Origin of the sequence: Mucilaginibacter sp. AK015 (assembly GCF_014200785.1) — a bacterium.
In the GTDB taxonomy this organism is placed as follows: domain Bacteria; phylum Bacteroidota; class Bacteroidia; order Sphingobacteriales; family Sphingobacteriaceae; genus Mucilaginibacter.
In genome coordinates, this window is record NZ_JACHCV010000005.1 from 1 (window position 1) to 57,671 (window position 57,671).

50 protein-coding genes are annotated in these 57,671 nt (G+C 44.0%); 32 read left to right on the forward strand and 18 right to left on the reverse strand.

What is annotated here, in order from left to right; translation table 11 throughout:
• Positions 1–112: 112 nt before the first annotated feature.
• From HDC91_RS17395 to rlmH, 3 genes are all read right to left on the reverse strand, one after another.
• Positions 113–535: a Dabb family protein gene (locus tag HDC91_RS17395; protein ID WP_183554361.1), complete on the reverse strand. Its 423-nt coding sequence runs from the start codon at positions 533–535 to the stop codon at positions 113–115.
• A 229-nt stretch (positions 536–764) separates the two neighbouring features.
• Positions 765–1,676 (reverse strand): cation diffusion facilitator family transporter, encoded by a 912-nt coding sequence (locus tag HDC91_RS17400; RefSeq protein WP_183554363.1) that lies wholly within the window; start codon positions 1,674–1,676, stop codon positions 765–767.
• Positions 1,677–1,802: 126 nt separating this feature from the next.
• On the reverse strand, positions 1,803–2,276 hold the full coding sequence (gene rlmH / locus HDC91_RS17405) for a 23S rRNA (pseudouridine(1915)-N(3))-methyltransferase RlmH (RefSeq protein WP_183554365.1): 474 nt from the start codon (positions 2,274–2,276) through the stop codon (positions 1,803–1,805).
• A gap of 28 nt (positions 2,277–2,304) precedes the next feature.
• On the opposite strand from rlmH, the gene HDC91_RS17410 reads away from it, so the two are divergent.
• The 7 genes from HDC91_RS17410 to HDC91_RS17440 all read left to right on the forward strand — a co-directional run bounded on the left by HDC91_RS17410 (position 2,305) and on the right by HDC91_RS17440 (position 9,709).
• On the forward strand, positions 2,305–4,170 hold the full coding sequence (locus tag HDC91_RS17410; protein ID WP_221262257.1) for a DNA mismatch repair protein MutS: 1,866 nt from the start codon (positions 2,305–2,307) through the stop codon (positions 4,168–4,170).
• A 380-nt stretch (positions 4,171–4,550) separates the two neighbouring features.
• Positions 4,551–5,315 carry an ABC transporter ATP-binding protein gene (locus tag HDC91_RS17415; RefSeq protein WP_183554369.1) on the forward strand — a complete coding sequence of 255 codons (765 nt, stop codon included), beginning with the start codon at positions 4,551–4,553 and terminating at the stop codon, positions 5,313–5,315.
• A 72-nt stretch (positions 5,316–5,387) separates the two neighbouring features.
• Entirely contained in the window at positions 5,388–6,506 is a 1,119-nt protein-coding gene (locus tag HDC91_RS17420; protein WP_183554371.1) for an ABC transporter permease, read from the forward strand.
• 169 nt (positions 6,507–6,675) lie between these two features.
• Positions 6,676–7,413, forward strand: a complete 738-nt coding sequence (locus HDC91_RS17425) for a DUF2490 domain-containing protein (RefSeq protein WP_183554373.1) — start codon at positions 6,676–6,678, stop codon at positions 7,411–7,413.
• A 105-nt stretch (positions 7,414–7,518) separates the two neighbouring features.
• A complete protein-coding gene (gene eno, locus HDC91_RS17430; protein ID WP_183554375.1) occupies positions 7,519–8,817 on the forward strand; it encodes a phosphopyruvate hydratase in 1,299 nt (432 codons plus the stop codon).
• 243 nt (positions 8,818–9,060) lie between these two features.
• On the forward strand, positions 9,061–9,324 hold the full coding sequence (locus HDC91_RS17435) for a type II toxin-antitoxin system HicA family toxin (protein ID WP_183554377.1): 264 nt from the start codon (positions 9,061–9,063) through the stop codon (positions 9,322–9,324).
• Positions 9,317–9,709, forward strand: a complete 393-nt coding sequence (locus tag HDC91_RS17440; protein ID WP_183554379.1) for a type II toxin-antitoxin system HicB family antitoxin — start codon at positions 9,317–9,319, stop codon at positions 9,707–9,709. Before HDC91_RS17435 ends, HDC91_RS17440 begins: the two co-directional genes overlap by 8 nt.
• Positions 9,710–9,841: 132 nt before the next feature.
• On the opposite strand, the gene HDC91_RS17445 is transcribed toward HDC91_RS17440, so the two are convergent.
• Together HDC91_RS17445 and leuS are read right to left on the reverse strand one after the other, a co-directional pair.
• Positions 9,842–12,409 (reverse strand): outer membrane beta-barrel family protein, encoded by a 2,568-nt coding sequence (locus HDC91_RS17445; protein ID WP_183554381.1) that lies wholly within the window; start codon positions 12,407–12,409, stop codon positions 9,842–9,844.
• Positions 12,410–12,581: 172 nt separating this feature from the next.
• Positions 12,582–15,407, reverse strand: coding sequence for a leucine--tRNA ligase (leuS, locus tag HDC91_RS17450; protein WP_183554383.1), 2,826 nt, complete (start codon positions 15,405–15,407; stop codon positions 12,582–12,584).
• A gap of 269 nt (positions 15,408–15,676) precedes the next feature.
• On the opposite strand from leuS, the gene HDC91_RS17455 reads away from it, so the two are divergent.
• Together HDC91_RS17455 and HDC91_RS17460 are read left to right on the forward strand one after the other, a co-directional pair.
• Positions 15,677–16,060, forward strand: a complete 384-nt coding sequence (locus HDC91_RS17455; protein WP_255476781.1) for a DUF1634 domain-containing protein — start codon at positions 15,677–15,679, stop codon at positions 16,058–16,060.
• Positions 16,061–16,099: 39 nt separating this feature from the next.
• Entirely contained in the window at positions 16,100–16,318 is a 219-nt protein-coding gene (locus HDC91_RS17460; protein ID WP_183554385.1) for a KTSC domain-containing protein, read from the forward strand.
• A 129-nt stretch (positions 16,319–16,447) separates the two neighbouring features.
• On the opposite strand, the gene HDC91_RS17465 is transcribed toward HDC91_RS17460, so the two are convergent.
• Positions 16,448–18,883 (reverse strand): outer membrane beta-barrel protein, encoded by a 2,436-nt coding sequence (locus HDC91_RS17465; RefSeq protein ID WP_183554387.1) that lies wholly within the window; start codon positions 18,881–18,883, stop codon positions 16,448–16,450.
• Positions 18,884–19,084: 201 nt separating this feature from the next.
• Here HDC91_RS17465 and HDC91_RS17470 point away from each other — a divergent pair, with 201 nt between their 5' ends.
• Positions 19,085–20,368, forward strand: coding sequence for an alpha/beta fold hydrolase (locus tag HDC91_RS17470; protein WP_183554389.1), 1,284 nt, complete (start codon positions 19,085–19,087; stop codon positions 20,366–20,368).
• A gap of 161 nt (positions 20,369–20,529) precedes the next feature.
• On the opposite strand, the gene HDC91_RS17475 is transcribed toward HDC91_RS17470, so the two are convergent.
• On the reverse strand, positions 20,530–21,003 hold the full coding sequence (locus tag HDC91_RS17475; RefSeq protein ID WP_183554391.1) for a DinB family protein: 474 nt from the start codon (positions 21,001–21,003) through the stop codon (positions 20,530–20,532).
• A gap of 170 nt (positions 21,004–21,173) precedes the next feature.
• Here HDC91_RS17475 and HDC91_RS17480 point away from each other — a divergent pair, with 170 nt between their 5' ends.
• The gene (locus tag HDC91_RS17480) at positions 21,174–22,871 is read left to right on the forward strand and encodes a DUF885 domain-containing protein (protein WP_255476782.1); all 1,698 of its coding nucleotides are present in this window, start codon (positions 21,174–21,176) and stop codon (positions 22,869–22,871) included.
• Between the two features lie 146 nt (positions 22,872–23,017).
• On the opposite strand, the gene HDC91_RS17485 is transcribed toward HDC91_RS17480, so the two are convergent.
• A complete protein-coding gene (locus tag HDC91_RS17485; protein ID WP_183554393.1) occupies positions 23,018–23,314 on the reverse strand; it encodes a septum formation initiator family protein in 297 nt (98 codons plus the stop codon).
• A gap of 191 nt (positions 23,315–23,505) precedes the next feature.
• Positions 23,506–24,849 carry a DEAD/DEAH box helicase gene (locus HDC91_RS17490; protein ID WP_183554395.1) on the reverse strand — a complete coding sequence of 448 codons (1,344 nt, stop codon included), beginning with the start codon at positions 24,847–24,849 and terminating at the stop codon, positions 23,506–23,508.
• Positions 24,850–25,185: 336 nt separating this feature from the next.
• Between HDC91_RS17490 and HDC91_RS17495 the strand changes: the two genes are divergently transcribed.
• The 5 genes from HDC91_RS17495 to HDC91_RS17515 are packed head-to-tail and all read left to right on the forward strand — an operon-like array spanning position 25,186 to position 29,065.
• Positions 25,186–26,046, forward strand: coding sequence for an STAS domain-containing protein (locus tag HDC91_RS17495; RefSeq protein WP_183554397.1), 861 nt, complete (start codon positions 25,186–25,188; stop codon positions 26,044–26,046).
• 11 nt (positions 26,047–26,057) lie between these two features.
• A complete protein-coding gene (locus tag HDC91_RS17500) occupies positions 26,058–26,468 on the forward strand; it encodes an STAS domain-containing protein (RefSeq protein WP_183554399.1) in 411 nt (136 codons plus the stop codon).
• Positions 26,449–26,862: an anti-sigma regulatory factor gene (locus tag HDC91_RS17505; RefSeq protein WP_183554401.1), complete on the forward strand. Its 414-nt coding sequence runs from the start codon at positions 26,449–26,451 to the stop codon at positions 26,860–26,862. The genes HDC91_RS17500 and HDC91_RS17505 overlap by 20 nt, the downstream gene beginning before the upstream one ends.
• A complete protein-coding gene (locus HDC91_RS17510) occupies positions 26,855–27,865 on the forward strand; it encodes an ATP-binding protein (protein WP_183554403.1) in 1,011 nt (336 codons plus the stop codon). The genes HDC91_RS17505 and HDC91_RS17510 overlap by 8 nt, the downstream gene beginning before the upstream one ends.
• Positions 27,866–29,065 carry a sensor histidine kinase KdpD gene (locus HDC91_RS17515; RefSeq protein WP_183554405.1) on the forward strand — a complete coding sequence of 400 codons (1,200 nt, stop codon included), beginning with the start codon at positions 27,866–27,868 and terminating at the stop codon, positions 29,063–29,065. It begins immediately after the preceding gene.
• Positions 29,066–29,152: 87 nt separating this feature from the next.
• Here HDC91_RS17515 and lspA read toward each other — a convergent pair whose 3' ends face one another.
• The 4 genes from lspA to HDC91_RS17535 all read right to left on the reverse strand — a co-directional run bounded on the left by lspA (position 29,153) and on the right by HDC91_RS17535 (position 32,516).
• Positions 29,153–29,692 carry a signal peptidase II gene (gene lspA / locus HDC91_RS17520; protein WP_183554406.1) on the reverse strand — a complete coding sequence of 180 codons (540 nt, stop codon included), beginning with the start codon at positions 29,690–29,692 and terminating at the stop codon, positions 29,153–29,155.
• A gap of 158 nt (positions 29,693–29,850) precedes the next feature.
• The gene (gene carA, locus HDC91_RS17525) at positions 29,851–30,954 is read right to left on the reverse strand and encodes a glutamine-hydrolyzing carbamoyl-phosphate synthase small subunit (protein ID WP_162429182.1); all 1,104 of its coding nucleotides are present in this window, start codon (positions 30,952–30,954) and stop codon (positions 29,851–29,853) included.
• 163 nt (positions 30,955–31,117) lie between these two features.
• Positions 31,118–31,696 (reverse strand): hypothetical protein, encoded by a 579-nt coding sequence (locus tag HDC91_RS17530; protein ID WP_183554408.1) that lies wholly within the window; start codon positions 31,694–31,696, stop codon positions 31,118–31,120.
• 1 nt (position 31,697) lies between these two features.
• Positions 31,698–32,516 (reverse strand): hypothetical protein, encoded by an 819-nt coding sequence (locus tag HDC91_RS17535; protein WP_183554410.1) that lies wholly within the window; start codon positions 32,514–32,516, stop codon positions 31,698–31,700.
• A gap of 182 nt (positions 32,517–32,698) precedes the next feature.
• Here HDC91_RS17535 and panB point away from each other — a divergent pair, with 182 nt between their 5' ends.
• Together panB and HDC91_RS17545 are read left to right on the forward strand one after the other, a co-directional pair.
• Positions 32,699–33,514 carry a 3-methyl-2-oxobutanoate hydroxymethyltransferase gene (gene panB / locus HDC91_RS17540; protein ID WP_183554412.1) on the forward strand — a complete coding sequence of 272 codons (816 nt, stop codon included), beginning with the start codon at positions 32,699–32,701 and terminating at the stop codon, positions 33,512–33,514.
• A 135-nt stretch (positions 33,515–33,649) separates the two neighbouring features.
• The gene (locus tag HDC91_RS17545; protein ID WP_183554414.1) at positions 33,650–34,372 is read left to right on the forward strand and encodes an RluA family pseudouridine synthase; all 723 of its coding nucleotides are present in this window, start codon (positions 33,650–33,652) and stop codon (positions 34,370–34,372) included.
• Between the two features lie 378 nt (positions 34,373–34,750).
• On the opposite strand, the gene yiaK is transcribed toward HDC91_RS17545, so the two are convergent.
• Positions 34,751–35,737, reverse strand: coding sequence for a 3-dehydro-L-gulonate 2-dehydrogenase (gene yiaK, locus HDC91_RS17550; protein ID WP_183554415.1), 987 nt, complete (start codon positions 35,735–35,737; stop codon positions 34,751–34,753).
• 129 nt (positions 35,738–35,866) lie between these two features.
• On the opposite strand from yiaK, the gene HDC91_RS17555 reads away from it, so the two are divergent.
• From HDC91_RS17555 to rodA, 8 genes are all read left to right on the forward strand, one after another.
• Positions 35,867–36,367 (forward strand): lipocalin family protein, encoded by a 501-nt coding sequence (locus HDC91_RS17555; protein WP_183554417.1) that lies wholly within the window; start codon positions 35,867–35,869, stop codon positions 36,365–36,367.
• A 44-nt stretch (positions 36,368–36,411) separates the two neighbouring features.
• Positions 36,412–36,990 (forward strand): phosphoribosylglycinamide formyltransferase, encoded by a 579-nt coding sequence (gene purN, locus HDC91_RS17560; RefSeq protein WP_162429175.1) that lies wholly within the window; start codon positions 36,412–36,414, stop codon positions 36,988–36,990.
• 157 nt (positions 36,991–37,147) lie between these two features.
• On the forward strand, positions 37,148–38,674 hold the full coding sequence (gene purH / locus HDC91_RS17565) for a bifunctional phosphoribosylaminoimidazolecarboxamide formyltransferase/IMP cyclohydrolase (RefSeq protein ID WP_183554419.1): 1,527 nt from the start codon (positions 37,148–37,150) through the stop codon (positions 38,672–38,674).
• A 235-nt stretch (positions 38,675–38,909) separates the two neighbouring features.
• Positions 38,910–39,932 (forward strand): rod shape-determining protein, encoded by a 1,023-nt coding sequence (locus HDC91_RS17570; RefSeq protein WP_067054626.1) that lies wholly within the window; start codon positions 38,910–38,912, stop codon positions 39,930–39,932.
• 91 nt (positions 39,933–40,023) lie between these two features.
• Positions 40,024–40,857, forward strand: coding sequence for a rod shape-determining protein MreC (gene mreC, locus HDC91_RS17575; RefSeq protein ID WP_183554421.1), 834 nt, complete (start codon positions 40,024–40,026; stop codon positions 40,855–40,857).
• Positions 40,850–41,368, forward strand: coding sequence for a rod shape-determining protein MreD (gene mreD, locus HDC91_RS17580; RefSeq protein WP_183554423.1), 519 nt, complete (start codon positions 40,850–40,852; stop codon positions 41,366–41,368). The genes mreC and mreD overlap by 8 nt, the downstream gene beginning before the upstream one ends.
• A complete protein-coding gene (mrdA, locus tag HDC91_RS17585) occupies positions 41,369–43,486 on the forward strand; it encodes a penicillin-binding protein 2 (RefSeq protein WP_183554425.1) in 2,118 nt (705 codons plus the stop codon).
• Positions 43,479–44,750, forward strand: coding sequence for a rod shape-determining protein RodA (rodA, locus tag HDC91_RS17590; RefSeq protein ID WP_183554427.1), 1,272 nt, complete (start codon positions 43,479–43,481; stop codon positions 44,748–44,750). The genes mrdA and rodA overlap by 8 nt, the downstream gene beginning before the upstream one ends.
• On the opposite strand, the gene HDC91_RS17595 is transcribed toward rodA, so the two are convergent.
• Positions 44,741–45,808: a hypothetical protein gene (locus HDC91_RS17595; RefSeq protein WP_183554429.1), complete on the reverse strand. Its 1,068-nt coding sequence runs from the start codon at positions 45,806–45,808 to the stop codon at positions 44,741–44,743. The two genes, rodA and HDC91_RS17595, sit on opposite strands and share 10 nt — an antisense overlap.
• A 92-nt stretch (positions 45,809–45,900) precedes the next feature.
• Between HDC91_RS17595 and HDC91_RS17600 the strand changes: the two genes are divergently transcribed.
• From HDC91_RS17600 to HDC91_RS17625, 6 genes are all read left to right on the forward strand, one after another.
• Positions 45,901–46,467, forward strand: a complete 567-nt coding sequence (locus HDC91_RS17600; RefSeq protein WP_370576865.1) for a thymidine kinase — start codon at positions 45,901–45,903, stop codon at positions 46,465–46,467.
• A gap of 121 nt (positions 46,468–46,588) precedes the next feature.
• Positions 46,589–48,310, forward strand: a complete 1,722-nt coding sequence (locus HDC91_RS17605) for a glycosyltransferase family 39 protein (RefSeq protein ID WP_183554431.1) — start codon at positions 46,589–46,591, stop codon at positions 48,308–48,310.
• A 12-nt stretch (positions 48,311–48,322) separates the two neighbouring features.
• The gene (locus HDC91_RS17610; RefSeq protein WP_183554433.1) at positions 48,323–49,345 is read left to right on the forward strand and encodes a hypothetical protein; all 1,023 of its coding nucleotides are present in this window, start codon (positions 48,323–48,325) and stop codon (positions 49,343–49,345) included.
• 125 nt (positions 49,346–49,470) lie between these two features.
• Entirely contained in the window at positions 49,471–50,184 is a 714-nt protein-coding gene (locus HDC91_RS17615) for a DUF2490 domain-containing protein (RefSeq protein WP_183554435.1), read from the forward strand.
• 49 nt (positions 50,185–50,233) lie between these two features.
• Positions 50,234–51,154, forward strand: a complete 921-nt coding sequence (locus HDC91_RS17620; RefSeq protein WP_183554437.1) for a DUF58 domain-containing protein — start codon at positions 50,234–50,236, stop codon at positions 51,152–51,154.
• 169 nt (positions 51,155–51,323) lie between these two features.
• The gene (locus HDC91_RS17625; RefSeq protein ID WP_162429163.1) at positions 51,324–52,793 is read left to right on the forward strand and encodes a glycosidase; all 1,470 of its coding nucleotides are present in this window, start codon (positions 51,324–51,326) and stop codon (positions 52,791–52,793) included.
• Positions 52,794–52,904: 111 nt separating this feature from the next.
• Here the strand turns inward: HDC91_RS17625 and HDC91_RS17630 are convergent, their stop codons facing one another.
• From HDC91_RS17630 to HDC91_RS17640, 3 genes are all read right to left on the reverse strand, one after another.
• Positions 52,905–53,912, reverse strand: a complete 1,008-nt coding sequence (locus HDC91_RS17630) for a glycosyltransferase family 4 protein (RefSeq protein WP_183554439.1) — start codon at positions 53,910–53,912, stop codon at positions 52,905–52,907.
• Positions 53,913–56,189 carry a glycosyltransferase family 4 protein gene (locus HDC91_RS17635; protein WP_183554441.1) on the reverse strand — a complete coding sequence of 759 codons (2,277 nt, stop codon included), beginning with the start codon at positions 56,187–56,189 and terminating at the stop codon, positions 53,913–53,915.
• A 222-nt stretch (positions 56,190–56,411) separates the two neighbouring features.
• Positions 56,412–57,635, reverse strand: coding sequence for an aspartate aminotransferase family protein (locus HDC91_RS17640; RefSeq protein ID WP_183554443.1), 1,224 nt, complete (start codon positions 57,633–57,635; stop codon positions 56,412–56,414).
• Positions 57,636–57,671 lie beyond the last annotated feature (36 nt).

Here is a 57,671-nt window from a genome sequence, read left to right on the forward strand (position 1 = left end):
TGACACGCCTTAATCTTTTCTCTTTACCCTTTTCTTCTGCAATAAAATTATTCTTATTCTCCTTGTAAACAACTCCTATACAAACATAGGATGACATGGAGTTTAGTTCTGGCTACGCGTCTACCGCATCATATACAATCACCTTTTCCCAAAGGTGGCTGTGATCTTTGATAAACTGCTGATGGATAGGGTGACTTTGGTAGGCGGCCTGGTCCTCAAGACTGGCAAAGAACATCACTTCGGATACACCCCAGCTGTTATCAACCACGTCGCGTTTTTCGGTGCTGGCCACTACGCCTACGTGCAGTTCTTTTATCACGTTTATCTTGCCAAGAGATTTAACTCCGGCTACCAGTTTGTCGCGGTCTTCTTTAGAGTTTGGGTTTTTTAACCAGAAAAGCGCGTGGTGTACAATTGGGTATCTGTTTGTCATGATAGTGGGTTTTATTATTGAGGGCATAGCCGATGCAACCGCGGTCCCGGCTACAACGGTAGCAGCGGTTGCTATAAATTTACGTCGGTTGGTTGTGCTCATGTTCTTGTTTTCTAATTAAATAGACCATTCTAAAAATAATAAAAAGGATAACGATCACTCCACCTGTTATAATTAATTTTTGGTATTCATTAACGCAGGGTGGGCAGTATACGCCTTCTGCGCAAGGCTCGCACATGGGTTTGGTTATCAGTAATAAATAATAAACCGACATGCCTATGGCAAAAAATAATGCTCCTGATATTATAATGATCCTTTTCATCAAATCAGTCTAACAATCCGGCTGCCCGCATTTTTCGTTGCTAAACTCGGGTTCAAAAGTACTGTGACTTATAGATAAGTGCTCCAGCCGGTGGCGCAGGTCGTGTTTAATTTCGTCGAAGATTCCCATATCCTCGGGGCTTATCACCAGGTGAGCGGTAAGGGCATTTTCGGTAGTGCTTAGCGCCCAAACATGCATGTGGTGAATGTCTACCACGCCTTTAGTTTTCATCAGCTCGGCCTTTATTTTTTTAAGGTCCATCTCTTTTGGTACGCCGTCCATCTCCAGGCGCAGGCTATCCTTAAGCAGGTTCCAGGTGCCGGTTAATATCACAATGCCGATAATGATGCTCACCGCGCTGTCAATCCATTCCAGTTTTGTAAAATAAATGACGATGCCCGATATCACTACCCCCAATGATACTATAGCATCTACCGCCATGTGCATATAAGCACCTTTAATGTTCAGGTCGGTATCTTTATCTTTTACAAACAGCCAGGCAGTAAAACCATTAATGGCTATCCCCACAAAAGCCACCCAGGCAACGGTGCCGCCGGCAATAGGCTCGGGGTGTATAAAGCGCATCACAGCCTCGTAAACTATAAATCCAACGGCTACCAAAAGTATCACCGCATTAAAAAACGACACAATGATGGTGGACCGCTTATATCCGTAGGTATAAACCTTATTTGATTTTGCTTTCGCAAGTTTAAAGGCCAGTAAGGCCAGCGCCAGCGATGCCACATCGCTGAGGTTATGCCCCGCGTCGGTGAGCAGCGATAATGAACCGCTGATAAAGCCGTAGATCACCTCGACAACAACAAAAGCCGAATTAAGCGCAATGCCCCAGATAAAGGCGCTGTTCAGGTGATCGATCTTCGGTGCGTGGTCGTGGTGATGGTGGTGGGAGTGGTCGTGCATGAGGGTAATAAATATGCTAATATGCTAATATGCAGATATGCAAATGTGCAAATAAATGTCTGTACCTGAATTTATAGAATTTAAGAATTTACAGATACTTTTTCATAAGCACATCTGCATATCCATTTACTGATGATGATATGGTTCGCCCTTTATAATGCTGTACGCACGGTATAGCTGCTCTACAAAAAACAGGCGTACCATTTGGTGCGAAAAGGTCATGCGGCTTAGGGACAGCTTATCGTTGGCGCGTTGGTAAACAGATTGATCGAAGCCATAGGGGCCGCCAACAATAAAAACCAGGTTTGCTGATGACGATACCGAGCGCTTGTTGATATAGTTGGCAAACTGTACCGAAGTGAACTCCATACCGTTCTCGTCGAGCAGGATCACATGGTCCTGCGGATTAACCTTTTTGAGGATAAGTTCCGCCTCTTTGGTCTTTTGCTGATCTTCGGTAAGGGCTTTGGTGTTTTTAAGCTCGGGTATCTCCGCCATCTCCAGGCGCGTGTAATGCTTAAGGCGCTTTACATACTTTTCAATACCATCTTTTAAATAGGCATCTTCGGTTTTGCCAACGGTGATAAAAGTAATTTTCATTAACAGAGTTGTAACTTATAAAGTATAAATGTGCTCTTATTGTTGTAACATTGAAGGCAAAATTACCTATTATAAGCTGCAAAGCTACATGGAACAGGATATTATAAACAACTATACGCAAGCCGCCGCGCAGGCAAAGCAGCAAGCCGATAAATATAAAACGCAAGCCAACACCTATTCGCTGTTAAGGCTGGCCATTTTCGGGCTGATGATATTTTCGGTGTACTTAACAATCGCCAACGACGATTTTACCATTATGGCCGTGGCAATTGTGATATTGCTCGCGGCTTTTGCCTGGCTGGTTGCCCGCCAAAGCGAATACGAGCGCCGGCGCGATTACTACCTCGACCTGGAAAGCATAAACCTGAACGAGATAAACAGTTTGCAAGGCAACATTAACCTTTATAATAATGGCCAGCGTTATTGCAATGAAAAACACTTCTACAGTTCTGATCTGGATATTTTTGGTGATGCATCGTTGTATAACCTGATCAACCGCTCGTCTACTGCTACCGGTAACGACAAATTAGCTTCGTGGTTAAATGCCCCCGCCGATAAACCAACCATACTAGCCAGGCAGCAAGCAGTGAAAGAAATAGCCGCCAAACACAATTGGAAAAAAGAGCTGCAAGCCCTGCTGCTGTTCAGTAACGATGGCGACATAACCCGCTTGAATAAATTATTCAGTTATTTACGGCTGCCGTTGAACCTGCCGGACGAAAAGGGACTGGCAAAATATGCGTTGCTCGCGCCGTATATATTACTCGCAGCAATTGTTGCAGCGTGCTTTTACGCACCGGCGAAAATACTTGCCATTGCAATAGGACTTGTCAATTTGGGCATTGTAGCGTCAAAAGCGTCGTATATTAAAAAGGCCGACTTGATAGCCGATAAAATTGGCAACATGCTGGGTAAATACGCCGGCGTGTTCAGTAAGATACACGGTGAGGAGTGGACCGCTGCTTATTCCAATAATCTCGCTCAAAAGCTAAAGAATGATAAAACATCCCAAAAGATACAGGAGCTATCCGAACTGATCAACAAGCTCAATTATCACCTTAATATTATTGTAGGCGTTATCCTCAATTTATTTTTCCTGTGGGATATCAGGCAGATCATAGCTATTGAGAACTGGAAACGAAATAACCATGAAAGTCTGGAGGCTGCCTTTGAAGTAATAGCCGAGTTTGAGGCGCTTATAAGTGTAGCTGTAACTGCCATTAACTACCCGGATTGGGTTTGCCCGGCAATTGCTGATACTGAAGGTTACACCCTTACAGCTAAAAATATTGCCCATCCGCTTATCCGCGAAAACAGGGTTGATAACGATTATGAGTTGAGCGATACTTATAGCATCGATATTATCACCGGCAGTAATATGGCTGGCAAGAGTACTTTTTTGCGTACGGTAGGTATCAATACGATAATGGCCCTGGCAGGGGCAAACGTATGCGCCAAGGCAATGAAAGTTTCGGTTATCACGATAGTAAGCTATATGCGCATAAAGGATTCGCTCAATGAAAGTACATCAACCTTTAAGGCCGAACTAGACCGTCTGCAGATGCTGATGGGTGCTGTTGAGCATGAGCACCGCGTGTTCTTTTTAATTGACGAGATGCTGCGCGGCACCAACTCCATGGATAAATACCTGGGCAGCAAGGCGGTCATCGAGCAGCTCATTAGTAAAAAAGGAGTAGGCATGGTTGCTACGCACGATTTGCAGATAGCCCGGCTTGAAGATAAGTACCCCAATTACGTACGTAATTATTACTTTGATATAAAGGTGCAAAACGGCGAAATGCTGTTTGACTATAAGCTAAAGCATGGTGAATGTAAAACATTTAATGCATCGCTGCTGCTAAAACAGATAGGTATTGATGTGGTTGGAGAATAGTTTTTAGATGCCAACCTTTAAAATACCTGCGCTTATTCTTTATAAGAATACGTTTACCGACAATTTGGATATGTTCACCTAAAAACCCTGTAAAAAAGTTTGGTTTTGATACACATTTGTAGTGTAAAACACTAAACATCATGACAACTTTATTAACACTACCTGTACTTACGGCAATAGTTGCCCTGCTTTCAAAAGCTGTTGTTTTAATTAGTTTGTTAGGCCATTTGATATTTTAAATATCGAACGGGCCGCAGTAAGGCACACCCAAACCCTCACCGGAAAGAGCATTTAAAACTCCCTGCCAGGCGAGAGTTAGCGGGGACGGAATGGCCCACTCCGGGCTTGTATATCACACTAATACATCTGATATTTACATCATGGCAAACCAACCTATTATTACAGTTAAAAACCTGGTTAAAAATTATGGCGAGTTTCAAGCTGTAAAAGACATCAGCTTTGAGGTTTACGAAGGCGAGATATTTGGGCTGCTAGGTCCAAATGGCGCAGGCAAAACCACCACGCTGGAAATTATCGAGACCCTGCGCGAAAAGACGTCAGGCGAGATAATGGTTGACGGGTTCAATATAGGGACGGATGCAGATAGTATTAAAAAACGTATAGGCGTACAATTGCAGGCCGCCGGGTATTATCCAAACTTAAATCTTTCAGAACTTATTGTATTATTCAGCGGGTTATACGGGGTAAGTAAAACGCCTGCAGAGATGCTGGAGAAGGTTGCCCTTACCGATAAAGCGAAAGCCAAATACAAAGATCTTTCCGGCGGGCAAAAGCAGCGTTTTTCTATCGCTACTACATTAATAAATAACCCGCGCATTATTTTTTTAGATGAGCCTACAACCGGCCTTGACCCGCAGGCCCGCCGTAACCTTTGGGACCTGATCCGCGAGATACGTGATGCAGGCACTACTGTTGTTATCACCACTCATTATATGGACGAAGCCGAAGTACTTTGCGACCGTGTAGCCTTTGTTGACGGCGGCCATATCATCGGCATAGATACGCCCGACCATTTTATTGACCAACTGGTAGCCACCGGCTTTGAGCGCGAAAAACAAACCAAAGGCGCCAACCTGGAGGATGTATTTATAAACCTGACAGGCAAGGAGTGGCGCGAAAGTTAGGAGCAGTGTGCAGTTGTTAGTTATCAATTTGCAGACGCATTAATACCAATAAACAAATGAACTATTGAACCAATGAACCCAAAATACAGCAACACCCGCGCTACACTGGCCATTGCCAGGGCCAGTTTTCGGTCTATTTTACGCAGCCCCTCGGCAGTGGTATTTAGTTTAGCCTTCCCGCTGATATTTATAGTGGTGTTTGCCAATATTGGCGGCGGCGGTATGACCATAGATGTAGGTGTAAGTAAGGGCTGCGATACCCTTAACCCTGTTTATAAAGCCTTGCAAAAAATTAACATGGTGCATTTAATAAAAAACCAAAGCACCGATCAGATGAACGCCAACCTGGCAAAGGGCAGTCTGGATGCCATTATTCATCTTACACCATTCAATCCGCCCAAAAGCATCAATATGAACGTGCAATACAGCCATGCGTCGGGCGATAAGAGCGCTGTATTACGGTCGATGCTTCAAAACATCTTTTACAACATACAATCGCAGCAATTAAGCCGGATCCAGTCGTATTCGGGTATAAAGATACCTCCTGCGGTTGAGCTTAAAGAAACCATTGTAACAGGCCGTGAATATAAATACATCGATTTTATATTGCCCGGGCAGTTAGGTTTTTCGTTGTTAAGCAGCGGTGTGTTCGGTACAGCTTTCGTTTTTATAAGCCTGAGGCTAACCCTGGTTATTAAGCGTTTTTTTGCCACCCCGGTAAAAAGGTACAGTATAGTTTTGGGCGAGGCCCTGGCGCGTATCGTGTTCTCGTTGTTGGGTGCGCTATTCATCATCATGATAGGACATTACGTTTTTGGCTTCACACTTATTCACGGCATTGCAACGGTAGCCAATATGCTGTTACTGTGCACAATAGGGCTCATCATTTTCATGGGTTTCGGGTTCACCATATCCGGCATAGCCAAAAACGAAAGTACAGTGCCGCCGCTATCCAATATTGTTACCCTGCCGCAATTTTTGCTGTCGGGCACGTTCTTTTCAATAACTGCCTTTCCAACGTGGCTGCAGCATATAAGCAAAGTATTGCCGCTAACACATTTAAATGATGCAATGCGTAAGGTCGCCTTTGAAGGGGCGGGCTTGGGCGATGTAACGCACCAGCTGTTTATCCTGCTGCTGTGGGGCATTGGCATTTACGCCGTAGCCGTAAAAACCTTTAAATGGGAGTAGGATAGAGCAGGAAAAGAAATATGTAGAGACGCGATACTTCGCGTCTTTTTTGTTAACACTAATTTAACATTAGGCGTAATCCTTAACATTTTAATAATATTAACACTTGTGTACTTAACACGCAGGTAACAATCAGGAAATACATTTGCATTAAAATAATATTAATCAAATGTTAAAGAATATCACACGCTTAATATTGCCGCTTATTATCTTAACGGTATGTTTATCAAAAGTTAACGCACAAGATTCAAAAACAGGTACATGGGGAATTTTAACCATTGTTATGCCCGGCGATAGTGTACACCGTTGGGGGGGCTATACCGAGTTTCAAGGGCGTACTAACGGCGCAGGCTTTAGCCAGTTTCAATATTACGAAGCCAAAGCGGGCGTAAGCTACGATATCGATAAAAATTTTATCGCCCTGTTGGGTACAGGTACCTACCATACTTACGATTATTTTGACCTGGGTAAAGGACCGCTTACCAACGAATTTAGGGTTTGGGAGCAAATGACCATTAACCAGTTTTTAACCCCTTTAAAATTTGAGCATCGCTACCGGGTGGAGCAGCGCTGGGTAAACGGCGATTACCGCAACCGTTTCCGCTACAGGCTAAACATGTTTGTACCACTTAACAATAAAAAAATAGTGGCCAAAACTTGGTTCTTATCAGTTTTTGATGAAATCTTCTTTACTAACGAAGTGCCCAACTTTGAACGTAACCGTGTATCGGCAGCGTTGGGCTACCAGTTTGATAAAAAATGGATACTGCAGGCCGGCTGGATAAACCAGCGTAATTATACACCGGTAACAAGCAGCGCTAAAAATAATATGATGTTTACGCTGATGTACCGTATAAACCGTAAAAACACTGCCGACCACGAGCGTTTGCCGACCACAAACGATTAATAATGATTACAAATGCAAAATTTGCGTTGGTATTTCCTGTTTTTGCGCTTAACTTAGCCGACCAAATTAGTATAGTATTACATTCAAAAAAATTCGACAATAACTATGAGCTTGATAATTGATGTCCATGCGCGCCAGATACTTGATTCCCGTGGCAATCCTACCATCGAGGTAGACGTAATTACAGAAAATGGTGTGCTTGGCCGTGCTGCAGTGCCATCAGGCGCTTCAACCGGTGTGCATGAAGCTGTTGAGCTTCGCGATAACGACAAAGCGGTTTACATGGGCAAAGGTGTTTTAAAAGCCGTTGACAACGTAAATGAAAAAATTGCAGCTGAATTAAAGGGTGTTGATGTATTTGAGCAAAATGCTATTGACGCTATTATGATAGCCCTTGATGGGTCAGAAAATAAAGGTAACCTGGGCGCCAACGCCATACTTGGTGTTTCGTTAGCGGTTGCCAAGGCTGCTGCTCAGGAAAGCCGCCAGCCCTTATACCGCTACATTGGCGGCGTAAATGCAAATACTCTTCCTATCCCGATGATGAACATTGTTAACGGCGGTTCGCACTCTGACGCACCTATCGCGTTCCAGGAGTTTATGATCATGCCGGTTGGCGCTTCATCTTTTTCTGAAGCACTGCGCTGGGGTACCGAAGTATTTCATAACCTGAAAAAAATATTGCACGACCGGGGCCTTTCGACAGCGGTTGGCGACGAGGGTGGTTTTGCGCCAACCTTTGAAGGCACTGAAGATGGTGTTGAAACTATTTTAAAGGCGATAGAAAAAGCAGGTTACACACCGGGCGTAGATATTTGCCTGGCGTTTGACTGTGCCGCTTCTGAATTTTATAAAGACGGTAAATACGATTATACAAAATTTGAGGGCGATAAAGGCGCTATCCGCAGCAGTGCAGAGCAGGCCGAGTACCTTGCCCAGCTTACCGAAAAATACCCGATCATTTCTATTGAAGATGGTATGGCCGAAGATGACTGGGATGGCTGGAAACTACTGACCGAACGTATTGGCAGCAAAGTACAGTTAGTAGGGGATGATCTGTTTGTAACCAATGTAAAACGTTTACAACAAGGTATCTCTACCGATACCGCAAACTCTATCCTGGTAAAAGTTAACCAGATCGGGTCGTTAACCGAAACCATAAACGCAGTTACCTTAGCGCAAACTAACGGTTACACATCGGTAATGAGCCACCGCAGCGGCGAAACCGAAGATGTTACCATTGCCGACCTTGCGGTTGCCCTAAACTGCGGCCAGATCAAAACCGGCTCGGCATCACGTTCAGACAGGATCGCCAAATACAACCAGTTGCTGCGTATTGAAGAAGAATTGGGCGAAGCCGCGCGTTTTATCGGTAAAGACTTTAAATACTACAATAAGAAATAATCCTCCGTCTGGAGAGGTATGAATTTGACAAAAACTGGTTAATTTATTAACCGGTTTTTTTGTTGAATGATAATTGCAACTAATATGTAGTTGCAATTATCATTCTATTATTTTACTTTTGTTAAACTACAAGCGATAACCTCTAAAGAAGTTTGTAAGCTTAAATTGTTAAATTGTTAAATTGTTAAAAGCCTGAGGAGCATTGTATGAAAAACCGAATCAAAGAATTTAAGTCATCAGATCATGACCAAACAAGACAAATTAATCAGTCGCTTATTATCTGTTCCCAAAGATTTAACGTGGGATGAGTTATGTAAAGTTGTAGCCGCTTATGGCTACGAAGAATTAACCGGTGGTAAAACCGGAGGTTTGAGAAGAAGATTTGTTGATGCAAGTAAGAATATTATAACACTTCATAAGCCTCACCCCGGTAACATTGTTAAAACTTATGCGATAAAGGAAGTTATCTCTCATTTAAAAGAAAAGGGTCATATACAAGATGAATGACATCCTACAATACAAAAATTATTATGCATCAGTGCAATTTAGCGCAACTGATGAAGTTTTCTTTGGAAAGGTTTTAGGGATAAATGATTTGGTAAGCTTCGAGGGCTCATCGGTCACAGAACTTAAAACCTCTTTTGAAGAAGCAATAGAAGATTATTTAGAAACATGTGCAGAGGCTGGGAAAGAGCCGGATAAAACTTACAAGGGAACATTTAATGTTCGCGTCCCATCTACGCTTCATAAAGAAGCTGCACTGTATGCAGCTATACATAACATAACATTAAACGAATTTGTTAAGGTAGCACTTTCTTATACTCTCAATCATAAGAAAGAAATTGATACAGCTATTGATGGTACGCAAGGCCCGCTTTTAGAACACGCATAACTTTTGTCCTTGTCTACCGGCTTAAAGGTTGGTGGTGCAAACAATAACGGCGGATCATAAAATCCCTTTTTAAACAAAGAAGCCTCTTCAATTGAAGAGGCTTCTTTGTTATGGATTTATAATTATGGGCTATTAACGTCCGCCTGCAGGGGCTCCAACACCGCCGGTTTGGTCACCCCCTTGTATCTGGTCGTCGTTATTAACACCTTTCTTTTTCTTTTGCTGCGGGTTACTAAAGTTTAACTTACCAAAGCTGTAGCTAAACGTTATACCAAACGATTGGAAAGGGAACTGTGTACGGCTGATCTGGGTGAAACCCGGGCTTGATATATTTTGGTTGAACGCTTTGTTAACCGCAAATGGCTGCACAGTGTTAAAGCCAAGCGAAGCTTTCTTGTTCATGAATTGTTTTTTAATACCGAAAGCATAAATACCAAACGACGGGCTGCTACCCTGTATGGTACGTCGCGGCGAGTTAACAAAACCAAAAGCCTCAAATATAAAGTCTTTAGGGAAAGTGTATTGCGCGCTGCCAAACATAGTGTACTGAACGCGGGTTTTCAGCGCGTCCTGATTTACCGACCCGGCGTACTGATCGTAAACCGTAGGGTTATAGGTAAACACATTTATGCTGCTGCGAAGTGTTAAAGGTTTGATTGGGTTTATCGAACCAAAGAAACTTGCTCCTAACGAATTATTTAGCGCTACGTTGTTTTGTACAGTACGTGTACCTACCACGTGTTTGCCATCAACTATCTCGTCAATAGGCACGGCTATACCTTCAATCAGGTCATTCGTTCTTTTATAATAAACCGAAAAGTTTAACACCGAGCTTTTGATAAAGGTGTTATAATTCAATTCAACAGTTTGCGATACTTCCGGCGCCAGGTTAGGGTTACCTACCGATTGTGCCTGTGAACTGGCCCTGTTTATAAAAGGGTTAAGTACAAAAAGGCTTGGCCTTTGTATACGCTTGCTGTATGATAATTTGAAAGTATTTGTACCAAAAACTTTTTGTAGCGTTAAGCTTGGTACATAAGTGTTGTAGCTTGCCGTAAACGGATTTAACTCCTGTTGGTTATCGTTGCTGGCATACGGTGTTTTGGGGTCACCTTTTATCTGTGTATTCTCGTACCTGAAACCGGCCAATACCGAAAAGTTTTTGGGTAAGGTGATGGTAAACACGCTATAGCCTGCGTATACGTTTTGGTTGTAGTTGTATAAGTTAGAGTTTTCTACATCCAACACCGGGTTGTTACCGTCGGCATCTACCGAAAATATATCGTAAATACTGCTTATACGCCTTTGTATGGTTTTACCGCCAGCCTCAAGCTTTAACCTTTTGGTTAAAGGGTTGCTGTAATCTGCCTGGGCAGTGTACTCGTTGTTTTTACCATCGTTACTACCCATTTGGTTTGGCTGCGGAATTGCAGGTGTGGTTTGCTGCGATGTATATAAGGTAGAGTAATCTGTTTTGATGATACTGTGGCTCCATTGGCCCGATACAGTCAACTCGTGCCCTTCTTTCTTAAACTTATGCGTATAATCAAGGTTCCAGTCAAACCCGCTAAATTTGTTGTGATTTAATGTTTTACCTATATAATCAATACTGTTTGCAGGGGTGGCGAAGTCTTCAATGCTGTAATTACCGCCGCCATTGGTGTTAAAGCCACCATCGTTTACGGCAATAGTGCTGTTAATGCTGTTAAAACCATTAAACTCGTAGCCGGCCGTAAATGTACCCCTTGCACCATGGCGCTTGGTTTCGCTGCTGGTGTTGTTAAGGTTACGGCGGTTTAAAGCGCCGGTGTTAATGGTTTGGTCAAAAATTGTGGTCATGGTTTGCGGCCAGGTAAGGTTACCACCTAAGTTTGCCGAAAAGTTAAAACGGTTTTTGCTGTAGTTTAGGTTGATGTTACCGTTGTTTTGGCGGGTACCAACTCCACCGCTAACAGAACCGCTTATGCCCGATGCGTTTTTAGATTTGGTAATGATATTGATGATACCTGCAGAACCTTCGGCATCGTATTTTGCTGACGGAGAAGTTACCACTTCAATGCTTTTGATCTGGTCGGCAGGGATGGTTTTTAACACATCGCTTAAGCTTGCAGATGTAGCGCCCGAAGGCTTGCCATTTATAAGCACCCTAACGTTACCATCGCCACGTATAGCTACGTTACCGTTCATATCAACCGATACCAACGGAACTTTTTGCAATACGTCTGTTGCGTTACCACCTGCGGCGGTAAGGTCCTTCTCGGCGTTATAAACTATCTTATCTATTTTGTTTTCGATAAGTGCCGCCTGGCCTACAATGGCAACTTCTTTTAACGCTTTAGCGCTTGGCGCGATCACCAGGTCGCCCATATCGTTATCGGGCTTTGAAGCAGTGGTTTCAACCGGATCGAAGGTTTTTGAGGGGTAGCCAATGAACGAGATGGTTACCTTGTATTTTCCGGCCTTCACGTTATTGATCTGGAAGTGGCCCTTTTCGTCGGTAAGAACACCATTTATAGGTGCTTTTGCACCGCTTTTAAACAAGCTGATGGTAGCATAGTCAACTGGCTTTTTGGTAAGCGAGTCTATAACCGTACCCGATATTTTACCGACTACGGATGAGCCCCCTCCGCCAACCCCAAACTGGGCTTTGGCCGATACGGTGGCGCAAATAACTATTATAAGTAAAAGTACACGTTTCATGTTTTTGTTGATTTTTGTAATTGGAGGCGAAATTGCCTAAAATGTTACAGGCATAAATCTGATTTATGTAAATAATATACAACTGTAATGTACATGTTACACTAAGCTTCAATAAAATACCCCCGCATGTTGCTGTTTACAACATACAGGGGTATAATGCACTATATATTATTTATATAACAATATTTACGATACGGCCTTTCACTACTATTAACTTTTTAGGAGTTTTGCCGTCAAGGTATTTTTGTACATCAGCGTTTGCTAGGATGGCGGCTTCAATATCGGTTGTTTCCATTGTTAATGATAAGCTAACGTTGGTTTTCATTTTACCGTTGATAGAAACCGGGTAGCTAAACTCGTCCTCAACCAAATAATCCGGGTTGAATTTTGGATAGGCGGCAGTTGATATACTGCCCGCGGGGTTACCCAGCAATACCCAAAGTTCCTCGCAAATATGCGGGGCGTAAGGGGCGAGTACAACTACCAGATCCTGCAAGATAGCGCGCTTGTTGCATTTAAGGTCCGTAAGCTCGTTAACAGCTATCATAAAGCTGGATACCGAGGTGTTGAACGAGAAACGCTCGATATCTTCCTCCACCTTTTTAATGATCTTGTGGAGCGATTTCAGCTCGGCCTTAGTTGGGGCTTCGTTGCTAACATTAAAGTTCCATTCCGCATCATGGAACAACCGCCAGAACTTACGCAGGAATTTAAACACCCCCTCAATGCCGTTGGTGTTCCATGGCTTGCTTTGCTCAAGCGGGCCAAGGAACATCTCGTACATACGCAGGGTATCCGCGCCGTAACGGGCTATCAGGTCATCGGGGTTAACCACGTTGAATTTGGATTTCGACATCTTTTCCACTTCAACACCGCAGATATATTTGCCGTTCTCCAATATAAATTCAGCCTCGGCAAAATCATCCCTCCAGGCTTTAAACTTATTCAGGTTCAGCACATCATTCTCTACAATGTTGACATCAACATGCAAGGGCGATGTTTTGTAACCCTTGATCAACCCGTGCGAGACAAAGGTGTTGGTACCCCTGCCTTCTTCGTCTATCATCCGGTACACAAAATTACTGCGCCCCTGTATCATCCCCTGATTGATGAGTTTTTTGAAAGGCTCCTCTTCAACTACTTTGCCAATATCCTTTAAAAACTTATTCCAGAAACGACTGTACAACAGGTGACCGGTAGCATGTTCGCTGCCGCCAATGTACAGGTCAACATCTTTCCAGTATTCAATTGCTTCGCGCGATGCAAATTCCTGATCGTTATGGGCATCCATGTAGCGGTACCAGTACCAGCTGCTGCCGGCCCAGCCGGGCATGGTGCTCAGTTCATATTCCCCTTCAGGATGTTTCCAGCCGGTAGCGCGGCCTAATGGTGGCTCGCCGCTCTCGGTTGGCAGGTATTTATCAATTTCGGGCAGTAGCAGCGGTAAATGTTCTTCCTCAATTAAATAAGGCAGGCCATTTTTAAAGTATACGGGTACTGGTTCGCCCCAGTAACGCTGGCGGCCAAAAATTGCGTCGCGCATCCTGAAGTTTACCTTGGCTTTGCCGGCGCCTAATTCTTCCAGTTTGGCAATAACGGCTGCGGTGCCTTCTTTATAACCCAGGCCGTTCATAAAGTCGGAGTTGATATATTTACCTTCCTTGGTTGGGTCGGCCTCATCATCAATTTTTTGTATATCGATGATGGGGATGATCGGCAAGTTAAAATGCTTAGCGAATAAATAATCCCGCTGATCGCCGCTGGGTACAGCCATAACCGCGCCGGTACCGTACCCTGCCAAAACATAGTCGCCTATCCAAACGGGTATTTTATCGCCGTTAAGCGGGTTGGTTACATAGCTGCCGGTGAAAGCGCCCGATACGGTCTTGGTATCGGCCATACGGTCAAGCTCGCTTTTCTTTTTGGTTTGGGCAATGTAGGTATCAATATCGGCCTTTTGCTCAGGCGTGGTCAATTCTGCAACCAGCTCATGTTCGGGCGCTATTACCAGAAAGCTTACCCCGAAAATGGTATCTACCCGGGTAGTGAAGACTTCTATATAAGAAGCCTCACCCCGGCCCTCTCTAAAGGAGAGGGGGGTAGGACCTTCTTTTGAAGCTTCCAACGGGAACTTAACACTGGCTCCAACGCTTTTGCCTATCCAGTTGCGCTGCATTTCTTTAAGGGGTTCGGGCCAGTCAATGGTATCCAAACCTTCCAGCAGGCGCTGGGCATAAGCGGTAATACGCATGCTCCACTGCATCATTTTCTTTTGTTCAACAGGGTATCCGCCGCGCTCGCTAAAGCCGTCTTTCACCTCGTCGTTCGCTAATACGGTGCCCAATGCCGGGCACCAGTTTACCGTGCTTTCGCGCAGGTAAGTAAGGCGGTACTTTAACAGCTCGGCTTGTTGCTGCTGCTCGCCCATCGCTTTCCACTCTTCGGCGGTAAAGCTCAAAATCTCTTCATCGCATACGGCATTTATGCCGGCGGAGCCTTTAGCTTCAAAATGCGCTACCAGTTTGGCAATGCTTTCGGCTTTATCGGTATCTTTATCGTAATAGCTGTTAAACAGCTGCATAAATATCCACTGCGTCCACTTATAATAATCCGGCGAACTGGTGCGCACCTCGCGTTCCCAGTCGAACGAAAAACCTATCTGGTCAAGCTGGCGGCGGTAAGTGGCAATATTGGCCTCGGTAGTAATTGAGGGGTGCTGGCCGGTTTGTATGGCATATTGCTCGGCAGGCAGGCCAAAGCTATCGTAGCCCATAGGGTGCAATACGTTAAAGCCTTTGAGTCGCTTGTAACGGGCAAAGATATCAGATGCTATGTAGCCCAGCGGGTGGCCAACATGCAGCCCCGCACCCGATGGGTAGGGGAACATATCCAGCACATAATACTTGGGTTTACTGGTTTTATTTTCGGCCCTGAAGGTTTTATTTTTGGCCCAAAACTGCTGCCACTTCTGCTCTATATCTTTAAATTGATAGTCCATTTGCTTATTTACCGTAATGAGGTGCGAAAATAGTAAAAACTGCTCTAACATCAGCTATAAGCCCCTTCTAAATCTCCCCCGATAGGGGCGACTTTACTCATCTGCAGGGAAGGTTTTTTGACCCCATCTCCCGTGGAGAGGGCCGGGGAGAGGCTTGGTTTTCAACAAAGTCTATATAATATATAGGTTAACATTAAAGTTGGCAGCCCACTATTTAACACTTATTTTCGACCCTGGTATCGGGCGATAGAACGATACCTGCCGGCTTAATGATGCAGAAGTTTAAAGATAAAGATATGCAGGTGATAATAGGATGGGTGCTGCGGGCCGGTGTATTCATATCTATGATCGTGGTTTTTATCGGCGGCGTTATCTATTTGTACCGCCATGGGCAATCTGTACCAAATTATCACGACTTTAAGGGCGTACCGGCGTTTGTTCAAAGCGCGTCGGGAGTTATACATGGTGTATTTGCGTTGCGGGGCAGGGCCATTATACAAATGGGTATAATTTTACTGATAGCAACGCCTATTATCAGGGTAGCGTTCAGTGCTGTGGGCTTTATTATTGAGAAAGACCGCTTATACACCGCAATTACCTTTATAGTACTGCTTATCATCCTTATCAGCGCTTTTAGCGGGTATGCAGGCTGATCTTAAAAACCATTTTGCAGTTGCAATGGTTTATCAGTTATGCGCAGGCAGGCAGTACAATCATCGGCGTTAAAAAGTATTGGCTACGATGCTGAAGAGCACATCCTTGAACTCGAGTTTAGGGAAAATGGCGACGTATGGCAATATGCTAACGTTAAGCCTGCTATCTATAAAAGGTTTTTGGACAGCGAATCGCGCGGAAACTTTTTTTCAACCAAAATCAGAGGCAAATATCCTGAAAAGAAAGTGGAATATTAATTCGTTTGAGCCTCACCTAAATCCTCTCTAAAGGAGAGGACTTGCTGTCAAAATCGGGAAGCTTTTCTTTTTAAAGCCCTTCTCCTTGGAGAAGGGTTGGGATGAGGCGTGTGCTTATCCTAATTAACGCTAATTATTAAGGCGCATCCTTTTTTGCTCGTCTTCGCTGCCGGTAACGTGGCTGGCGGCGCCCTTTACACTTGTTTTGCCAAAGCGGTAGCTAAAGCTTAAAGTAACCTTGCGGTACTCCCGCCTATCCGTCATCACACGGTCCAGGTTTTGATAATTGGTAAACACGCGGTCCTGGTTGGTTTTAAATATGTCGTTAACCGCAAGGCTTAGCTTACCTAACTTATTAAATATTTGTTTGCTTATACCGGCATCAACATAATAGTTTGGCCTTACATTGTTAATGCCGTAAAAGGTGGCAGTTTCGTACCTGCCCGATAGTTCTGCCGCAAAGTTGCTGCTCATCGCGAAGTTTTGCCACCATTGTACAATCAGGTCGCCGGTGCCTTTGTTCAGGGTGCCATATTGCCGATAGGCCACATATTTTTGATATGAGGCATCAATATCGTAACGGCTACTCCACCACGATGTGAATTTAAACGGTGTACCCAGGTTAAGGCCGTAGGTATACACGCGCCCAAGGTTAACATCGGTGGTAAGTATAACCTTGCTTGCATCGTCCTGCTCATAAAAGGGGAACGCGGCACCCGTGAGCAGCGTAGCATACAGCGACGTAACGGTTTCCTGGTTGTACGTATGACTAAGCCTTAAGGTGTTACTATAGTCGGGCAGCAGGTAGGGGTTACCGGCCTGGTAATTATACAGATCTAAAAACGACAAGAAAGGGTTTAGTTTATCGTATGTTGGCCGTTCAATGCCGCGCGTAAGGCCAATGCTGTAGTCGTTTTTGTCATTGTAACTATAAGTCAGTAACACTGTAGGGAAAACGTTAAAATAATTGCGCGCCGTTTGGGTGTTATTAGTTACAGAGTTGCCGTTATTACGGGTGTATTCTCCGCGCAAGCCGCCATCTAAAGAAAACTTACCAAACTTGCCGGTGTAATTTACATAGGCGGCGCCAACATTTTCGGTAAATATAAAGTAATTGGTGTAAGCCGGATCAGCAGTATAAATACCGTTTATCTGTGGGCCAAATACCAGGTTGTTATCGCTTACTGTACGGCTGAACTTAAAACCGGCATCAAATTTTGCATCCTTCGGCAGCGGGTTGGTGTAGGCCAGCAGCGCCGTCCAGTTTTTCATTTTTGTTGGCGAGATGTTTTGCAGCAACAGCGGGTCCCGGTAAACACTGCCATCGCCGTCAAAAAAACGATTGGTGATATATTCTGCAGAGTGTCGGTTGGCCCGGGTATAGGTGAAGTTGGCGCTAAGCGCTTTGCCGGCTTTATCTAAAACGCCGGTGTAGTTTATATTGTAGTTGATATTGCTGATGTCGCGGTCTATAGTTGAATTGGCAAGTATGGTAGAGTCAAGCATGCCCCGGTTAAATATGGTCAGGGTGTTATTCTTATCAAAGGTGTTATTGTTAACCAGGCCACTTATCAGAAAGCCGATGCTGTTGCCCGGCGACAAAAAGAAATCGGTACCAAGCCGGAAGTTATGGTTCTGATATTCTTGTACACTATTATAAGTTGTGTTATAATTGCTTTGCAGCCCGGCGTAGTTAATGCCCCGGCCCGTGTATAGCTGTTTCCAGGTTTTATTGGCACTTACGTTGTAGCTTCCGAAAATATTATAGAAGGCAGCCCGATGATTAAAAGTAAGCCCCGTATTTGCCTTATAATACCTGCCATAGCCCGCCGAAGCGCTAAACGTGCCGTTTGTGCCTATGTTTGTGCCTTTTTTATAAATAATATTAATGATACCGCCGGCCGCTGCATCGTATTTCGCCGAGCCGCCGGTCAGCACTTCTACCTTATCTATACTGCTGCCCTGGGTGCTTTTTAAAAGCGCGGCCAACTCGGCACCCGTAAGGTTAGTGGCTTTTCCATCAATCAATACCAGGGCATCCTGTCGCCCGTTAATACTTACGTTGTCGTTATTGCCAACCCGTACGCCTGGCGATTGCCTTAGTATATCCAATACCGATTGTCCGGCGGATATTATACTGGACGCCGGGTTAATAACCATTTTGCCGGGCCTTACTTCAATAAACGGCTTTTTTGCGACAATAGATATCTCCTTTAATTGGTTACTGGCAGGCGACAGGATGATCGGAACAGCTGTTACCACCTGCCCCGTGGCAAGCGTGTAATTTTTTGAAAAAGCCTTTTTATACCCAAGCCTTGTGGTAAGTATTAAATAATTACCGGGTTTAATATCAGAAAATTGATAAGCACCTTGTTCAGTAACCAGGGCCGACATCACAACGGCCGAATCGGGCAGCGATAATAAAATAACGGTCGCGGCATCGGCAGGCTGATTATTTTGTAAAAAGACGTTGCCTCGTATGGCAGATGCACCCGTTTGGGCGTAACAAAAATTAAATAAACCTGCCAGGACAGCTATAAAAAAGCATCCAAATTTGACCCTCATTAATGTACCTCGTAGAAATTTCCTTATAGTTTAGCCCTCAAAAAAAATTAAATATAACAACAATAATACAATGTTAATTATGCTACATAGTGTTTTACGTATTATAATATTAAATGTTGCTTTTAGTTATTGTAGATATATTAAAGCAAATTCCCTATCAATTTTATTAATTTCGCCAACAGTGACCCTTTTGGATACGATATGAGAAAAATATACCTTTTAGCATTTATCGTGCTTGCATCAGCTATTGCGAAAGCCCAGGATGCCCCGGCAAATTATACAGCGGCGGCTGATAAGTTTAAACAATTTTATAACGGTAACCAGCCGGATAGCATTTTTAATATGTTTAGCCCCGAAATGAAGGCCAGCTTACCGCTTGATAAGTTTAAACCTACTACCATACAGTTAAAATCGCAATTGGGCGCTTTAGTTAGCACAGATTTCGTCAAATACAATCAGCCACTGGCAGTTTACAAGGCAACGTTTGATAACGCTGTTTTTTTGCTTAATATATCGCTCAATGGCCAGGGTAAGATGACGGGCCTGTTGCTTAGCCCTGACGTAGAGGAAGCAAAAACAATAGCGCTTGATGCATCGCTGAAAGAAACGCCCATATTGCTTAAAACATTTTCAGGGTCGATATCAGGTACCTTAACTACACCCGTAAACGTTAACGGTAAAATACCGGTTGTGCTGATTATTGCCGGCTCGGGGCCTACCGACCGCGATGGTAACAGCCCTAAACTGGGCTTAAATGGTAACACTTACAAAATGCTGGCTAACGAACTGGGTAAAAATGGTATTGCCACTGTACGTTATGATAAGCGCCTTGTTGGCCAGAGCGTATCTACTACAAAAGAGAAGCAACTGCGTTTTGAAGATTATGTAGATGATGCTGTTGGCCTGATAAACCAGCTGAGTGGCGACGATCGGTTTTCAAAAGTGATAGTGTTGGGCCACAGCGAAGGGTCGCTTGTGGGTTTGCTGGCCGTTCGCGATCAGCCTGTAAACGCGTTCATATCTGTAGCGGGAGCGGGCCGCCGCGCAGATCAGATCGTAACTGAACAGGTTAAATCGATGCCGCAGTACCTGCAGGATAATTTTAAAGTGATGCTGGATAGCCTGAAAAGGGGGAAATTCACTGATAATATCGACCCAAAACTTTATGCCATAGCCAGGCCGGATATTCAGCCTTACCTTTTGTCGTGGTTCAGATATGATCCTGCCAAAGAAATGAAGAAAGTAAAGATACCGGTATTAATATTACAAGGCACTACAGATATACAGGTTCCGGTTAGCGACGCGAAATTATTAAAAAAAGCCAAATCAGAAGCTACGCTGGTTATAATACCGGGTATGAACCATGTTTTAAAAGAGGCCCCTGCCGATAGGAACCAGAACATTGCGACTTACAATAAACCCGACCTGCCATTAAAACCCGAACTTGTAAGCGGCATTGTTAATTTTGTAAAGGGATTGAAGTAGATGTCTGAATTACAAATGTGCAGATGTGTAAATATGCGGATGTGCAGATGTCATAATAAGTGTATACATACGAATCATCTGCATATTTGAAAATATGCACGGATATGCGATGCGAAATGAACCATTTGCATATCTGCACATTTGTAATCTGCACATCCGCATTATTTCCACGCGCCCAACAATCTTCTCAGCAAAACAATTTCGGCGGTGTGATAAGCGTTATGGTCGGCAATCTGTAATGCTTCGCGCAAAATGCTTTGGCCATCTCCATGGGGTATGTTCTGAAAAATATCACCGCTTTTAAGCAGGGCAATAAATTCCTCCCTATCGGTATTGATCTGCTCAATGGTTTTATTCCATGCCGTGTTATCTGCAGGCGTGCTTGCCTTTGGCCAGTAGTCGTCTGGCCATTTTGGCGATTGATGGTTAGCATTTTTACTAAACTGCAGCATATCCCATTGCGCAATGCGAATATGCTCGGCCAGCTGCCAGATGCTGTAGGGCAGGTTAGCAGGTTTTACGCCGCGCAGTTCTGGCGGTAAGCCGCTTAGCGCATCTTTTAATGTTGCATGTGCGCCGCCGCCTTCCAATAGTTTTATTAGCTCTTTTATCAAAGTCTCATGCTCATCATTCATAATACCAGTTTTACAGGTTAACAAAATAGATACGGGTTTGATTTATATGCCTCAAAAGTTTAAGTTTACCAAAGCTAAACTGTACCGTAGTGATTAAAAAAATACTCTTAATGGCCCTGTATGTGGCTGCATTTACAGCCTGTAAAAAGGATGGGGAAATTACACAAGATATGTCATTAAAAGATGACGCCGCTTTTTTAAGATACGAAGATCATTTTTTAGAAGAATTATGGAAGAACAACCCTGATTGGGCAACCAGCGTAGGCTACCATAAGTACGACAGCGTTTTGCTGATACCCAGCCAAAAAACCCGCGAACAGGCAATAAAATTTGCTAAAGTGCAGATAGACTCGTTAAGCCGCTATGAAGTAAACAGTTTGAATGATGCGAATAAGATAGACCACCGCCTGATGCAAAACCAGATGGAAAGCCTGCAATGGTACACCGAGCAGCTAAAATCGTACGAGTGGGACCCATCATCATATAATGTAATTGGCACATTTGCTACTATACTTAACGAAAACTACGCACCCCTTACCAAGCGCCTGCGCAGCTTTTACCAAAAAATGGAGAACATACCGGCTTACTACAAAGAAGCCGAAAAGCAGCTTAAAAACCCGGTTACGGAATTAACCGAACTTGCCATTGACCAGCACCTGGGCGGTTTGGGCATCATCGAAAACGATTTTGCCGATTCCGTTAAAAAAACAAATATCCCCGCGGCCGAACAAAAATTAATGACGGACCGTGCCAAAGCATCCGCAGAAGTCATTAAGGGTTATGTAGCCTATTTAAAGGCCATGAAAAGTGATAAGCCCCGCAGTTTCAGGTTAGGTAAACAACTTTACGAAGCTAAGTTTAAATACGATATCCAAGCCGAGGGAACAGCCCAGCAAACCTATAACTCGGCAGTTGAGCGCAAAAAATACCTGCACCGCGAAATGGCCAAGCTGAGCAGGAAGCTTTGGCCGAAATACTTTGGTACACAGCCCATCCCTAAAGATTCGCTTGAGTTTATTGCCAAAGTTATAGATACGTTATCGTCTAAACACGTTGCCCCGGGCGATTTCCAGTCGGCTATTGAAAAAGAGATCCCCAGGCTTACCGCCTTTATCCGTAGTAAAGACCTGCTAACGCTCGACCCTTCAAAACCATTAGTTGTGCGCAAAGAACCGGGTTACATGGCTGGGGTTGCAGGCGCCTCTATCAGTTCGCCCGGGCCATATGATAAAAATGGCAATACGTATTACAACGTGGGCAGCCTTGCGGGCTGGTCGGCAGAAAAGGCTGAAAGTTATCTGCGCGAGTACAACAACTACACCTTGCAGATATTGTGTATACACGAAGCTATACCGGGTCATTACACGCAGTTGGTGTATGCAAATCAATCGCCAAGTTTAATAAAATCGATATTGGGTAACGGTGCCATGGTAGAAGGATGGGCCGTGTTCAGCGAACAAATGATGTTGGATGCAGGCTTTGGCGATAACGCGCCCGAAATGCGGCTGATGTGGTATAAATGGCACCTGCGGTCGGTTTGTAACACCATATTGGATTACAGCGTGCACACATCAAACATGACCAAAGAACAAGCCCTTAAATTACTTACCAAAGAAGCGTTTCAGCAGCAAACCGAAGCCGAAAACAAATGGAAACGTGTAAGCGTAACCAGCGTACAGCTAACCAGCTATTACACCGGCTACAAGGAAATAAACGCCCTGCACGACGAGTGGAAGAAAAAACAAGCTGATAAGTACAAGGTGAAATTGTTTAACGAGAAATTTTTGAGTTACGGCAGCGCCCCGGTCAAATTTATCAAAGAGGCCATGTTTGCCATACCAAAACCCGACCCCAAAAGCGGAAATTAGACCGTAAAAAAATGCGGCGGTAAGTTTCTATTGTAACAAATGGGGGTGAGCACTTTACACGTTGTTGCAAACACTAAAAAGGGGCAGATAATTCCCGGATTTTTGCGGAAAAAAGTCTGATTTTTTCGGGAATTTTTAAGACTGGATTATTTTTTTTGCTCGTGAACGATAACAAAAACGTCTTCGTTATCTTTTTTCATGAGGTACTTTTCGCGGGCAAATTTCTCGAGTTTAACCTTATCTGAGGTAAGCTCCTCCAGGTCCTTGTTAACCTTGGCGGTTTCTGTTTGATAAAAAGCTTGTTCTTGCTTTAGTTTGTTCAGTTGCTGATGATAATCGTACTGAGAGAAGAGGTCGTTTTTATCAAAAAAGGTCATCCATACCACAAAGGCCAGTGTAACCAGGAAGAATTTATTCTTTATAAGGTCTAAAAGGCGTCTCATTTGTATCGGTTGGATTTTCACTATAAAGCTATTTAATTTCTTTGAAGGGTGCAAATATAATTTAGAGATCGGAAAATAGGGATTAGAGGTTAGAGATTTGCGGTTAGTTGCTGAAATTCAGCCTATAAAAAAGAGGATAGTAATTAGAAATTCCTCTAAGTACTATCCTCGATATCTAAAACCATAAAGAATTATCGCCTGCCCGATGACCTGCTTGCGCCGCTCATACCGCTTGCACTGCCACGGCTACTGCCCGCGCTACCACGGTGCCCTGCCGGCCTGCCGCCTGCACCCGGGCGCTTGTTGCCGCCACCATGCCTGCCGCCGGCAGGTGATGCGCTTTTAGGCGTACCGTTTTTGGCTTTGCTCATCATCTTTTCTGTCATGGCCTGAAAGCTTAGCGGGTAGGGATGTCCCTGCTCAACTGGTATTTCTTTGGCTATCAGCTTATGAATATCCTTAAGGTAATCTATTTCTTCCTCGCCATCACAAAAGGTAAAGGCAATGCCGCTTGCACCCGCGCGGCCGGTACGGCCAATGCGGTGTACGTATGTTTCGGGGATGTTAGGTATCTCGTAATTAATAACATGCGTCAGCTCATCTATATCTATACCGCGGGCGGCAATATCGGTAGCTATAAGCACACGTGTGGTACGGTTTTTAAAATTTGTTAACGCACGCTGACGCGCGTTTTGCGATTTGTTGCCGTGTATGGCCTCGGCAGTGATGCCTGCCCGTACAAGATCTTTTACCACCTTATCTGCACCATGCTTGGTGCGGGTAAACACCAGCGCGGTTTTAATATCTTTATCTTTTAAGATGTGGTTAAGTAATAAGCGTTTATCGCCCTTGCTAACAAAAAACAACGATTGCTGTATCGTATCAGCGGTTGATGATACAGGTGCAACTTCAACCTTTGCAGGCTTTTGCAATATGCTATCGGCCAGGCTTTGAATTTCGTTAGGCATGGTTGCGCTAAAGAATAGTGTTTGCCTGTTGGCCGGCACTTTGGCTATCACTTTTTTAACATCGTTTACAAAGCCCATATCCAGCATACGGTCGGCCTCGTCAAGCACCAGCATTTTTATCTGGTCGATATGTACGTAGCGCTGGTTCATCAGGTCTAACAAACGGCCCGGGGTAGCTATCAAAATATCCACACCACGGCGCAGAGCATCAACCTGTGGGTTTTGCGATACACCGCCAAAAATAACCAGGTTTTTAAGTCCTGTATTTTTACCGTAAGCGGTAAAACTTTCGCTTATCTGGATAGCCAGTTCGCGGGTTGGGGTTAAAATTAATGCCTTTATTTGTTTTTGCTCTTTGTGTTTTTGTTTATCCAAAAACAATAATTGCAGTATGGGTATAGCAAAAGCAGCTGTTTTGCCGGTACCGGTTTGCGCGCAGCCCAAAAGGTCGCGGTGCTGTAATATATAGGGTATAGCTTGTTCTTGAATTGGAGTAGGCGTAGTATAGCCTTCTGTTTTTAAAGCCCTTAAAATAGGCTCAATTAAATTTAAATTTTCAAATGACATGTAATGATTGTAATGTATGTGCTAACGCGAAGCATTAAGCGGATCTGAAGAGTGTCTAATAAATCAAAACCGTAAATCAACGGGTAATTATGCAAAGATACGCTTTTTGTAGCTAAGTAGTAGTAATGGCTATAATGTGATGTAATGGTGACAGGGTATGACAATGGGTTAGTGAGTAAAGGTTGCATCGTCTTAGGATATGAAATTGCTTACTAATTAAATACTTAATTATCCCCCGGTAAATAAATTTTGTAATGCAATACCTATTATCTACCTTTCACACTTAATTTAACTTGTCAAGTTTGAATTTTACTTATCAATCTGTATCCTTCAACCATGTCACAAAATACTTATCAATTGCTACAAAATAAAAAAAAGAACATCCTTGAACTTTGGATGAAAAACCAGTTGACCGACGAGGGTTTGCGTGAAGACCTGATCAGCAACGATGAATTGAGAAATCAATCGGAAGAGTTAATTGACGCGCTGGTAGGTAACCTGTCCGGAAGTAACCTTACCAACCTCGAATCTGACGAGTGGAATCCCGTAATTGAAATATTAGGTGGTATAGCCATAACACGTGCCCGTCAGGGTTTTAGTCCGCGCGAAACAGGTAATTTTGTTTTCTTGCTGAAAGAGGCTATCCTGGAAGTGTTACAGAACGAGATAGACGACCCGAGAGCGCTTTTTGCAGAAAGCCAGAAGATAAACCGCCTAATGGATAGCCTGAGCGTGGTTACCTTTGAAACATTTATTAAAGGACGCGAAGAAGTAATACTGCGCCAAACTGATGAAATAACCGAGATATCTACACCGGTTATCAGGGTATGGGATGGTATACTGGCCCTGCCTATTATCGGCACGCTTGATAGCGCGCGCACACAGATAGTAATGGAGAACCTTTTACAGGAAATTGTAGAGTCGGGTTCCAGTATAGCCATTTTGGATATATCAGGTGTTCCCGCTGTAGATTCACTGGTAGCGCAGCATCTTATAAAAACCGTAAGCGCCACACGCCTGATGGGTGCCGAGTGTATAATTAGCGGGATACGCCCCGAAATTGCGCAAACGGTGGTGCATTTGGGTATCGATCTTTCTAATATTATCACCAAGGCTACTTTAGCCAGCGCACTGGCCTATTCTTTTAAAGCTATGAGATTAGAGGTTAAAAGGCTTAATACAGTATCAAAAATATAATAGATTAAGTAATGGATAAAATTCCTATTCTAAGGATGGGAGCCTTTTTGCTGGTTACCATACAGGTTGATCTTTACGACAGGCTTGCCCTGAACCTGGAGGCCGACCTGGTACAAATGGTTAACAAAACAAGCGCAAAAGGGGTTTTAATTGATATTTCCGCTGTTTCGATAGTCGATTCATTTATGGGCCGGATAATTGGCAACATCGCCAGTATGTCTAAAATACTGGATGCCCAAACTGTGGTGGTTGGCATGCAGCCGGCGGTTGCAATTACATTAATTGAGTTGGGTTTGCCCCTTAAAGGCGTACATACTGCGCTGGATATGGAAAGAGGCATGAAACTGTTAAAATCCATGATAGGAGATCCGGAGGACGACGCAGACGAAGATCAAACCACCGATGACCTTATCGCTGAGTAAAGATACCATTAAGGTATCTAAAGAACAGGACGTGGTTTTCTTAAAAAACCGTGTAAAGGAAACCGCGGTAAAAATTAAGATGGGGCTGGTTAACCAAACGCGTTTACTAACGGCATGTAGCGAACTTGTAAGAAATATGATGCGCTATGCCGATGGCGGTTCGTGCCTTATTGAAGTGGTATCAAGCGGGCGCAATAACGGCATGCGCTTAACCTTTACAGATAATGGCCCCGGTATACCTGATATAGCTGCCGCCATGCGCGATGGCTTTTCTACCGGCCGAAGCCTGGGTTTGGGCTTACCCGGTACCAAACGCCTTGTAAACGAGTTTGATATTAAGAGTAAAGTGGGCGAGGGTACAGTGGTAACGATATTAAAATGGGCTAATGGTTGATGCAACGCATATCAGTTTCACGGCGGACGACCGCAGTTATTTCTCGCTGATAAAAAAGGAGATACACCGCATGGCCACCGAGGGAGGCATTGGGGTTGCCCGTACTAATGAGCTTGACTTGATAGTGGCCGAAATGACCTCCAATTTATTTAAATACAGCAACGATGGCGAACTGCTTGTTGGCGTGTTTGCCAACGGAGGCGAGCCGTATGTGGAGCTTATAAGTATTGATAACGGTCCGGGGATGGTAAACCCCGCACGGATGATGCAGGATGGCATGTCAACCACCAACACGCTGGGCCACGGGCTGGGCAGTATGAAAAGGTTATCAGATACATTTGAGCTTTACTCTCAGCCGGGCTGGGGCACCATAGTGTTAAGCCGTGTATATAACCGGCAACCTCCAATAGGTATTAAACCTTCTGTAATTATACGGCCTATAGTGGTTTATAAACCGGGCGAAAAAACCAGCGGCGATGGCTTTGCGTTTAAAAAAACAGAAAAGTATTTTAAGCTGATGCTGGCCGATGGCCTTGGCCATGGCCCCGAGGCCAATATTGCGGTTAATGAAGCAGCTAACGCCTTTAGAGTATTCCCGGATTTTAGCCCAACAGAAACTATTCGCTTTATTCATACCAATATCAAAAAAACCAGGGGCGCTGTTATTAGTGTTGTGGGGTACGATCTTGAACGTAAAATATGGACCTCGGCAGGGGTTGGTAACATCGCTGCACGATTTTTTAACAACACTAACTTAAAAAATCAAATGTCGTATAACGGTATTGTAGGACATAATATCCCTAATACTATGAACGACCAGCAATACGCCGCGGATGAATACAATCATTTAATGCTATGTTCGGATGGTATAAAAACACGTATCGATATGGCCCGGTATCCAATGATATACAAATACGATCCTACTATTTTAGCATCAGCTATTTATAAAGACCACGCCCGGCGAACTGATGATATGTCGGTTGTTATAGCAAAAGTAAAATAAATGAAAGAAGTAGTTAGTATGTCGTTAGAGAACGATATGGACCTTGTTTTGGCGCACAAAAAATCTATGCAGGTTGCAGATAAATTGGGGCTAACCATTGCAACGCAAACTACTTTTGCCACCGCTGTATCTGAAATATCAAGAACTGTTATTGAGTATACTGATAACGGCGCGCTGGCTATAGGGCTCGATCAAAATAAAACCCGCTATGCTTTGGTAGCAATGGTGACCTTTGAGAGCGATGTTGCTTTTAACGATGCTCACGAAGGCTTTTTTTACGCCCAAAAATTGGTGCCCGAATTTGAAGTGACAGTAAACAGCGGCGTTACCGCTATACAAATGAAGATAGGGCTGCCACGCTCTTTAAAGATCGACCCGGTAAAAATAAGCAAGCTGCGCGAGTTTTTTAAGAGCCAGGCACCCATTAGCGCCTACGAAGAGATCAAACGCCGAAATTTTAGCTTGTCAAAGATAGCTGAAGAAAAAGATGAAGAGATCAGGCGGTCGAAACTTATAGACGAAAAGAAAACAGAGTTTATATCTATAGCCAGCCATGAGCTGAAAACGCCCATGACGGTATTAAAGGCCTATACGCAAATAGCCAAAGCCACCAAGGAGCCCCTTTCGGAACACTTGAAAGGTGTTTTGACCAAAATAGATGTGCAGGCCTCAAAACTTAATTCGCTTGTGCAGCAACTGCTCGATCTGTCGAAAATTGAGAATGGCAGTTTGCAATACAACATGACCAACATCAGCCTGAACGGGTTTGTTATAGACCAACTGGCGGTAATGCAGCAAATTTTACCTAATCACACTTTAGAGAGCGTTTTAGGTAATGATGTGCACGTAGCGGCTGATATTTTAAGAATGGAGCAAGTGTTCTCTAACCTGTTGGGTAATGCCGCCAAATATTCCCAAGTAAACACAAAGATTGAAGTGGGTACTGCCATTGATGCCGATGGGCATGTTATAGTTTCAATAAAAGACTACGGAAAAGGGATGTCGCTAAAAACTATGCAATTGATATTTGACAAGTTTTACCGTGCCCAGGATGTGATATCTACCCACCCGGGGTTGGGTATGGGCCTATACATTTCATCCAAAATCATCAACGACCACGGCGGCAAAATATGGGTGGAAAGCGAGGAAAGCCAGTGGACCAAATTCCATTTCAGCCTGCCGGTAGTTAACGGAGCGTAGCCTGAGTGGCGTTAATATCTATGCATCCTCATAGCAGCAGCGGCCGGCTCTTGCCTGCGAACACAGGTATACATGCAAAAAAGGGCCTTACAGCTCGACGGAGTGATCTTCAATTACTGTGTTTTCTGCCTTTTGATCATCGTTCCGCCTCAAAAAAGCGTTCAGCAGTATCAGCCCAAAACCAATCATGATAGAAACATCGGCAGCGTTAAAAATTCCTGTTTGCAACGGGCCGAATTTTAGGTGCACAAAATCGGTTACCGAGCCACGCACTATCCTGTCGTAAAGATTACCCATGCCGCCGCCAATGCAAAACACAATGCCGGTTACCATTAAATTGCCGAGGCCTTTTTTGGTAATACTGTAAAATAAAGCGCCTAACAGGGCAATTGCAGGTAACAGGGTAATTAAAATAAACCTGAAAGGTTGTACCAACTTTGCCCCAAGACTTAAAAAAGCACCGGTGTTTTCAACCCGTAGTAAGGTAACGTGGTTGTTAAAAAAGAAATATTGATCGTAATAGCCGATATGCGCGCGCATCATGGATTTGGTAGCCTGGTCGGCAATGATGTTTAGCACCAGTATAACCAAAAAAAATATGATGCGTGGGGTACCTGTAAATTTCATTGCAGCGAATGTAGGAAAAGAGAATTTGAAAATCACGATGTGATCGAAAATCAGTTTTAAACGTTCGTTTCTTAATGAGTATGTGGCACGTCGTGGTAAATAATAGAGCCTTTCAAGCTAAACTCGAAAGGCTCTATGTAATCTGCATATGTGCATATTTATTTCTTCATCATACCGATGAAATCATCGAAAAGGTAACGGCTATCATGCGGGCCGGGCGACGATTCCGGGTGATATTGTACCGAAAAAGCATTTTTATTTTTTACACGGATACCTTCAATCGACTGGTCGTTAAGGTTTACGTGGGTTATTTCTACCTTATCAGATGCCCTTACTGCTTCCTGTACCACACCAAAACCATGGTTTTGCGATGTAACTTCGCAATGATCAATAATAACATTCTTCACCGGGTGGTTTAAACCGCGGTGGCCGTTAAACATTTTTTTAGTTGGTATATCATTAGCCAGGGCAAGCAGCTGGTGACCAAGGCAAATGCCAAACATCGGCTTATCGGTCTCTAATATCTTTTTAACAGTTTCTATGGCATAAGGCATAGCAGCCGGATCGCCGGGGCCGTTAGAAATGAAATAACCCGATGGTGCGAAATCTTTTTCCATTTCTTCAAAAGTGGTTTTTGCCGGGTACACCTTGGCATAAACGTCGCGGTCATCAAAGTTGCGCAGGATATTCTTTTTAACACCCAGGTCAAGCACAGCTACACGGTAGGCGGCGTTCTCGTTACCAAAAGTGTAAGTTTCTTTGGTTGATACCTGCGATGAAAGCTCCAGGCCATCCATATCAGGCGCTTCGGCCAACCTGGCTTTCAGTACGTCAAGGTCTAATATTTCTGATGAAATAATAGCGTTCATGGCACCTTTGTCGCGTATGTGGCGAACGAGTTGGCGGGTATCCACGTCAGATATACCTACAATGTTCTGCTCCTGAAAATAATCCTGTATCGACTCGTTTGCCTGCTTGCGGCTGTAAGCGATGTTATAATTTTTGCATACCAAACCCGCAATTTGTATCTGTCCGGATTCAACCTCGTCGGTATTGATACCGTAGTTGCCGATGTGAGCGTTAGTGGCCACCATAATCTGCCCGAAGTAGGATGGGTCAGTAAAAATTTCCTGGTAGCCGGTCATACCGGTGTTAAAGCAAATTTCGCCTGTGGTAGTACCAATTTTCCCGGCAGCTTTTCCGTAAAAAACGGTTCCGTCGGCTAATAATAAAACAGCAGGTAATTTGGTGAAATGATTCATTTAGCAAAAAAATTGAAAGGGTTATTAATTCGGATTTTCTGGCTCGAAGCTCCGTGAAAACAAACCGGAAGGCTGAAGTAAGATACCTCTTTATTCACGGCGCAAAAATAAGGATTTATTTCGGATTTCGGATGCTCAATCTCGAAATTTCACCAAGTGCAAATCATATATCTAATAAATCATTGGCAAAAGCTTCAAAATACTTGATTAGGCGCTTTGCTTCTTTTCTTCCCTTTAAACGGTGTGCAGCGTCGCTAGCCCTTGAATAAGTAGCTCGAACTAAACTACCTATTAGATTTTCCATGTTTACTACTAATTCAATGACTTCTTTTTGCTTCGACCCAGCTGATTGATTTTGCAATATTAGTTTTACCCTCTGTTTTTGAGTGGGCCCATTTGCATTACCTTCTTCTTTGTACCAAGGTTGGTTAGTTACTGTTTCATCGGGCGCTAGCAATCTAAGGATATGAGAAACAATTTCTCGAATTTCATGCGCGGTACCAGCCCAAGAGATCCTGCTATCATCGTCTAAATCAACTTTAACTTGCAAATAGCTTGTCGATAACGATTCTGATAATTTTGATAAAGCAATATATAGAGAATCCTTCTGGTAATTTTGCTCATTTGCGGCATTAACAACAGCAGGCTTTTTATGAGATGTAATATTCGATACATCATGATTAAAGTTTGCAACTCGACTTATACTCAGTTCTATTATTTTTTTGAAATCATTTAAAAGCATGCTACTCTTCTCTACCTAAAAGATGATTTGACATGCTTGCAAAAATTGATTCATAAACCTCCGGAGAAGCATTTTCCGGTAATACAACTTGTATATTAAAAGTGATTTGAGGGACATTTTTTATTACACGAGTAGGATTAGATTTAGAATTGTCATCGACTTCTGACTTTTTAGGCTCTGGTTCTTCTGTTTTTTCCTTAGCTATTGCATTTTCTTTTACAACGTTGTCATCGCTATTAACATTGGAATCCATTATTGATGCAGCATAATCTCTATCAATTACAACACTCTTGTTTCCAGATTCCTTAAGGAGACCGTAATCTGACATGTTTTCTTTTATAACTGCCCAAGAAGCGCTAGCGTCTTGGGCATCAAGCTTATGATCTCGTATTAAAAAATCTGTGACAACAGTATCGCTAGGCAATGGCTTGTCTTTGTATTTCTCTACAACCGCACTAAAATATCCATTACTAAATAAAATTTCATAAACGACTTTTGAGCTTTTCGGGTCATTGATAATTGCATTGCCAGTCTCAGTCAAACTTAAATGAGAAGAATTTTTATTTCCATTGATTAAGGAGTATCCTTTATTTGCTGCTTGTATTAAAACTACACTCGCACTACTATCAGGAGACCTACCCATTTTTTCTAAAATCTCTCGTCGCCTTACCGGATCCCCTTGTCCCTCGTCATATATGGCATCAATCAGTTCTACAACTTTTTTTAAAGGCAGCCTTGGGAAAGCGCCTCGAACTTTTTTTGAAAGTTCTTTAGAACCTGATCCTTCTTCTTGTTTGGTTGAATCTTGTGACTTTGCCATAAATTTAGGTTATTAATAAAAGTAATATTATTATTTAATAAGTGCTAATTTATTAAATATATGTTAAAAAGTTGTTGAAATACCAAATATTAAACTAGTCAAAGCTTCCAATGATTGTCAATAAAGCATATCTAAAATCCGAAATAAGAAATACCTTTGCTAAACAAACTAAAAACCATCCCATGTCGGTAAACAAGGAAGTTAAACGCATTACCACGCATATTTTGCAGGAGATGAAAAACCGTGGCGAAAAGATAGCCATGCTTACAGCGTACGATTTTTCGATGGCCGCCATTGTAGATAATGCCGGTACGGATATTATCCTGGTGGGTGATTCGGCCAGCAACGTAATGGCCGGCCACGAAACCACGCTGCCCATAACTTTAGACCAGATGATCTATCACGCGGCCTCGGTAGTGCGGGCGGCTAAGCGGGCGCTTGTAATTGTCGATCTGCCGTTTGGGTCGTACCAGGGTAATTCTAAAGAAGCTTTGGCCTCGGCTATCCGCATTATGAAAGAAGCGGGTGCGCATGGTGTAAAATTAGAAGGGGGAGTAGAAATTGCAGAATCGGTTACCCGGATACTTGCAGCCGGAATCCCGGTAATGGGGCACCTGGGTTTAACGCCACAATCGATATATAAATTTGGCACATATACTGTAAGGGCTAAAGAAGAGGCAGAAGCCGCAAAACTTAAGGATGATGCACTAAAGCTGCAGGAGTTGGGCTGCTTTGCCATTGTATTAGAAAAGATACCTGCAAAGCTTGCTGCCGAGGTTAGCAAATCAGTAAGTATACCAACTATAGGTATCGGCGCCGGCCAGCATTGCGACGGGCAGGTTTTGGTGATACACGATATGCTGGGCATAAACAAAGGCTTTAAACCCCGCTTTTTACGCCAGTATGCCAACCTTTTTGACGTGATGAACGATGCTATTACCAATTATGTTGGTGATGTAAAAGCAAAAAGCTTCCCGAACGAAAAGGAAGAGTATTAAGTAGATGTGCAGATGTGCGGATATGCAAATGTGCATATGTGCAGATGAAGCCCCTCCCCAGCCCTGTTTGAAGTAGAGGGGGTAATAAGATAAACACTTTCGGACTTCCGGACTGCGGACTTCCGACTTAAAAATATGGCGCGACCAGAATTTAATTACATAAGCAAGGATGTTACCGATGCGGATATACTGTATGAGGATAACCACCTGATAGCGGTGAACAAGCGTGCGGGCGATATAGTGCAGGTAGACGATACCGGTGATGAATCGCTGGACGAGAAGGTAAAGAAATATATCGCCAAAAAGTATAATAAACCTAATGGTGCATTCCTGGGCGTTGTTCACCGGTTAGACAGGCCCGTTAGCGGGGTTATCCTGTTTGCCAAAACCAGCAAGGCTTTAGAGCGCATTAACAAAATGTTTAAAGGGCGCGAAATGCATAAAACCTATTATGCTATTGTGCGTAAGCGCCCGCATCCCGAGGCGGGTACCCTTGTACATTACCTGCTTAAAAACCCGCAAAAGAATGTCACTAAGGCGCACGATAAAGAAGTGCCGGGTAGCCAGCGATCTGAACTAAACTATAAACTTGTAGGTGAGCGCGAGGATTATTATGTAATAGAGGTAGACCCTATAACCGGGCGCCCCCATCAGATACGGGTGCAGCTATCAACCCTGGGCTGCCCAATAGTCGGCGATAATAAGTATGGTTACCCACGCGGCAGCCTGCGCAAAAGTATTTGCCTGCACGCCCGCCGCCTGCAATTTATACACCCTGTTAAAAACGAGCCGGTACTTATAGTGGCACCGCTGCCCAAAGATGGTTTTTGGGAAAAGTTTGAGGGCCTGATAGAATAGATGTGCAGATGTGAGAATGCGCATATGTTCCTCCACGCGCGTCATTGCTGTAGGGTACGAAGCAATCTCCCGATATAAAGGTTGACAATTAGTTCTTCGTTAGGAATAGCAATGGATGAGTCATCGTTAGTGGATGTTACTTTCTTTTTTCTCAAAAGAAAGTAACCAAAGAAAAGTCGCGGCTTGGTTCCGCCCTGTGTAAGGCAGTTCTTTAGCAGTTGTAGTGCCACCCGTGCGTTACGCTATGCCGCATTTGGAACTGACGTTAGGGCAGTACGTTTAGGTGCCAATTGGCATTAATACACATCCGTCCATCTATTTAACTGTCAATTAGCATTAGTATCATCCGCACATCTGCATATTTCCATATCTGCACATCTATTTCTCCAAAGCCTTCACTTTCTCCCAAATCTCCTCATCAATCCATACACCATCCTTTAAACTCTGTTCCCTTGTCCTTAGCATGTTTTCGCCGGGGAAAAGGATCTCATTACCCTCACTGTTGCTTTTGGTGTAGCTGATGATCTCTTCTATCAATGCGGCGTTCCGTTCATTATCTGTTTTAATGGCAATAAACACCTGCGAAACCCCGGTTTCTTTACGGCCGCTTTGCGTTATTACCGGCGTGGAATCGCCACCACTCAGCACTGTAGCCATCAGATCAAGCACTAACGACAACCCCGACCCTTTCCAGAATCCGATAGGCAATGGTCGTTTACTTTCCGTTAGGGCAGCGGCATCGGTTGTAAGTTCACCCTCTTTGTTATAACCACCCGGCACGGGTAGTTCTTTACCCTGCGCCTCGTATTGCCAAAGCTTCCCAAACGAATATTGTGTCATCGCCATATCCAACACTACATGGCCACCCTGCCGGGGCACGGCTATTACAAGAGGGTTGTTACCCAGGCGCGGCTCGGTACCGCCCCATGGGGGCAGGTTGGCAATAGTATTGGTAAAGCATATGCCTATATAACCCGCTTCGGCGGCCTGCAAACCGTATGTGCCGCCACGCATCCAGTGATTGGTGTTTTTTATAGCAACACAGCCAATGCCATTATTTTTTGCAATATCAATTGCCCTGCCCATACAGAATTGAGCATTTAACATGCCGGGGCCCATATTGCCATCCCATTGCTCAACGGCGCCAAATGAGCTTACCAATGCAGGTAAAGCATGGGGTATAACCAGTTTTTCCCTTATGTATTCAACAAAAACCGCAAAACGGTTTAAGCCATGGCTGTAAACGCCGTCGCGGCTATTATCAGCAAAAACGGCCGCGCACGCATCGGCTACGGCATCGTTGATATCCAGACTGGTGAGCACCCGTTTAAATTCGGCTTTAAGTTGAGGGTAGGGTATACGCATGAAGCAAATATATAAAGCTTCGGCAACGGTTTATGAACTATAGTTACCGCGTATCGAAATATTTTATGGCATAAATAGTTATATTAAAGCACCTTTCCAATTGCGTAACTAAACTATATTTGCAGCTTAATGACAAATAAAAACGTATATTTTTTACTGGCGGGGGTTGTTGTTATCAGCTTTTTTATCAATGGATGTAAAAAAGAAAAGCAAAGCAGCATACCGGGCCTGCTCACCTACGGAACCTGGCGGTTGGGTTCTGTAATGGAATATAAATACCTTGGCGATTCGCAGACTTCGGTTGATACACTGGAATGTGATTCTGTTCAGATCTTTAAATTCAATGACGATAAAACGTGCAGTTACACCAATTTTGACTGCAACCCAACTACTATGAGCGGCACATGGTCGTTATCAGATACCAAGCTTTACCTGTTTGCAGATATTACCTATCCCGATATCACTTCGGCCGGCACCAAACAGCCGTTTATTAACTCGCGTATTACAAATCTGGGCGAATTTTCGATGGTGCTTGAAACGGGTGACCTGCAAACATATTACACGGCCAACGACAAAAGGACCATACGACGCTACGGATTTATTAGGATTAAGCCAACGATTGCCAAATAATTGATAAAATTTTATATTTTGCAAAATAAAATCTACCGATCGTTTTGAAAAAGAGAATTGCCATTTTTGCTTCGGGTTCAGGATCGAATGCTCAGAAAATAATGGAGCATTTTAAGCGAAATGCCGATGCTGAAGTTGTATTGATACTTACCAATAACCCTCAGGCCTACGTTTTGCAGCGGGCGGATAATTTTGAGATACCATCGCACATATTTACGCGCCACGAGTTTTACGAAACTGACGAAGTGATAAGCCTGCTTAAAAACCTGCAGGTAGATATTATTGTGCTTGCCGGTTTTCTGTGGCTGGTACCACCTGCTTTATTAAATGCGTTTCCTAATAAAATCATCAACCTGCACCCTGCACTGCTGCCGAAGTTTGGCGGTAAAGGTATGTACGGCGATAACGTTCATAAAGCTGTACTTGAAGCCGGTGAAGAAGAATCGGGTATTACCATACATTTTGTGAATACCCAATTTGACGAGGGCGAGATCATCCACCAGTCGCGCTTTAAGATAGAGCCCGGCGATAACCTTGAAATGGTAAAATTTAAAGGCCAGCAGCTGGAACACCAGCATTTTCCGAAGGTGATTGAGAGTTTATTGAAGAAGATGCGGAGTTAGTTACTTGTGATTGGTTTAATTAGTGGCTGTTTGTTGGCCTGCGGAATTTACATACCCCTTAATAACCAGGCGCCAAAAATCCACAACTAATCGCCAATTAACTAACCACTAATTAACTAAATTCCTTACCTTTGCGGCTCAAAATTTCCCTGTTGTAATGAGTCATTCTGTACAAATAAAAAACGCGCTGATTTCTGTTTATTACAAAGACAACCTTGAACCTATAATTCATGAGTTGAACCGCCTTGGTGTAAAGATATATTCTACCGGTGGTACCGAAACCTTTATCCGCGATCTTGGTGTTGATGTTATTGCTGTTGAAGATCTTACCTCGTATCCGTCTATCCTGGGCGGCCGGGTGAAAACCCTGCACCCAAAGGTGTTTGGCGGCATACTTGCCCGCAGAAGTTTTGATAGTGATGAGCAGCAACTTGTACAGTACGAAATACCGGAAATTGACCTGGTGATTGTTGACCTTTATCCCTTTGAAGAAACCGTAAACTCGGGCGCGAGCCAGGAGGATGTTATTGAGAAGATAGATATTGGCGGAATCTCGCTTATCCGGGCGGCAGCAAAAAATTATAAAGATGTTGTAATTGTTGCTTCTAAGAATGACTATACCGAACTTGAAGAAATATTAAAAAGGCAGCAAGGTGCAACCACTATTGATCAGCGCCGCCGTTTCGCTCAAAAAGCATTCAACATCTCTTCAAACTACGATACGCACATTTTTCAGTACTTTGACCATAGCGAGCCGATGCCTGTTTTTAAACAGAGCATCCAAACCAGCCAGGTTTTACGATATGGCGAAAATCCGCATCAAAAGGGTATCTTCTATGGTAACCTTGATGCGATGTTTACCAAGCTTAACGGCAAAGAACTATCTTACAACAACCTGGTTGATGTGGATGCGGCCGTCGCTTTAATTGACGAATTTACCGACCCCACCGTAGCTATTTTAAAACATACCAATGCCTGTGGCGTTGCAACCCGCACATTTATAAAAGAGGCTTGGATAGATGCACTGGCCTGCGACCCGGTTTCGGCTTTTGGTGGTGTTATTATTGCCAACGACGAAATAGACGCCGCTACCGCTGCCGAAATTGATAAGATATTTTACGAAGTGCTAATAGCGCCGGCTTTTACAGACGAGGCTATAGATATTCTTTCGGCTAAAAAGAACCGCATTGTATTAATACGCAACCGGGTTGAGTTACCTGTTAAGCAGTTTAAAACCTTGCTTAACGGCGTGATTGAGCAGGATAAAGACCTGGTTGTTGAAGGCCCGGCACAAATGACCCCGGTTACCGAAAAAAAGGCAACAGAGCACGAATTGCGTGACCTTTACTTTGCTAACAAAGTAGTTAAACACACCAAATCAAACACCATTGTTTTTGCCAAAAACAACCAGTTAATGGCAAGCGGCGTTGGCCAGACATCCAGGGTCGATTCCTTAAAACAGGCTATTATTAAGGCCGAGAGCTTTGGTTTCGACCTTAGGGGAGCGGTAATGGCATCAGATGCTTTTTTCCCTTTCCCGGATTGTGTGGAGATAGCAGCAGATGCAGGCATTACAGCGGTTTTGCAGCCGGGCGGGTCAATAAAAGATCAGGATTCCATCAATATGTGTAACCAAAAGGGCATTGCGATGGTTACCACCAGAGTAAGGCATTTTAAACACTAATTAAAGATCAGAGATTTGGTAATTAGAGATTAGGGCCAGTGAGGTTGTATCAAAGAAGTTATTACTTTTTATGACTAACTAATCTCCAATATCTGATTAACTAATCTCTAATAACAAATACGAATTTTTAAAAATTAGAGTTATTAATTACTAATTTACACGAATATAGCGCCCGTGTTATTTGGCGCAATACAAGTCTTAATATTCAAATTCCAGCTAATCAGAATAACGCCAAATGGGTTTATTTAATTTTTTTACGCAAGAGATAGCTATTGATCTGGGTACGGCCAATACCCTTATCATACATAATGATAAAGTTGTTGTTGATGAGCCCTCGATAGTGGCGTTTGACCGTACAACAAACAAAGTAATTGCCATTGGCCGCCAGGCTATGCAAATGGAGGGCAAAACCCATGATAATATCCGTACCGTTCGCCCGCTTAAAGATGGTGTAATTGCCGACTTTAACGCTGCCGAGTTGATGATACGCGGTATGATCAAGATGATAAACCAGGGAAAGGGCTGGTTCTTCCCATCGCTGCGTATGGTTATCTGTATCCCATCAGGTATTACCGAGGTTGAGAAACGCGCCGTGCGCGACAGCGCCGAAATTGCAGGCGCCAAAGAGGTGTACCTGATATACGAACCAATGGCCGCTGCGGTAGGTATTGGTATTGATGTTGAGGAACCTATGGGTAACATGATCATTGATATTGGCGGGGGTACAACCGAGATCGCCGTTATAGCGCTCTCGGGTATCGTATGCGATCAGTCTATCCGTGTGGCGGGCGATAACTTCGACTCTGATATAGTTCAGTACATCCGCCGCCAGCACAACATTATGATAGGCGACCGTACTGCCGAGAAAATAAAAATTGAAGTGGGCGCCGCATTACCCGAACTATCTGAACCGCCTGCAGATTTTGCCGTACAGGGACGCGACCTGATGACGGGAGTACCGAAACAGATCACGGTATCTTACACCGAAATTGCGCATTGCCTTGATAAATCCATCTCGAAAATTGAGGAAGCGATATTGAAAGCATTGGAAATTACGCCGCCCGAGCTTTCTGCCGATATTTACCAAACGGGTATTTACCTTACCGGCGGTGGTGCATTGCTGCGCGGACTTGATAAACGTGTGGCCGCTAAAACCAAATTACCTGTGCACGTTGCCGAAGACCCGCTTAGGGCGGTTGTGCGCGGCACCGGTACAGCCCTTAAAAATATAGGTAACTTTAAGTTTTTAATGCAATAATTTTAGATGTTAGATATGAGATGTGAGATATGAGAAATGCTATTTTCTTTGATCTCAAATCTGATATCTCACATCTCATATCTAACAAGCAATGCGTAACCTCCTGATATTTATCACCAAGTACAACGCATTCTTTTTGTTTCTCATTTTCGAGATAGTTTCGCTCATCATCTATATCAAATACAATTCGTTTCAAAAAGCATCTTTTATTAACAGCACCAACCAGGTAACCGGTAATTTATATGCCAAAGCCGATGAACTAAAGGGGTACCTGTCTTTAAAGGAGGTGAATGATAAACTGGCAAAAGAGAACGCCCAGTTACGTAACCAGTTACGGTCATCAAAGTATGCAGATACGGTTGCACATAAAATGGTAAATGATACCATTTACAAACAGCAATACGAATATATCGAAGCCCGGGTTATCAATAATTCGATAAATAAGCGTAATAACTACATAACCATTAGCCGCGGCAGCCGCGATGGCATTGAAAAAGGTATGGGGGTAATTTCCAGCCTTGGTGTTGTTGGTAAAGTGATGTTTGTGGGCGAACACCTGTCTATAGTGCAGTCTTTGCTTCATAAAGAGTCGCGTTTTAGCGCCATGCTCGCTACCAATAAAGAAATAGGGTATGTTGAATGGGGCGAGGGTATGAACCCCCAGAAGGGCTTACTTGTAGATGTATCTAACAATGCGCAGCCTAAGATTGGCGAAAATGTGGTTACATCAGAACTATCACTTTTTCCGGCCGGTATAACCTTGGGCAAAGTAAGTAAATTAAAGGCCAAGGGCGGCGGTTTTTTCCTGAATATGGAAATAACCTTTGCAACCGACTTTAGCAAACTGGAATACGTTTACGTGATAATTAATAAGTTTGCCAAAGAGCAGGCGGGATTGGAGGCCCGGGAAAAAAAGGATGAGTAGGATAATTTTGATAAACCTGTCGCGATTTGTAATACTTGTCTTGCTGCAGGTTTTTTTACTTAAAAATATTTCGCTGTATAATTTAGCGGTGCCATACCTGTACATTCTTTTTATACTGTTGCTGCCTTTTGAAACACCCAACCTGGTACTTTTTGCGCTGGCCTTTATATTGGGTTTAACCATTGATGCCTTTTATGATACCCCCGGCCTACATGCTGCTGCCTGTACGCTGCTTGCCTTTGTACGCATACTTTTTATTAGCATAACCGTACAAAAAGATGGCTTTGATAACGAGCCCGAGCCCACCCTGAGCATTATGGGTTTCACATGGTTTTTTACGTATGCACTTGTGCTTACGCTGTTTCATCATTTCTTCCTCTTTAATCTGGAAGTTTTCAGGTTATCTGAAATTACTTATACACTAAGCCGGTTTTTATTGAGTTCAATATTTACAGTATTTTTGATGCTGGTTTCGGGCTTGTTGTTTTTCAGAAAGAAAGAGCGTAAATAAATGAATAGTTTTTTTGAGCGTAGATATGTAATAGCGGGGATATTTATAACCCTTTTGCTGATACTGCTGGGCAGGCTATTTTACATACAGGTGATCGACGATCGTTATTTTCTGTACGCTCAAAATAATGTGGTACGCCGGTATGTTCAGTATCCGGCGCGCGGCCCTATCCTTGACCGTACCGGCAAAATAATGGTTCAGAACGAACCGATATACGATATTATGGTGGTTCCAAAACAGGTAAAGCCATTTGATACCGTTGAATTTTGCAAACTTTTGGGTATTGACAAAGAAGGCTTTGATAAGCGCTTTGCAAAGGCTAAGGTTTATTCGCCCATCAGGGCATCTGTATTTGAAAAACAACTTACGCTGCAATCTTACGCTGCCTTCCAGGAAAGGCTGTCAGAATTTCAGGGATTTTACCCCGTTCAACGCTCAGTGCGCAGCTATCCCGATTCGGCTGCGGCGCAGTTTTTAGGTTATATCGGCGAAGTTACCGACGCTATTATTAAACGTTCGGGCGGATATTACAGCCCGGGCGATTATGTGGGTATCACCGGGGTCGAAAAATCATACGAAACCATTTTACGCGGACAGCGTGGTGTACGTAATTTGATATATGATTCGCACAACGTGCCAAAAGGTAGTTACGCTAACGGTGCTTACGATACAGCTGCTGTAGCCGGCGAACGACTGATATCGTCGCTGGATATGAAGATCCAGAAACTGGGCGAAAAACTAATGCAAAATAAGGTAGGGAGTATTGTGGCTATAGAGCCATCTACAGGCGAGATACTTTGCTATGTGAGCAGCCCGACCTACGACCCCAACTTGCTGGTGGGCCGCGAACGCGGTAATAACGCAGCTAAATTATACAAGGACCCCTATAAACCGTTTTTCACCAGGCCGGTTCAGGCATATTATCCGCCCGGCTCGTCATTTAAGCCACTAAGCGCTCTTATTGCGATGCAGGAAGGGGTGATTACACCGCAAACTATCTACCATTGCCCCGGGTACTACCAGGCAGGTAACCGCCGCATCAAATGTTTTCAGGGCGAGGTGCATGGTAATGTAGACCTGGCCAGTGCAGTTGCCCATTCATGCAACGGTTATTTTGATATGGTTTTTGAGAAGCTGGTGAACCGGCGCGGCCCCCGTTATACAGATACCTCATTTAATTACTGGCGTAATAATGTTGCCAAGTTTGGGCTGGGCGCTAAGTTGGGCCTTGACATGCCTAACGAAAACCGGGGCAATTTGCCAAAAGCTGCATACTACGATAAAATGTACGGTGAAGGCGGCTGGCGTTCAAGCACTGTAATATCATTGGGTATTGGGCAGGGCGAATTATTGGCTACACCATTGCAGCTTGCTAATATCGAGGCTACCATAGCTAACCACGGTTATTATTACAAGCCGCATTTGGTAAAGGCTATTGGAGATAAAAAAGTGATAAAACACGAGTATAAGGTACGCAACTATGTAGGGGTCGATTCGCAGTATTTTGAACCGGTTATAAACGGTATGCAAAGTGTGGTTGACTACGGTACGGCCAAAGGGTCAAAAATACCGGGTATCATCATGTGCGGCAAAACCGGTACCGCCGAGGTCAGGAACCATAAAGACAACTCGGTATTTGTTGCTTTCGCGCCGCGCGATAAGCCCAAAATAGCCATTGCTGTTGTGGTCGAAAATTCCGGTCAGGGCGCTACGTGGGCGGCACCAATAGCCAGCTTTATTGTTGAGCAGTATTTGCGGGGCAGCATATCCAAGCGCCCGTCGGGCATCAGCCCAGAATATTATATAGATAAGAACCTGCTGCCCGAAATTGTATTGAAACCGGCCGATAAAGCCAAACTGAGGGCCGATTCGGCAAAAAAAGTAAAGGCTGATTCGATTAAAAAGCACAAAGCCGATTCACTTAAGCAAGCCAGCCTTAAAACGGCACGAAATAATGTCGCAAAAAAAAGCAGCAGCAGTGAATTGCGGGTAAGTACAGAAAATCAGCCTGAACTTGTCGAAACGGGTGCCGAAGGGCTTTCTCAACTATGGTTTGATAGGCTCACCACGACATCCGATTTTACCGTGGTACTGCCAAAACGAAAGGACGATGAATAACCAGCAGCGAAGTTTCTTTTTTAATGTAGATTGGGTAACAGTGTTTATCTATCTGGCGCTATGCGTTATTGGCTGGTTCAATATCCGCGCCGCCGTATATGACGAAAGCCATAGCAGTTTGATAGATATGAGCACCGAATATGGCAAGCAGTTTATTTATATTGTTTCGGCGTTGGTTATCGGTACGGTCATACTTTTGCTCGAGAGCCGTTTTTTGTCTGCGCTGGCACCGGCGTTTTACATAGTGACCGTTATTTTGCTGTTTATTGTACTGATTGCCGGGCACAATGTAGGTGGTAACCAGGCGTGGATAGATATGGGCGGCGGGTTTAGACTGCAACCGTCGGAGTTTGCCAAATTTGCAACCTGTTTGTTGCTGGCTCGATACCTGAGCGCCACGAATGTAAAGGTTACCGACCCCAAATCTTTTCTGATAGCGGGCGGTATTATTTTGCTGCCCATGATGCTGATAAAGCTGCAGCCGGACGACGGGTCGACCCTGGTATTCTGTTCATTGATATTTGTACTTTACCGCGAAGGTTTGTCAGTCTATTTCCTGATCGTAATGGGCTTGCTGGCGACGCTATTTGTATCGGCTTTGCTAATAAACGTGTGGTTTATTATTATAGCAATAATTGCGGCAGCTGTGTTGCTGCTGCTGATGTTTAGCCGTAACCGCAAGTTTGCAACAGGCCTTATCATTGCGGCTATATTATCTATTGGTTTTGTTTTTTGTGTTAAACCACTTTATTACCATGGTTTAAAACCACACCAGCGTGTGCGTATAGATGAAGTACTCGGGCTCTCTAAAGATCTGCGCGGCGTAGGTTATAACCAAAACCAATCAAAAATAGCTATTGGTTCGGGCCGTATATGGGGCAAAGGGTACTTGCAGGGCACTCAAACCAAATACTCCTTTGTACCCGCACAAAGCACCGACTTTATATTTTGTACCGTAGGCGAGGAGTGGGGCTTTGCAGGTTCGGTTGTGGTGTTAGGCTTATACCTTTTTTTACTACTGCGGATAATAATGATAGCCGAGCGGCAGCGCGCCCCATTTTCGCGTATTTATGGCTATGGTGTGGCATCTATCATATTTTGCCATGTGGTTATCAATATTGCTATGGCCATAGGGTATATGCCGGTTATAGGCATCCCGTTGCCTTTCATCAGCTATGGCGGCTCATCGTTATGGAGTTTTACCATATTACTGTTTATCCTGCTAAAACTCGATTCGAACCGGATGGGCATGATCTACGCGTAGCGCCTTTTCAACAAAGCATAAAACTTATCGGCGGTTGCCTTTTTACCCTCCCAGTTATTTTTGGTTACGTAATTGGTTTTCAGGAAACGGTCGGCTTCTTCAAAGCTCGAGAAGCGGTTCACTATTTCAATCGCTTCGCTGTAAGCAAGGCTGTAACCATTAAACAGGTCTTTTACAAACAGCAGCTTATCGTTTAGGCTTATAATTGTTTTGATATCTTTTACGGGCGCTTCGGCGGGCTCGGCACTGCTTATTTGATCTCCCCTTAATTGCGCCGACATTTTTTGGTTTAAGGTAAGCACCTTTTGTGCTTCAGCTGGTTCCTCGGCCTTAACTTTTGGTGTATTGTCAATAACCGGCTCGGGGTTGGTAGGCACAATATTCGGTTCTGCGGTTTCATCGTCAGCGGCAGTAATTTCGCCGTCTAAAATGTTCTCCATGGTCACCTCCGGAAATTTTCTGGTTTTGTCGGCAGTAACCACCGGTACAACCTCTTCTTCTTCGTCCCAGTCTTCGGCCTCATCTAAAATCAGTTCGTGCCGTATGGTTTCCGGCTCTTCGCGCTCAAACGAATAACTGTCCGTATCACTGCCGGTATGCAAATCTATTTCCGGTGCAGGTGTTTCTTCATTAACCGGAGTAATGTCCAATTTAACAGGTTCGGGCTGCGCGGTTTTTTCGGGGTCTGGTTTAGACCATGCGCGATCCGTTATGATTGGTTTTACCTGTTGTACCAGAGGCTCGAAATATTTAGGCTCATAGGTAATGGCTTTCTTTATTTCCTCAACCACAGGCTTTTGCGGTTCCGGTTGTACCCGTATCGTTTCGGGTTGCTTTTTTTCTTCAATGTGCGGGGGCAGCGTATGCTGTAACTGCTCCTTTTGAAGGTTAAGTTTTCTTAATATTTCGGCATGATCTTTTAAAAAGTGGGTGTTGGCAACAAACAGTTCCAGTTCAAGGTCGTTAAGGTTGTCTGCAGTGTTTTGCAGATACTCATATTGCTCGTTAAGTTCTTTAATTATTGCGCCGGTCTTTCTAAATACTTCCTGCTGCTTCATGGCTTTAATGTTAGAAAATTGCTTCTCAAAAATAGCATAAAATTCTGATATTAGCCCCTCACAAAAGAATTGAGACGTTGTACAATCAGGAGATTTTTAAAAGGCGGGACGAGATTGGGGGGAGTATTGAAGTTGTCTGTGGATCAATGTTTTCGGGTAAAACCGAGGAGTTGATAAGGCGCGTTAACCGTGCGCGCATAGCAAAAGTTAATGTAGAAATTTTTAGTCCTTTAGCCGATACACGTTACGATAAGAGTGCCCTGGTATCGCATAATCTTACTTCTATTCCATCAAAGGCGGTTGGTAAGGCAGCCGAAATTTTGCCGCTTGCCGAGCACATCCAGGTTGTAGGGATCGATGAAGCCCAGTTTTTCGACGATGAATTACCCCAGGTTTGCCTGGCCCTTGCCAATAGTGGCGTAAGGGTTATTGTTGCCGGCCTTGATATGGATTTTAAGGGCCGCCCTTTTGGAAGCATGCCCCGTATAATGGCTATTGCCGATTCGGTTACAAAGCTGCACGCGGTGTGTGTAAAATGCGGTCAGCAGGCCATGTACTCGTATCGCCTGGTGCCAAATGAGCGCCGGATATTGTTGGGCGAAAAAGAAACTTACGAAGCCCGTTGCCGCACTTGCTTTAATTTAGACGGTGAAATATAACTGATTAACTTTCCCTTATAACATCTGCCTGCTTTATGCCGCCACGGATAACCCCTTAATATCCAAATTGGCGTGGCGAATACATATTGCGCATGTTGCTTTTATTTTACCTTTGCAAACAATGCCGGCAGCTAAATTAAATAGTTCAATACAGTTAAACAGGCCCTTGTGCTATTTTATATTAGGCTGGGCGATATTGAACACCGTGCAAGCTTATACCCTGGAACTGCACGCCGACGAGGCTTACTATTGGATGTTTGCCCAAAAACTGGATTGGGGGTATTTCTATCATCCGCCTATGGTGGCGCTTTTTATCAAAGCAGGCGATATGCTTTTTCATAACGAACTGGGCGTTCGGCTGATAACGATACTTTCTAATAGCCTTGCCATCTACCTGCTATGGCTTATCGTAAAAAAATATGCTGTAAGTACCAAATGGTTTATAGTGCTGATTTCCGGCGTATTGATTTTTCATGTATATGGCTTTACCAGTACGCCCGATGCACCTTTGTTTTTTTTCGCGGTATTGTTTTACTACTTGTACCAGCGATATATTGATGAGGATAGCTGGCTAACCGCTTTTATGATAGGGGTGGTAGTTGCCTGTTTGCTTTACAGCAAGTATCATGGCGTGTTGCTTGTTGGGTTCACCCTGTTATCAAACATTAAATTATTTACCCGGAAAACGTTTTACCTGGCCATTATAACCGGGCTTATCGTGTACACCCCACATATCTTGTGGCAAATGCACCGTGGATTCCCAGCGGTAAATTATCAACTGTTCGAGCGTTCGTCGGCATTTGGGTACAATATCAGCATAAGCACAACATTTATTTTAGGGCAGCTTTTGCTTGGCGGCGCTTTGATTAGCTGGTACCTGTTTTATCGCGGCTTTACTACAAAAATAACGGATGTTTTTACCCGTTGCCTGATGGTAAATGCTGTAGGCACCTTTGGCTTTTTCCTGCTAAACACCTTAAAAGTTAATGTTCAGCCGCATTATACGCTCATTGCATTTATTCCATTAATATGTTTAGTATTAATCAGCTTTAAACGCGAGAACTTTAACGCGAGATGGTTTTACCTACTGGCTTTAGCCAACATTACATTGATCCTCATTTTGCGTTTATCGTTGATAGCGGGTTTCCCCTTTATTAAAAAAGCAGAGGCCCTAAAAAGCTATTTTGGTTTTCATGAATGGGCGAACCTGGTACGCCAAAAGGCCGGCAACGCTTTCGTAGTGATGGACGAAGGTTTTCAAAATCCGTCAAAGTACAGCTTTTACACCAACAGCCTTAAAGGATTTGGATACGATTCGCGTTATTACGGGCGCACCATGTTTGATATCTGGCCAATGGAAGACAGTTTACAGCATCAGCGTACATACTATCTGCTTAAGTACAAAATGCCGGGCGTTACTACCGATAGTATAAAATGCGATGCAGGTACCTGGTACGGCGGTTGGGTTGATGATACCCGTACCTACCAAAAGATAGCTATAGATGCGGGGAAAACCGAAATAAAAGCCAAGCCCGGGCAAAAGGTACATTTTGACCTTACCGTTACTAATCCATATCCTTTTGCAGTTAATTTTATCAACGCAGGTTACAAGCACCCGGTGATTTTAGAGGCTTGCTTTTTTACCCATGTTACACCGGTAAGTGTGCAGCCGGCTGATAGCGCTTTCAATACCCTTGCATTTACACCGGGCCAAAGCCTGCATTATAAAATGACCGTAACCGCCCCGATACACAAAGGTACATTCGACTTGTTTTTTTCTATACGTACCGAGCCGTTCACGGGCAGTAAAAACAGCGGCATAATAAAGTTTACAGTTGAATAATTACGATACAACATGATCAGGAAGATATACTTCATTTTACTAATAACAGTATTAACTGCAGGCGCTGCAAGGGCGCAAAATGTAGATTTCCATATAAACGGCATGGGCTTTTTTGATAACCGCGAGTATAAAGAGTTTGTGACCCGCTCGCGTACCTATTCGGGTGTTCGCATCGCTGCCGATGTTGGTTTTAATATTGATAGTGCCAATCATTTTGTATTTGGCGCCAATGCCCTGCACGAGTTTGGCGGCAACCCTTTTTTTGTGCGGGTAAACCCGGTTGCCTATTATAGCCATACCGGAAAGAAATGGCTGTTCAATGCCGGCGCTTTTTCGCGCGAAGGGTTGCTCACGGATTACCCCCGCGCCATGCTGAATGATACGCTGCGTTATTACCGGCCCAATGTAGAGGGTTTGCTAACGCGATTTAAAAGCAGCCATATTACCGAAACTGTTTGGATAGACTGGGTAAGCCGCCAAACCAATGTAGACAGAGAGCAATTCCTGTTTGGTTTTTCGGGGAAGTACCAGCCATCGCTGAGTGGGCCATTTTATGTGTCGCATTATTTCTTTTTGCTGCACGATGCAGGCCCGGCAATCGCCATTCCTGATGACCATATACGCGATAACGGCGCTGCGCAGATCAGGCTAGGCGCAAACTTAAGCCACAAAACATTTTTAGATTCGCTTAGCTTCGAGGCAGGCGGCATGCTTTCATTAGAGCGCAGCCGGGGGATAGACGGGTGGCAGAAACCAAAGGGCCTTGTATTGGCCGCTTACGCCAGCTATAAACGCTTTGCCCTTAACGATGAATTTTATAAAGGCGATGGCCACCACATTGCTTTTGGTGATGCTTATTATCAGTATAAAACGTATAACCGTTTAGATATTATTTATACGCCGTTTATAGCGAATGGGTTAAGGGGGCAATTTGTATTAAGCCTGCATAACACCCCGGGACGGTTCAGCAATCAGGAAGCATTCCGCCTAACGTACGATATTGGCCGTAAGCAGGTGGCAAGGTTTAAGGATTAGGAATCATTTGGCTTGTACATCGGCTTTGATAACGCAGTATCTATCCCCTGGCTACTGCTTAGAATGATAAACTTTTTTTCAGATAAGTATAGTTTTTTATCTTCGCCGTATACATCTATCTCCCTATGAAAAAAGTACTGATACTACTATTACTTATCGGCTTGGCCATCCCTGGTAAATTATTCGCGCAGCAAAACCGTTTTTCGGGCTGGGCGGCATTATTTCACACACAAAAGTTTTCAGATAAATGGGGCATGTCGTTTGACGCTCAGTTCCGCTCGGCAAACCATTACGATTATTTGCAAAACGTATTACTTCGCCCTTCGGTGAACTACTATTTCGACAATAATAAAATGGCTGCTTTGGGTTATGCTTATATCTCAGCCAACAACCATTTGCCAACCGGGGCAAAAACATTCCGGCCCGAGAGCCGTATCTGGCAACAGCTTATCATCAATACAAAAATAAGCAAGGCCGCTACGCTACAGCACCGTTTACGGTTAGAACAGCGTTTTTTGGGTAACACCACCAATAAAACCGACCACTACTTTGCCCAGCGTGTGCGCTACTTTGCAAGAGCCGTAGTCCCGCTAAAAAAAGCCGAAACCTTTACCAAGGGCCCGTTTGTAGGCCTGCAGAACGAGGTTATGGTGAATGTGCAAAACAACCATAAGGTAAATAATCATTTTTTTGATCAGAACCGCGCCTATGCAGCGGTTGGATACCGGGTGCATAAAAAGGCCGATGTAGAGGTTGGTTACCTTAACCAGTTTGTACAGCAAACGGCCGGTACTTACTTTAACCATGTTTTACAGGCGGCCATATACACCCGGTTTTAACAGTAAAAATAAGCGGTGCAGGTAAACGTTAAAGTTTATATATTGCATAATGCCCAAACTTAGTAACGACCAGCATATACGGCAACTGGCCAACTTAGAGTTGCTTGCCCGGCAGGTTGTTGAGGGCTTTATAACCGGCCTGCACCAAAGTCCGTTTCATGGGTTTTCGGTCGAGTTTGCCGAGCACAGGTTGTATAATAATGGCGAATCGGTAAAAAATATCGATTGGAAACTGCTGGCCCGCACTGATAAACTTTTTGTAAAGCAGTTTGAAGAAGAAACCAACCTGCGTTGCTATTTACTGCTGGATACCTCGTCGAGTATGAACTTTCCGGCAAATGGTACAAGCAAGCTGCAATTCTCCATCTACGCCATAGCGTCGTTGATGTACTTGTTTAAAAAACAGCGCGATGCCTTCGGACTGTGCCTGTTTTCGGACAAGGTGGATTGGATGAGCCCGGCCAGGTCAACCTCAAAGCACCTGTTTCACCTGTATGCCGAGCTTGAAAGGGTGTATGATAACCCCCGGGGAAATACTACTACCAGCATTGCCCGGGTGTTGCATCACGTAGCCGCCGGGATACATCAGCGATCAATGGTTATTGTTTTTAGCGATATGCTGGAGAATAGTCTTGACGCCAAAAAAACACGACAGCTTTTTGCCGCCATACAGCATTTAAAATTTAAAAAGCACGAGGTGATCATTTTTAATGTAACCAGCCATAAAAAAGAGCTCGAGTTCGACTTTGATAACCGCCCGCATCATTTTGTCGATATAGAAACCGGGGCTGAAGTACGCGTACATCCCAATAAAATCAGAGAGAGCTATCAATCGGCCCTGAGAGCGTACCGGCACCAGCTTGAATTGAAGTGCGCCCAGTACCACATACACCTGGTAGATGCCGATATTGACCAAGGTTACAACAGTATTTTAAAAGAATACCTTATTAAACGTAACAACATGATCTGAGCGCGTTGCAAGCGGCAAACGGCGAAATGAATTTTATATTGAACATAACTTAAACTTTAACAAACTATTTGACTCCATTACGTATTATTTACACATTTAACAACGTTTGTGAAATTGGCGAAATCAATTTAGCAGGCATGGTGTTAATGAATAAACGCATCTTTTTTGTATGAGACTTTCTGTAGAACGAAAACCAATAAGAGTAAATCCTGATCCGAAGCGTGTAATTGCAAGATTTTTTTTTAACGGGAACGACCGGGCTAAAGAGGTTTTACAACGGGTAATGGGCATCAGCGAAGACGAAGCATTTGGTATTGTATCGCCCTTACTGCAGGAATACTCTAAGCGCCACCGCAACATTACCCGGGTTTTAAACCGGCATTGCAGCAAGTTAAAACCTCTTTTTAACGAACTGGGTATTGATTTTGATACCCTTACCGTGTACCGTAAACTACTGATAGGATCGTATTTTACCCACGAATATTCTATCGAGTCGGCTGCTTTTTTTAACCCATCTATTATCGAAGACCCAGATCAAACAGAGATGGAAGACGGCCAAAGGCGTGTTATTATCAGCTTTAGGGCGGTAGGTGAGGGGCACATTTCATCTATAACCTTTCGCAGGGCAATGATTGATAAGGATAACCAGATCACGGTTATGCCGGCCGGCAGCTACATCGATGAGGCCGAAATTGTACGCAACGCTGTATATAACAAAAAGCTTTTTTTTGAAAAAGCAGCTATTACGCAGATCAATATAAATGTGCTTAACGAGCTGGAGGACAAACTCGATCATCATTTTGAATATTCTAATCTGCGCCGTATTATACTTGATTCGCAGAAACTGCAGGAAAATGATTTGATGCAGTTAGAATACGATAAGGTGCTTTGGCTGGCAGATTCATATTACGAAATTGTTTTTTCGCTTGACACGGATATTTCTGACCGGGTAATATTCCCTATATCGGAGTACGAACGCAAAGGTATTGAAGACGCCCGTTTTGTTAAGTTTGTGAACGATGACGGAACATATGTTTACTATGCAACCTACACCGCTTATGATGGTTCGCTGATAATGCCCAAATTGTTGCAAACAAACGATTTTTACAATTTTAAAATAATGCCTTTGTACGGTGCCGGAGCGCAAAATAAGAACCTGGCGCTTTTCCCGCGAAAAATTAACGGCCGTTACGCCATGATATCCCGCATAGACGGATGTAACAATTACATCATGTACTCGGATAAGATCAATATTTGGGAAAAGCCCGTTTTGCTGCAGCAGCCTAAATTTACGTGGGAGTTTGTGCAGATAGGCAACTGCGGATCGCCCATTGAAACTAAGGACGGATGGGTGATAATAACGCACGGCGTGGGTCCAATGCGGCGTTATGTGCTAGGTGCAAGCCTGCTTAAACTGGATGACCCCACCATAGAAATTGGCCGCCTGAAAGAACCATTGTTAGTACCCAACAGCGATGAGCGCGAGGGATACGTACCAAACGTATTATATTCATGCGGGTCTATGATACATAATAATAAGCTTATTATACCATACGGCATATCAGATTCATCTACATCATTTGCCGAAGTTGACCTTGACGAGTTGCTGGCCAGGTTTAAGGAAGACGGGATAGATTGATATTCGCCTCTTGTCATCCTGAGCGATAGCGAAGGATCTATTAGCAACTTTGCAATCGCCGATAAGCACGTCGGTGAATAGATGCTTCACTACGCACAGCATGACAAGAGGTTAAAATCCTAATATTCGCTGATAAAGCTTAAAATAATCACTCGCCATTTTCTCTTTAGAAAACTGCGAACCTGCCCATTCCCGGCAGTATTTGCGATCGATAGAACTGAGCTGGCCAATAACGTCAACTGCTTCTTCAACCGTATTTACTAAGAAACCCGTTTTTTCGTGCTGTATCAATTCAGGCATCGAACCTTTATTGAAAGCTATCACCGGCGTTCCACAAAGCATAGCCTCGGCAACGCTCATGCCGAACGGCTCAGCAAAATTTATGGGATGCAGCAGCGCCAGCGCGCTGCCTAAAAGTTCGTTGCGCTTATCAGGGCCGGCCGGTCCAATATAGGATATCTGTTCGTTAAGATGAGGTTCAACCCGGTCTTTAAAATAATTTTCATCCTGTATTATACCCGCAATTATCAATTTTTTTTGGGCCTTTTTAGCTATCTGTATAGCTTCAACAGGGCCTTTATCGTGATGGATACGACCAAAGTACAACAGGTAGTCCTGCGGTTTTTCGGTAAACTTAAAAGCGTCTGTATCTAAACCATTGTAAACAGTGGCAATATACTCGAGTTCCCGACTGCGGTCGGCGTTGCTGATAGAAACGTAATGCCCACGTGCGTTATACTTCTTATAAACCGGTATTATGCGCGGCGACGAAAACCCGTGAATGGTAGTTATTACCGGCGTATTGATTAATCCTGTATACGTAAGCGGTAAAAAATCAAAATTGTTATGAATTATATCAAAATCACCTGCCTGTTCCATCAGGTTGCTGATATGCAGGCATTCCAGCACCTTAGCGTCCTGCGTCCGGTCTTCCTCGTAACCTTGCCGGCAAACGTGTTGTAGCTTACCCTGGGTAATAGAATCACCTGTGGCAAAGAGGGTAACATCTACCCCCAGCTTAATAAGGCCTTCGGCGATATTTGATGCTACCTGTTCCCATGGCCCGTAATGCCTGGGCGGTGTGCGCCAGGCAACGGGCGCTAATACGGCTGCTCTCATTTAACACATCTTTACCTGCTGATCTATCTTGTTATACTCGTATTCCAGTTCAAACGCCTTTAATACGGTAAGGTGCGATATCATGTAAGCAAGTGTACTTTCGGCGCCCTGGTTACGGTTGATGCCGGTGGGTAGCAAGCCATCGCAGCACCCCTTGGTCTCGTGGTCATACAGCGGCGCACGCAGTGTATTCTCGCCCAGGAACCATTTGTAGCTCAGGAACATTTTCTCGATGTACCGCGGTTTACGGAAGATCTGGTAGGCCTGGAAATGCATAAGCACCATGGCCATTGTTTCGATAGCCTGCTGGTCGAAAGTAGGGAAGGTACCGCCGCGGTAGTACCAGCCATCGTTGCCCACAGGGCTCAGATACCCGTTTGACAGGGTTAGCTTATCTAAAAACGCCATGGTTTTAAGGGCGATATCTTTGGCCTTCTGGTTGCCGGTTATCTCGCACGAGTGCAGCAGGGCCAGCGGCAGGATAGCATTATCATAGGTCATGCTTTCTTCAAACCACTCCCAGTCATCAGATCGTGTTGATTCGTAGGCATCTATTAACGGCTGGGTTAGGCGTACCAGTTCAGCTATCATGCCCTCATCGGTAGGATAGGCCTGCAGGTATAAAGCAATACCAATAATGGTGTTAGCCTGCCCCCTTATATATTTTAACGATTTAAAGTGCGGGTACGATTTATGGAATAGCTCCAGCGCGAACTCCCGATAGGAGTTACTTGCTGCGCAGCTGATCAAATGACCTAATGCCCATATGGTGCGTCCGAAGGAATCTTCTGAGCCTACCTCGTCCAAATACTGGCGGTTAAAACTCAAGAAATTCCGGAAATTACCATCCTCTGTTTGCATGTAGTGGATATAGCTGAGGTATATCGGCAATAATTTATATGCATCATTGCTTTTATTGCGCTGGTAGGCCATTAGGGCCATAATAAGCGCACGCGCGTTATCATCAAGGCAGTAACCCTCTTTTAAGTTGGGTATCCCGTATTTAGCGTGCTGTACAATACCTGTATCGTCTGTTAAACGTAAGATGTGTGCAAGGCTGAACTTTGGTAATATCTCGGGGTCTACTATGCTGTTCTTAAGTATTTTATCGCTAAAGTCATGGGTAGCTGCAGCCTCCTGCGCAACCCGTATATATTCGGCGCCGGTTGCCGGCCAGCGCAAATGCAGTCCGTATTCGTAAGCGTTTTCCTTTAATTCGTTTAGAGCGTGCTCGTTATCCAGCAGTTCATTTACTGTTTCGGCAAGCGCATCGGCGTTCTTGAAATCAAATAAGCGGCCGCGGCCATCGGCCAGCAGTTCGGTTGCATGCCAGTAAGGCGTTGATACCACCGCCGCACCCGCACCCACAGCGTATGATAAGGTACCGCTGGTAATTTGCGCTTCGTTAAGGTATGGCGTAACATACACTTCTGCAGCGGTAAGATAATTTATCAATTCATCTTCGGCCACAAATTTATTAATGAATGACAGGTGCTGTGATACTTTTAACTGCGCTGCAAGATTTTTAAGGTGGTCGCGGTACTCTTCTCCCGAATTTTTAATAACCCCGGGATGGGTATTGCCTAGTACAACGTACATAACATCAGGGTGTTTAGCCACTATTTTAGGTAGTGCTTTAACAACCGTTTCCAGGCCTTTATTACGGCTTAACAAACCAAATGTTAACAGTACGCGGTGGTTTTTAAACTGACTTAAGCTTTTAACGGGGTTAACCTCGGGTGCTTCCAAATCAGGTACGCCATGCTCTATTATCTGAATTTTTTCGGCAGGGATATCATAAATAGTAGTTAAAAACTCAACAGCGCGTTTGCTCATTACAATTATCTTTGACGATTGCTCGGCAATTTCGCGGATAATAATGCGCTGTACGTAGCTTGGGTCCTTTAAAACGGTATGTAAAATAGATATCAGCGGTTTCTCTAAACGGTTTATCAAAGGCAAAACGTAAATACCGCTTTCTCCGCCATAAATACCAAACTCGTGCTCCAGGATACACGCGTCCACATTACTGGTATTTATAAAGTTAGCGGCGCGTATATAATCTTTTTGATGGTTTTGGCGGATAACATATTTAACGTCGGCAGGGTATTCATATTCCTGCAGATCTTCCGAATCATTTAATGCTACTATAAATCCGCCATCAAGCGAGCTTTTCCTATCGGGAAAATTGGCATTGATAGCATGCATTAAATTTTGGTTAAAGGTAGCGATACCGCATTCGCGGGGCGGATAGGTTGATATGTAGGCTATTTTCATGTTTGTTTGTAGAAGTTGCAATTGTTTTAACACCGGGATAGCTTGTACATAAAATTTAAGCCATCGCTGACCCGAAAAGTATGCACTGGTGACCTCAAAAACAGTATTTATACAGGTTATAGGCGCAATTTGTACGGGTACATAGTATATGCATAAATTATACCAATCACCTCAAAAACGGCGCCGTAACTTTCTTTTTACAGTTAAATTATTAATTAGAATTTAAACGCGTGATCTGGAAGGCGCTATTTGAACTGTATGTGTTTGAGAATCAATAGCCTCCATAATGATATCGCATGCATGAGCCAGTTGCTGCCCGGTTATGATGAGAGGCGGGGCAATACGCATGGCATTGCTGCAATGCAGGAACCAGTCGGTAATTACGCCATTATGTATACACCGGTCGATTATTTTTTTGTTCAGTTCGAAACTTTCAAATTCAACGGCGAGCATTAGGCCCTTGCCGCGTATTTGTTTAATGGCCGGATGCACCAGGCGCTGCCTGATAAATGCTTCTTTTTTAGCTACCTGTTCTGTCAGGTTTTCTTCAAGCAAAACCTCCAGTGCCGCCAGGCCGGCGGCACAGCATACAGGATGCCCGCCAAAGGTAGTGATATGGCCCAGTATAGGGTTCTCTTTAAGGGCTGCCATAATATTAACCGGAGCAATAAAAGCCCCAACCGGCATGCCACCGCCAAGTGCTTTGGCCAGCAGCAATATATCGGGCACTACATTAAAATGTTCGAAAGCGAAAAGCTTACCCGTACGACCAAAGGCGGCCTGTATCTCATCGAATATGAGTAATGTGCCCGTTTGGCTGCAGCGTTCGCGTAAGGCCCGCATATACCCCGCATCAGGTACGCGTATGCCAGCCTCGCCTTGTATGGTTTCGAGGATTACGCAGGCGGTTTGTTCAGTGATAAGATCAAGCTCCGGCAGATGGTTAAGGCTAATAAAATTTATGCCCGGCAATAAAGGCCGGTAAGCTTGTTTAAACTCCTCATTGCCCATAACGCTTAAGGCGCCGTGCGTACTGCCATGATACGCCCCCTTAAAAGCCACGATCTGCTGCCGCCCGGTAAAGCGCTTGGCTAATTTTAAAGCACCTTCAACAGCCTCGGCACCAGAGTTGGTAAAATAAACAGAATTTAGTGTGGATGGTAAAACAGAAACCAGCTTTTGGGCGAAGCGTACCTGTGGGGTTTGTACATACTCGCCGTACACCATCAGGTGCATATATTTATCAGCCTGGTGTTTAACAGCCTGCACTACTTTAGGATTACCATGACCCAGGTTACTTACCCCAATGCCCGATATCAGGTCGGTATACGCTTTGCCTTCGCTATCATACATATACACACCTTCTGCGCGTTCAAACTCCAGCAACAACGGGAAATGAGTTGTTTGGGCGTTGTTGTTCAAAAAAAGCTGGCGTAGCGTAAGCATGGTGTAAGTTGTTGTGAGGTTGAAATGTTTTAAAGC

Coding starts and splice junctions, on each gene's coding strand:
- HDC91_RS17395 (WP_183554361.1), bottom strand. CDS start 535: ATGAGCACAACCAACCGACGTAAATTTATAGCAACCGCTGCTACCGTT.
- HDC91_RS17400 (WP_183554363.1), bottom strand. CDS start 1,676: ATGCACGACCACTCCCACCACCATCACCACGACCACGCACCGAAGATC.
- rlmH (WP_183554365.1), bottom strand. CDS start 2,276: ATGAAAATTACTTTTATCACCGTTGGCAAAACCGAAGATGCCTATTTA.
- HDC91_RS17410 (WP_221262257.1), top strand. CDS start 2,305: ATGTGCTCTTATTGTTGTAACATTGAAGGCAAAATTACCTATTATAAG.
- HDC91_RS17415 (WP_183554369.1), top strand. CDS start 4,551: ATGGCAAACCAACCTATTATTACAGTTAAAAACCTGGTTAAAAATTAT.
- HDC91_RS17420 (WP_183554371.1), top strand. CDS start 5,388: ATGAACCCAAAATACAGCAACACCCGCGCTACACTGGCCATTGCCAGG.
- HDC91_RS17425 (WP_183554373.1), top strand. CDS start 6,676: ATGTTAAAGAATATCACACGCTTAATATTGCCGCTTATTATCTTAACG.
- eno (WP_183554375.1), top strand. CDS start 7,519: ATGAGCTTGATAATTGATGTCCATGCGCGCCAGATACTTGATTCCCGT.
- HDC91_RS17435 (WP_183554377.1), top strand. CDS start 9,061: ATGACCAAACAAGACAAATTAATCAGTCGCTTATTATCTGTTCCCAAA.
- HDC91_RS17440 (WP_183554379.1), top strand. CDS start 9,317: ATGAATGACATCCTACAATACAAAAATTATTATGCATCAGTGCAATTT.
- HDC91_RS17445 (WP_183554381.1), bottom strand. CDS start 12,409: ATGAAACGTGTACTTTTACTTATAATAGTTATTTGCGCCACCGTATCG.
- leuS (WP_183554383.1), bottom strand. CDS start 15,407: ATGGACTATCAATTTAAAGATATAGAGCAGAAGTGGCAGCAGTTTTGG.
- HDC91_RS17455 (WP_255476781.1), top strand. CDS start 15,677: ATGATGCAGAAGTTTAAAGATAAAGATATGCAGGTGATAATAGGATGG.
- HDC91_RS17460 (WP_183554385.1), top strand. CDS start 16,100: ATGCGCAGGCAGGCAGTACAATCATCGGCGTTAAAAAGTATTGGCTAC.
- HDC91_RS17465 (WP_183554387.1), bottom strand. CDS start 18,883: ATGAGGGTCAAATTTGGATGCTTTTTTATAGCTGTCCTGGCAGGTTTA.
- HDC91_RS17470 (WP_183554389.1), top strand. CDS start 19,085: ATGAGAAAAATATACCTTTTAGCATTTATCGTGCTTGCATCAGCTATT.
- HDC91_RS17475 (WP_183554391.1), bottom strand. CDS start 21,003: ATGAATGATGAGCATGAGACTTTGATAAAAGAGCTAATAAAACTATTG.
- HDC91_RS17480 (WP_255476782.1), top strand. CDS start 21,174: ATGTCATTAAAAGATGACGCCGCTTTTTTAAGATACGAAGATCATTTT.
- HDC91_RS17485 (WP_183554393.1), bottom strand. CDS start 23,314: ATGAGACGCCTTTTAGACCTTATAAAGAATAAATTCTTCCTGGTTACA.
- HDC91_RS17490 (WP_183554395.1), bottom strand. CDS start 24,849: ATGTCATTTGAAAATTTAAATTTAATTGAGCCTATTTTAAGGGCTTTA.
- HDC91_RS17495 (WP_183554397.1), top strand. CDS start 25,186: ATGTCACAAAATACTTATCAATTGCTACAAAATAAAAAAAAGAACATC.
- HDC91_RS17500 (WP_183554399.1), top strand. CDS start 26,058: ATGGATAAAATTCCTATTCTAAGGATGGGAGCCTTTTTGCTGGTTACC.
- HDC91_RS17505 (WP_183554401.1), top strand. CDS start 26,449: ATGACCTTATCGCTGAGTAAAGATACCATTAAGGTATCTAAAGAACAG.
- HDC91_RS17510 (WP_183554403.1), top strand. CDS start 26,855: ATGGTTGATGCAACGCATATCAGTTTCACGGCGGACGACCGCAGTTAT.
- HDC91_RS17515 (WP_183554405.1), top strand. CDS start 27,866: ATGAAAGAAGTAGTTAGTATGTCGTTAGAGAACGATATGGACCTTGTT.
- lspA (WP_183554406.1), bottom strand. CDS start 29,692: ATGAAATTTACAGGTACCCCACGCATCATATTTTTTTTGGTTATACTG.
- carA (WP_162429182.1), bottom strand. CDS start 30,954: ATGAATCATTTCACCAAATTACCTGCTGTTTTATTATTAGCCGACGGA.
- HDC91_RS17530 (WP_183554408.1), bottom strand. CDS start 31,696: ATGCTTTTAAATGATTTCAAAAAAATAATAGAACTGAGTATAAGTCGA.
- HDC91_RS17535 (WP_183554410.1), bottom strand. CDS start 32,516: ATGGCAAAGTCACAAGATTCAACCAAACAAGAAGAAGGATCAGGTTCT.
- panB (WP_183554412.1), top strand. CDS start 32,699: ATGTCGGTAAACAAGGAAGTTAAACGCATTACCACGCATATTTTGCAG.
- HDC91_RS17545 (WP_183554414.1), top strand. CDS start 33,650: ATGGCGCGACCAGAATTTAATTACATAAGCAAGGATGTTACCGATGCG.
- yiaK (WP_183554415.1), bottom strand. CDS start 35,737: ATGCGTATACCCTACCCTCAACTTAAAGCCGAATTTAAACGGGTGCTC.
- HDC91_RS17555 (WP_183554417.1), top strand. CDS start 35,867: ATGACAAATAAAAACGTATATTTTTTACTGGCGGGGGTTGTTGTTATC.
- purH (WP_183554419.1), top strand. CDS start 37,148: ATGAGTCATTCTGTACAAATAAAAAACGCGCTGATTTCTGTTTATTAC.
- HDC91_RS17570 (WP_067054626.1), top strand. CDS start 38,910: ATGGGTTTATTTAATTTTTTTACGCAAGAGATAGCTATTGATCTGGGT.
- mreC (WP_183554421.1), top strand. CDS start 40,024: ATGCGTAACCTCCTGATATTTATCACCAAGTACAACGCATTCTTTTTG.
- mreD (WP_183554423.1), top strand. CDS start 40,850: ATGAGTAGGATAATTTTGATAAACCTGTCGCGATTTGTAATACTTGTC.
- mrdA (WP_183554425.1), top strand. CDS start 41,369: ATGAATAGTTTTTTTGAGCGTAGATATGTAATAGCGGGGATATTTATA.
- rodA (WP_183554427.1), top strand. CDS start 43,479: ATGAATAACCAGCAGCGAAGTTTCTTTTTTAATGTAGATTGGGTAACA.
- HDC91_RS17595 (WP_183554429.1), bottom strand. CDS start 45,808: ATGAAGCAGCAGGAAGTATTTAGAAAGACCGGCGCAATAATTAAAGAA.
- HDC91_RS17605 (WP_183554431.1), top strand. CDS start 46,589: ATGCCGGCAGCTAAATTAAATAGTTCAATACAGTTAAACAGGCCCTTG.
- HDC91_RS17610 (WP_183554433.1), top strand. CDS start 48,323: ATGATCAGGAAGATATACTTCATTTTACTAATAACAGTATTAACTGCA.
- HDC91_RS17615 (WP_183554435.1), top strand. CDS start 49,471: ATGAAAAAAGTACTGATACTACTATTACTTATCGGCTTGGCCATCCCT.
- HDC91_RS17620 (WP_183554437.1), top strand. CDS start 50,234: ATGCCCAAACTTAGTAACGACCAGCATATACGGCAACTGGCCAACTTA.
- HDC91_RS17625 (WP_162429163.1), top strand. CDS start 51,324: ATGAGACTTTCTGTAGAACGAAAACCAATAAGAGTAAATCCTGATCCG.
- HDC91_RS17630 (WP_183554439.1), bottom strand. CDS start 53,912: ATGAGAGCAGCCGTATTAGCGCCCGTTGCCTGGCGCACACCGCCCAGG.
- HDC91_RS17635 (WP_183554441.1), bottom strand. CDS start 56,189: ATGAAAATAGCCTACATATCAACCTATCCGCCCCGCGAATGCGGTATC.
- HDC91_RS17640 (WP_183554443.1), bottom strand. CDS start 57,635: ATGCTTACGCTACGCCAGCTTTTTTTGAACAACAACGCCCAAACAACT.